This window comes from Micromonospora sp. CA-111912 (genome assembly GCF_050948415.1).
Lineage (GTDB): Bacteria > Actinomycetota > Actinomycetes > Mycobacteriales > Micromonosporaceae > Micromonospora.
Genome location: NZ_CP192007.1, coordinates 2622875 through 2680545 on the forward strand (window position 1 = coordinate 2622875; position 57671 = coordinate 2680545).

Annotated in this window: 48 protein-coding genes and 1 pseudogene (2 of these 49 running past the window's edge); 40 read left to right on the forward strand and 9 right to left on the reverse strand. The window is 72.4% G+C overall.

The genetic code is table 11. The features are described 5' to 3' along the window. The 3 genes from dnaE to ACQPZO_RS11025 form a co-directional block, all read left to right on the forward strand. A protein-coding gene (gene dnaE, locus ACQPZO_RS11015) for a DNA polymerase III subunit alpha (protein ID WP_433349414.1) crosses the window boundary here: on the forward strand, nt 1–2333 show its 3' portion. The gene continues 1201 nt to the left of window position 1, outside the view; 2333 of the gene's 3534 nt are visible here — the last part of the coding sequence; its start codon lies off the left edge, out of view; the stop codon is at nt 2331–2333. A 75-nt stretch (nt 2334–2408) separates the two neighbouring features. Beyond that, entirely contained in the window at nt 2409–3335 is a 927-nt protein-coding gene (locus tag ACQPZO_RS11020; RefSeq protein ID WP_433349416.1) for a hypothetical protein, read from the forward strand. 98 nt (nt 3336–3433) lie between these two features. Beyond that, nucleotides 3434–4471, forward strand: coding sequence for an aminotransferase class V-fold PLP-dependent enzyme (locus ACQPZO_RS11025; RefSeq protein WP_433349417.1), 1038 nt, complete (start codon nt 3434–3436; stop codon nt 4469–4471). Nucleotides 4472–4562: 91 nt separating this feature from the next. Here the strand turns inward: ACQPZO_RS11025 and ACQPZO_RS11030 are convergent, their stop codons facing one another. Beyond that, nucleotides 4563–5159 (reverse strand): hypothetical protein, encoded by a 597-nt coding sequence (locus ACQPZO_RS11030; RefSeq protein WP_433349420.1) that lies wholly within the window; start codon nt 5157–5159, stop codon nt 4563–4565. Between the two features lie 592 nt (nt 5160–5751). Between ACQPZO_RS11030 and ACQPZO_RS11035 the strand changes: the two genes are divergently transcribed. From ACQPZO_RS11035 to ACQPZO_RS11080, 10 genes and pseudogenes are all read left to right on the forward strand, one after another. Beyond that, nucleotides 5752–7323, forward strand: a complete 1572-nt coding sequence (locus ACQPZO_RS11035; protein ID WP_433349422.1) for an MFS transporter — start codon at nt 5752–5754, stop codon at nt 7321–7323. Between the two features lie 11 nt (nt 7324–7334). Then, nucleotides 7335–7946, forward strand: coding sequence for a TetR/AcrR family transcriptional regulator (locus ACQPZO_RS11040; protein WP_433349424.1), 612 nt, complete (start codon nt 7335–7337; stop codon nt 7944–7946). A 224-nt stretch (nt 7947–8170) separates the two neighbouring features. Further along, nucleotides 8171–8698, forward strand: coding sequence for a crossover junction endodeoxyribonuclease RuvC (ruvC, locus tag ACQPZO_RS11045; protein ID WP_433349426.1), 528 nt, complete (start codon nt 8171–8173; stop codon nt 8696–8698). Further along, on the forward strand, nt 8695–9297 hold the full coding sequence (ruvA, locus tag ACQPZO_RS11050; RefSeq protein ID WP_396673889.1) for a Holliday junction branch migration protein RuvA: 603 nt from the start codon (nt 8695–8697) through the stop codon (nt 9295–9297). The genes ruvC and ruvA overlap by 4 nt, the downstream gene beginning before the upstream one ends. After that, nucleotides 9294–10364 (forward strand): Holliday junction branch migration DNA helicase RuvB, encoded by a 1071-nt coding sequence (ruvB, locus tag ACQPZO_RS11055; protein ID WP_433349428.1) that lies wholly within the window; start codon nt 9294–9296, stop codon nt 10362–10364. Before ruvA ends, ruvB begins: the two co-directional genes overlap by 4 nt. Before the next feature lie 143 nt (nt 10365–10507). Next, on the forward strand, nt 10508–10855 hold the full coding sequence (gene yajC / locus ACQPZO_RS11060) for a preprotein translocase subunit YajC (RefSeq protein ID WP_433349430.1): 348 nt from the start codon (nt 10508–10510) through the stop codon (nt 10853–10855). A 218-nt stretch (nt 10856–11073) separates the two neighbouring features. Next, complete coding sequence (gene secD / locus ACQPZO_RS11065) at nt 11074–12990, forward strand: protein translocase subunit SecD (RefSeq protein ID WP_433349433.1); 1917 nt, start codon at nt 11074–11076, stop codon at nt 12988–12990. 1 nt (nt 12991) lies between these two features. Next, nucleotides 12992–14182, forward strand: a complete 1191-nt coding sequence (secF, locus tag ACQPZO_RS11070; RefSeq protein ID WP_433349436.1) for a protein translocase subunit SecF — start codon at nt 12992–12994, stop codon at nt 14180–14182. 103 nt (nt 14183–14285) lie between these two features. Then, on the forward strand, nt 14286–14852 hold the full coding sequence (locus tag ACQPZO_RS11075; RefSeq protein WP_387019081.1) for an adenine phosphoribosyltransferase: 567 nt from the start codon (nt 14286–14288) through the stop codon (nt 14850–14852). 438 nt (nt 14853–15290) lie between these two features. Then, nucleotides 15291–17570, forward strand: a pseudogene (locus tag ACQPZO_RS11080) (RelA/SpoT family protein); the annotation flags it as partial. A gap of 60 nt (nt 17571–17630) precedes the next feature. Here ACQPZO_RS11080 and ACQPZO_RS11085 read toward each other — a convergent pair. Together ACQPZO_RS11085 and ACQPZO_RS11090 are read right to left on the reverse strand one after the other, a co-directional pair. Continuing rightward, nucleotides 17631–18473: a peptidylprolyl isomerase gene (locus tag ACQPZO_RS11085; protein ID WP_433349438.1), complete on the reverse strand. Its 843-nt coding sequence runs from the start codon at nt 18471–18473 to the stop codon at nt 17631–17633. Between the two features lie 64 nt (nt 18474–18537). Further along, complete coding sequence (locus ACQPZO_RS11090) at nt 18538–19422, reverse strand: peptidylprolyl isomerase (protein ID WP_433349440.1); 885 nt, start codon at nt 19420–19422, stop codon at nt 18538–18540. 262 nt (nt 19423–19684) lie between these two features. Between ACQPZO_RS11090 and ACQPZO_RS11095 the strand changes: the two genes are divergently transcribed. The 3 genes from ACQPZO_RS11095 to ACQPZO_RS11105 all read left to right on the forward strand — a co-directional run bounded on the left by ACQPZO_RS11095 (nt 19685) and on the right by ACQPZO_RS11105 (nt 22844). Beyond that, a complete protein-coding gene (locus ACQPZO_RS11095) occupies nt 19685–20404 on the forward strand; it encodes an MBL fold metallo-hydrolase (RefSeq protein WP_387019319.1) in 720 nt (239 codons plus the stop codon). Between the two features lie 70 nt (nt 20405–20474). Next, nucleotides 20475–21809 (forward strand): histidine--tRNA ligase, encoded by a 1335-nt coding sequence (gene hisS / locus ACQPZO_RS11100; RefSeq protein ID WP_433349441.1) that lies wholly within the window; start codon nt 20475–20477, stop codon nt 21807–21809. Nucleotides 21810–21908: 99 nt separating this feature from the next. Further along, nucleotides 21909–22844, forward strand: a complete 936-nt coding sequence (locus tag ACQPZO_RS11105; protein WP_433349443.1) for an acyl-ACP desaturase — start codon at nt 21909–21911, stop codon at nt 22842–22844. 245 nt (nt 22845–23089) lie between these two features. On the opposite strand, the gene ACQPZO_RS11110 is transcribed toward ACQPZO_RS11105, so the two are convergent. Beyond that, complete coding sequence (locus ACQPZO_RS11110) at nt 23090–23932, reverse strand: GDSL-type esterase/lipase family protein (RefSeq protein ID WP_433349445.1); 843 nt, start codon at nt 23930–23932, stop codon at nt 23090–23092. 254 nt (nt 23933–24186) lie between these two features. Here ACQPZO_RS11110 and ACQPZO_RS11115 point away from each other — a divergent pair, with 254 nt between their 5' ends. Continuing rightward, nucleotides 24187–25239: a S1 family peptidase gene (locus ACQPZO_RS11115; protein ID WP_433349447.1), complete on the forward strand. Its 1053-nt coding sequence runs from the start codon at nt 24187–24189 to the stop codon at nt 25237–25239. A 103-nt stretch (nt 25240–25342) separates the two neighbouring features. Here ACQPZO_RS11115 and ACQPZO_RS11120 read toward each other — a convergent pair whose 3' ends face one another. Next, complete coding sequence (locus ACQPZO_RS11120) at nt 25343–25954, reverse strand: DUF998 domain-containing protein (protein ID WP_433349449.1); 612 nt, start codon at nt 25952–25954, stop codon at nt 25343–25345. Between the two features lie 190 nt (nt 25955–26144). Here ACQPZO_RS11120 and aspS point away from each other — a divergent pair, with 190 nt between their 5' ends. The 17 genes from aspS to ACQPZO_RS11205 all read left to right on the forward strand — a co-directional run bounded on the left by aspS (nt 26145) and on the right by ACQPZO_RS11205 (nt 50846). Next, a complete protein-coding gene (aspS, locus tag ACQPZO_RS11125) occupies nt 26145–27950 on the forward strand; it encodes an aspartate--tRNA ligase (RefSeq protein ID WP_433349450.1) in 1806 nt (601 codons plus the stop codon). 68 nt (nt 27951–28018) lie between these two features. Continuing rightward, nucleotides 28019–28834, forward strand: a complete 816-nt coding sequence (locus ACQPZO_RS11130) for a sugar nucleotide-binding protein (protein WP_433349452.1) — start codon at nt 28019–28021, stop codon at nt 28832–28834. An 85-nt stretch (nt 28835–28919) separates the two neighbouring features. After that, nucleotides 28920–29513, forward strand: a complete 594-nt coding sequence (locus ACQPZO_RS11135; protein ID WP_433349454.1) for a helix-turn-helix domain-containing protein — start codon at nt 28920–28922, stop codon at nt 29511–29513. Beyond that, the gene (locus tag ACQPZO_RS11140) at nt 29510–30829 is read left to right on the forward strand and encodes an MFS transporter (RefSeq protein ID WP_433349456.1); all 1320 of its coding nucleotides are present in this window, start codon (nt 29510–29512) and stop codon (nt 30827–30829) included. Before ACQPZO_RS11135 ends, ACQPZO_RS11140 begins: the two co-directional genes overlap by 4 nt. Before the next feature lie 100 nt (nt 30830–30929). After that, on the forward strand, nt 30930–31160 hold the full coding sequence (locus tag ACQPZO_RS11145; protein WP_161691417.1) for a hypothetical protein: 231 nt from the start codon (nt 30930–30932) through the stop codon (nt 31158–31160). A gap of 75 nt (nt 31161–31235) precedes the next feature. Then, complete coding sequence (locus ACQPZO_RS11150; RefSeq protein WP_433349458.1) at nt 31236–32732, forward strand: replication-associated recombination protein A; 1497 nt, start codon at nt 31236–31238, stop codon at nt 32730–32732. A 2354-nt stretch (nt 32733–35086) separates the two neighbouring features. Beyond that, entirely contained in the window at nt 35087–35704 is a 618-nt protein-coding gene (locus ACQPZO_RS11155) for a hypothetical protein (RefSeq protein WP_433350935.1), read from the forward strand. 149 nt (nt 35705–35853) lie between these two features. Continuing rightward, on the forward strand, nt 35854–36315 hold the full coding sequence (locus ACQPZO_RS11160) for a DUF948 domain-containing protein (protein WP_350882434.1): 462 nt from the start codon (nt 35854–35856) through the stop codon (nt 36313–36315). A gap of 27 nt (nt 36316–36342) precedes the next feature. Then, a complete protein-coding gene (locus ACQPZO_RS11165; protein ID WP_433349461.1) occupies nt 36343–36648 on the forward strand; it encodes a hypothetical protein in 306 nt (101 codons plus the stop codon). Beyond that, on the forward strand, nt 36645–39323 hold the full coding sequence (gene alaS, locus ACQPZO_RS11170) for an alanine--tRNA ligase (protein WP_433349463.1): 2679 nt from the start codon (nt 36645–36647) through the stop codon (nt 39321–39323). The genes ACQPZO_RS11165 and alaS overlap by 4 nt, the downstream gene beginning before the upstream one ends. Before the next feature lie 73 nt (nt 39324–39396). Continuing rightward, on the forward strand, nt 39397–39858 hold the full coding sequence (ruvX, locus tag ACQPZO_RS11175; RefSeq protein WP_433349465.1) for a Holliday junction resolvase RuvX: 462 nt from the start codon (nt 39397–39399) through the stop codon (nt 39856–39858). Continuing rightward, complete coding sequence (mltG, locus tag ACQPZO_RS11180; RefSeq protein WP_433349466.1) at nt 39855–41057, forward strand: endolytic transglycosylase MltG; 1203 nt, start codon at nt 39855–39857, stop codon at nt 41055–41057. The genes ruvX and mltG overlap by 4 nt, the downstream gene beginning before the upstream one ends. After that, on the forward strand, nt 41057–41899 hold the full coding sequence (locus ACQPZO_RS11185) for a shikimate dehydrogenase (protein ID WP_433349468.1): 843 nt from the start codon (nt 41057–41059) through the stop codon (nt 41897–41899). Before mltG ends, ACQPZO_RS11185 begins: the two co-directional genes overlap by 1 nt. Nucleotides 41900–42311: 412 nt before the next feature. Continuing rightward, entirely contained in the window at nt 42312–48452 is a 6141-nt protein-coding gene (locus ACQPZO_RS11190; protein ID WP_433349470.1) for an RHS repeat-associated core domain-containing protein, read from the forward strand. Between the two features lie 33 nt (nt 48453–48485). After that, on the forward strand, nt 48486–48920 hold the full coding sequence (locus tag ACQPZO_RS11195) for a hypothetical protein (RefSeq protein WP_433349472.1): 435 nt from the start codon (nt 48486–48488) through the stop codon (nt 48918–48920). A 238-nt stretch (nt 48921–49158) separates the two neighbouring features. Next, complete coding sequence (gene aroC / locus ACQPZO_RS11200; RefSeq protein WP_433349474.1) at nt 49159–50337, forward strand: chorismate synthase; 1179 nt, start codon at nt 49159–49161, stop codon at nt 50335–50337. Next, a complete protein-coding gene (locus tag ACQPZO_RS11205) occupies nt 50334–50846 on the forward strand; it encodes a shikimate kinase (RefSeq protein WP_433349476.1) in 513 nt (170 codons plus the stop codon). The genes aroC and ACQPZO_RS11205 overlap by 4 nt, the downstream gene beginning before the upstream one ends. A 24-nt stretch (nt 50847–50870) precedes the next feature. Here the strand turns inward: ACQPZO_RS11205 and ACQPZO_RS11210 are convergent, their stop codons facing one another. Both ACQPZO_RS11210 and ACQPZO_RS11215 read right to left on the reverse strand, forming a co-directional pair. Then, on the reverse strand, nt 50871–51656 hold the full coding sequence (locus ACQPZO_RS11210; protein ID WP_433349478.1) for a cytochrome c oxidase assembly protein: 786 nt from the start codon (nt 51654–51656) through the stop codon (nt 50871–50873). Continuing rightward, the gene (locus ACQPZO_RS11215) at nt 51653–52207 is read right to left on the reverse strand and encodes a DUF2243 domain-containing protein (RefSeq protein ID WP_433349480.1); all 555 of its coding nucleotides are present in this window, start codon (nt 52205–52207) and stop codon (nt 51653–51655) included. The genes ACQPZO_RS11210 and ACQPZO_RS11215 overlap by 4 nt, the downstream gene beginning before the upstream one ends. A 165-nt stretch (nt 52208–52372) precedes the next feature. Here ACQPZO_RS11215 and aroB point away from each other — a divergent pair, with 165 nt between their 5' ends. Both aroB and aroQ read left to right on the forward strand, forming a co-directional pair. Beyond that, on the forward strand, nt 52373–53449 hold the full coding sequence (aroB, locus tag ACQPZO_RS11220) for a 3-dehydroquinate synthase (RefSeq protein WP_433349481.1): 1077 nt from the start codon (nt 52373–52375) through the stop codon (nt 53447–53449). Then, nucleotides 53446–53910, forward strand: coding sequence for a type II 3-dehydroquinate dehydratase (gene aroQ / locus ACQPZO_RS11225; protein WP_433349483.1), 465 nt, complete (start codon nt 53446–53448; stop codon nt 53908–53910). The genes aroB and aroQ overlap by 4 nt, the downstream gene beginning before the upstream one ends. A gap of 132 nt (nt 53911–54042) precedes the next feature. Here the strand turns inward: aroQ and ACQPZO_RS11230 are convergent, their stop codons facing one another. After that, nucleotides 54043–54438 carry a hypothetical protein gene (locus tag ACQPZO_RS11230; protein WP_433349485.1) on the reverse strand — a complete coding sequence of 132 codons (396 nt, stop codon included), beginning with the start codon at nt 54436–54438 and terminating at the stop codon, nt 54043–54045. Nucleotides 54439–55002: 564 nt separating this feature from the next. Here ACQPZO_RS11230 and efp point away from each other — a divergent pair. After that, nucleotides 55003–55560 (forward strand): elongation factor P, encoded by a 558-nt coding sequence (gene efp / locus ACQPZO_RS11235; protein WP_396673856.1) that lies wholly within the window; start codon nt 55003–55005, stop codon nt 55558–55560. A gap of 23 nt (nt 55561–55583) precedes the next feature. After that, on the forward strand, nt 55584–55994 hold the full coding sequence (gene nusB / locus ACQPZO_RS11240) for a transcription antitermination factor NusB (protein ID WP_396674064.1): 411 nt from the start codon (nt 55584–55586) through the stop codon (nt 55992–55994). A 79-nt stretch (nt 55995–56073) separates the two neighbouring features. Here the strand turns inward: nusB and bldD are convergent, their stop codons facing one another. Then, nucleotides 56074–56562, reverse strand: coding sequence for a transcriptional regulator BldD (bldD, locus tag ACQPZO_RS11245; protein WP_091436620.1), 489 nt, complete (start codon nt 56560–56562; stop codon nt 56074–56076). Between the two features lie 283 nt (nt 56563–56845). Between bldD and pyrR the strand changes: the two genes are divergently transcribed. Continuing rightward, complete coding sequence (gene pyrR / locus ACQPZO_RS11250) at nt 56846–57433, forward strand: bifunctional pyr operon transcriptional regulator/uracil phosphoribosyltransferase PyrR (RefSeq protein WP_433349487.1); 588 nt, start codon at nt 56846–56848, stop codon at nt 57431–57433. Further along, nucleotides 57430–57671, forward strand: partial view of an aspartate carbamoyltransferase catalytic subunit gene (locus ACQPZO_RS11255; protein WP_433349489.1) — the 5' portion only. It continues 685 nt past the right edge of the window; the window shows 242 of its 927 coding nt (coding positions 1–242); it begins with the start codon at nt 57430–57432; its stop codon lies beyond the right edge, outside the window. Before pyrR ends, ACQPZO_RS11255 begins: the two co-directional genes overlap by 4 nt.

A 57671-nucleotide genomic window follows, 5' to 3' on the forward strand; every position in this document is an offset into this window, starting at 1 on the left:
TGATCTTCGAGCGGTTCCTCAACCCCGAGCGCGTCTCGATGCCGGACGTCGACATCGACTTCGACGAGCGCCGGCGCGGCGAGGTGATCAAGTACGTCACCGACAAGTGGGGCGAGGACAAGGTCGCCCAGATCGCCACCTTCGGCACGATCAAGGCGAAGGCCGCGATCAAGGACTCGGCCCGGGTGCTCGGCTTCCCGTACGCGGTCGGCGACCGGATCACCAAGGCGATGCCCCCGGCGGTGATGGGCAAGGACATCCCGCTGTCGGGCATCTTCGACCCGAAGCACCCCCGCTACGCCGAGGCCGGGGAGATCCGCGGCCTGTACGAGTCGGACCCGGACGTGCGTAAGGTGATCGACACCGCGAAGGGCATCGAGGGGCTGATCCGGCAGACCGGCGTGCACGCCGCTGGCGTGATCATGTCCGCCGAGCCGATCATCGAGCACATCCCGCTGACGCGCCGGGACGCCGACGGGGCCATCATCACCCAGTTCGACTACCCGACGTGTGAGTCGCTCGGGCTGTTGAAGATGGACTTCCTCGGCCTGCGCAACCTGACGATCATCGACGACGCGGTCAAGAACATCCAGCTCAACCACGGCAAGGAACTCGACCTGCTGGGGCTGCCGCTGGACGACAAGCCCGCGTACGAGCTGCTGGCCCGGGGCGACACCCTCGGGGTGTTCCAGCTCGACGGCGGGCCGATGCGCTCGCTGCTGCGGCTGATGAAGCCGGACAACTTCGAGGACATCTCCGCCGTCCTGGCGCTCTACCGGCCCGGCCCGATGGGCGTCGACTCGCACACCAACTACGCGCTGCGCAAGAACGGCCTCCAGGAGATCACCCCGATCCACCCGCAGCTGGAGGAGCCGCTGCGGGAGATCCTCGCCCCCACCCACGGCCTGATCGTCTACCAGGAGCAGGTGCAGCGCGCCGCGCAGATCCTGGCCGGCTACACCCTCGGCCAGGCCGACCTGTTGCGCCGGGCGATGGGCAAGAAGAAGAAGGAGATCCTCGACAAGGAGTTCGTCCCGTTCCGGGACGGCTGCCGCGAGCGCGGCTACTCCGACGAGGCCATCCAGGCCGTGTGGGACGTGCTGGTCCCGTTCGCCGGGTACGCCTTCAACAAGGCCCACTCCGCCGCGTACGGCCTGGTCTCCTACTGGACGGCGTACCTGAAGGCGCACTACCCGGCCGAGTACATGGCCGGGCTGCTCACCTCCGTCGGCGACGACAAGGACAAGATGGCGCTCTACCTGGCGGAGTGCCGGCGGATGGGCATCCAGGTCCTCCCGCCCGACGTGAACACCTCCGCCGGGCCGTTCACCCCGGTCGGCAAGGACATCCGGTTCGGCCTCGCCGCCATCCGCAACGTCGGCGCGAACGTCGTCGCCTCGATCATGCGCTGCCGATCGGAGAAGGGCGAGTACGCCGACTTCTACGACTTCCTGTCCAAGGTCGACGCGGTGGTCTGCAACAAGAAGACCATCGAATCGCTGATCAAGGCCGGCGCGTTCGACGTGATGGGCCACCCCCGCCGGGGCCTGCTCGCCGTGCACGCCGACGCCATCGACGCGTACGCCGACGTCAAGCGCAAGGAGGCCGTCGGCCAGTACGACCTGTTCGGCGCCGGCTTCGGCGACGCGGAGGCCACCGGCAGCACCACGGTCATGCCGACCATCGGCGACAGCGAGTGGGACAAGCGGGACAAGCTGGCCTTCGAGCGGGAGATGCTCGGCCTGTACGTCTCCGACCATCCGCTGTTCGGCCTGGAGCACGTGCTCAACGCCGCGGCCGACTGCACCATCGCCTCGCTGTCCGAGGAGGGCACCGTTCCCGACGGCGCGGTGGTCACCCTCGCCGGCATCCTCTCCGGCGTGCAGCGCCGGGTCACCAAGCAGGGCCGGGCCTGGGCCTCGGCCACCCTCGAGGATCTCGCCGGCGGCGTCGAGACGCTGTTCTTCCCGAACACGTACGAGGTGATCGGCCAGTACATCGCCGAGGACGCCATCGTGGTGGTCAAGGGGCGGGTGGACCGCCGCGACGACACCCCGCGCATGATGGCGATGGACATGCAGCTCCCCGACGTCAGCAGCAGCCCGGGCAGCAAGCCGGTCACCCTGACCATCCCGGTGCACCGGTGCACGCCCCCGCTGGTGGAGCGGCTCAAGGAGACGCTGGTGCTGCACCCCGGCGACACCGAGGTGCACGTGAAACTCCTCAACGGCGGCAAGACCACCACTCTGCGGCTCGGGCCGTTCCGGGTCGCCGCCACCACCGCGCTGATGGGCGACCTGAAGAGCGTCCTCGGCCCGGCCAACGTGACCTGACCCGGCCAACGTGACCTTCATCCGGCCGCCGGCCGGGGTGGCGGCGGGGCCGGTCGCTCCGGCAGCATGGCGGGCGTGACCGACACCCTGCCCGCCGACGGGGCCGGCCGGCCGCCGCTGCGGGTCCGCGACCTGGTCCCCGCGTATCTCGACTACGCCCGCGCCGCCGCCGACTCGCCCCCGGGGCGGTGGTCCGAGCTGTGGCGGTCCCGCTACCTCGACCGGCACCCGGAGGTCTTCGCCGCAGCCCTGGACCGGGCCGGGGAGTTCTCCGGCGGCGACGACCTCCCGGCCGCCCTCGCCCGACTGGCCGAGGCGGGGGCCGGGACGGAGCTGTCCCGCCGTGCCGGCCTGCTCACGGCCGAGCTGCCCGACGCGGTACGGGCGGTCGCCGCCGTGCTGGACTGGCCCGGCGACGACGACCCGTTCGACTGCGTGACCCTGGTCGGCCTGCACCGGGCCAACGGCTGGGCCGGCCGGCTCGACGGCCGGTACGCCCTCTTCCTCGCCGTCGAGCAGCTCGCCGACCCCGCCGAGGCCCGTCTCCTGGTGCGCCACGAGGCTGCGCACGTCGTGCACGATCGGCTGGCAACCATCCGCGACTGGCCGGAGCACGGGGTCGCCGCCCTGCTGCTCGCCGAGGGGCTGGCCACCGAGGTGAGCGCTGAGACCGACCCGGGCCTGCCGGACGAGGCGTATCTGTGGTTCCGCCGACCCGGTCAGGCACCGTGGCTTGCGGAGTGCCGGCGCCGCTGGCCGGAGATCCTCGATCGGATCACCGCCGACCTCGACGCCACCACCGGCGACCGGTACGCCCCGTACTTCCTCATGCGGGACCTGCCCGGTGGCGACCTGCCGAAGCGCTGCGGCTACCTGGTCGGGCTGCGGGTGGTCCGCGAGCTGCGGCGGCGGCACCCGCTGCCGGAGATCGCCCGCTGGGACCTGGACCGGGCGGTGCCGGAGCTGCGCCGGGCCCTCGGGGCGCTCGCCGTCGCGTCCTGAGCCCGGCCGCACCGAGCGGGCGCGCCGTGTCCCAGCGACGGCCACGGCCGGTGGATTGGCGCTGCCGGCGGCCGGTGCCCCCGCGTTAGCGTCGCGGCATGGAGCTGGAGCAGGCACTGAAACTGTGGCAGCCGGAACCCGGCTGGCTGAACACTGCCACCTACGGGCTGCCGCCCGAGCCGGCCTGGGCGGCGTTGCAGGAGGCGCTGGCCGACTGGCGGGTGGGGCGGACCTCCTGGGAGGGCTGGGGCGAGTCGACCGAGCGGGCCCGCGCGGCCTTCGCCGGCCTGGTCGGGGTGCCGGCCGCCGACGTCGCGGTCGGCAGCACCGTCTCCCAGATGCTCGCCCCGGTCGCGGCGGCGCTGCCGCCCGGCGCGACGGTGGTTGTCCCGGAGGTCGAGTTCACCTCCAACCTCTTCCCCTGGCTGGTGCAGGCCGAGCGCGGCGTCGAGGTGCGCACCGTCCCGGCCGGGGGCCTGGTCGACGCCATCGACGCCGGCACCGACCTGGTCGCGTTCAGCCTGGTGCAGTCCGCCGACGGCACGATCGCCGACTACGACGGGATCGTGGCCGCCGCCCGGGCGCACGGCGCGCTGGTGGCCGTCGACGCCACCCAGGCGTGCGGCTGGCTGCCGTTCGACGCGGGCCGGGCCGACGTGGTGGCGGTCGGCGGGTACAAGTGGCTGATGGGGCCGCGCGGCACGGCCTTCACCTACTTGGCCCCGGCCCTGCGTGAGCGGCTGCGCCCCGACGCGGCCGGCTGGTACGCGGCCGGGGACCCGCGAACGTCCCACTACGGGCCACCCCTGCGGCTGGCCGACGACGCCCGGCGGCTCGACATCTCCCCGGCCTGGTTCAGTTGGGTCGGCGCCGCTCCCGCACTGGAACTGCTCGCCGAGATCGGGGTGCCGGCGGTGCGCGAGCACGACGTGGCGCTGGCCAACCGGTTCCTCGCCGGCCTGGGTCAGCCGCCGGGGGACAGCGCGATCGTCACCGTCGATGTGCCCGACGCGCGGGATCGGCTGGAACGCGCCGGGATCCGGGCGGCGGTACGCGCCGGTCGGGTCCGGGCCTCGTTCCATCTGTACACCTCGCAGGCCGACGTCGACCTGGCCCTGGATGCGCTGATCGGCTGACCAGGTCGCCCACCGCCGCGCCGCCGGACACGCCGCTGGCCGGGCCCCCTTGTCGGGGGCCCGGCCGGTTGGCTGTTCGGTGGTGCGGGGGTCAGCTGTTCCAGTGCTGGGCGACGAGGTCGGCGGCCTGCTGTTCCCACTGGGCGTAGTGGTCGGGGTACGCCGACACCTGCACGGTCTGCGCGGCCTTGGTCAGGGGCATGTCCTGCCAGCCGTCGACCTGCTTGAGGCCCTTGAGGAACGCGAGGGTGGAGTATTCGGGGTCGGTGATCTGCTCCACCGTGCCCCAGCCGGAGGTGGGGCGTTGCTGGAACAGGCCCTGCGAGTCGTGGTCGTTGCGGTCACCGAGGTGACCCAGGTTCTCCAGCTTCGACTCCTGCAGGGCGGTGCCGATGGAGATGACGGCGGCCCGTTCGTCCATGCCGGCCTTCTTCGTGGCGGCGATGATCGCCTTGACGTTGGCGGTCTGCTCGTCGTCAAGCTGGATGCGGGACTGGTCGCCCTGCACGCCGTGCGGGATCAGCTTGCCCTTGTCGATGCCCGGCTTGTCGGCCTGCACGGCGACGGCGGTGGTCGGGGTGGATTCGGTGGTGGGGGTGGCGTGGGCGGTGGCGGGGCCGGCGAACACGCCGCCGGCGAAGGCGAGTCCAGCGATTCCGAGAACGCTCTTACGCATGATCGTGTTCATGGGGGTGTCTCCAATCGGGGGTCGACACACGCCGCCCCTTGGGGAGGGGCGGGGGTGTGAGCACCACGTCGAGGCGCCCAACAGATCAAGGGGGGAAGTTGTCCTGCGGCTCATCCGCGCCCGGGGGTGCTGGTGGCGGCGGGTCCATGTGTAACGACCGGCGGCCGACCCGCATTCCTTGAGGGGTCACGGGGGTTCGGGCGGTTCAGCGGCGGGGTGCGCTACTCGATCGTCTGCCATGTGTAACGACCCCGGGCCGGCCCATGTTCCGCCGGACGGATGCCCCCGGTCACACCCCCAGACCCCCCAAACACCCCAACCTCACCCAGGCCCCGCCCACTCCCGGCCCTGGCGCGGCGATCAAGGGGTTTGCATCGGAGTCGGGGCGCCCGAATCTGCCGCGAACATCTTGATCGCCGCGTTAGGGCGCCCGCTCCGGGGACGGGGCCGGGGTGGGGGTGGGGCTCGTGTGATGTGGGGCACAAGGGATACGGGACGGTTCCGTATCGAAAAGGGTTGGCCTAGGCTCGTTCGCGTTACGAGTATGACCCGTTTCGTAATTGCCGCGGGTTGACCTGGGGGAGAGCCGGCCATGCAGCTTCACGAAAACACCGGACACCCGAGGAGGTGGGCGATCCTCGGGGTGCTGGTGATCAGCCTCCTCGTCGTCGTTCTCGACAACACCATCCTCAACGTCGCCCTGCGTACCCTCGCCGACCCGGTGCGCGGTCTCGGCGCCACCCAGGGCGAGCTGGAATGGTCCATCAACTCCTACACCCTGGTTTTCGCCGGTCTGTTGTTCACCTTCGGCGTGCTCGGCGACCGCGCCGGGCGCAGGCGGTTCCTGGTGGCCGGTCTGGTGTTCTTCGGCCTCGCCTCGCTGCTGTCCGCGTACGCGCAGAGCCCCGCCCAGCTGATCGCGGCCCGCGCGCTGATGGGCCTGGGTGGCGCGGCGATCATGCCGGTGACCCTGTCGATCATCTCCAACGTCTTCGACCCCCGGGAACGCGGCCGGGCGATCGGCATCTGGGCCGGCGCGGTCGGCCTGGCCGTGGCGATCGGCCCGATCCTCGGCGGCGCGCTGCTGGAGCACTTCTGGTGGGGCTCGGTCTTCCTGATCAACGTGCCGGTCGTCGTGCTCGGCGTGGTCCTGGTCGCACTGTTGGTACCCGAGTCGCGCGACCCCGATCCAGGCCGGGTCGACGTCCCCGGCGTGTTGCTGTCGGTGGTGGGCCTGGTCGCGCTGTCCTACGGCATCATCGACGGCGGCGAGCACGGCTTCGACCGGCCGCTGGTCTGGGCGTCGATCGTCGGCGGGCTGGCCGTGTTGGCCTGGTTCGTGGTGCTGGAGCTGCGCAGCGACCATCCGTCGCTGGACGTCCGGCTGTTCCGGGTGCCGCAGTTCGCCGCGCCGGTGGCGATGGTCGGGCTGATCTTCTTCGCCGCCATGGGGGTGATGTTCTTCAGCTCGTTCTATCTGCAGCTGGTCCGCGGCTACAGCCCGCTGGAGACCGGCCTGCTCTTCCTGCCCTTCGCCGCGGCGCAGCTCATCTTCGCCCCGCGCAGCGCGGCGATGGTCCGCAGGTACGGGGGCAGGGCGGTCGCGGTCGTCGGCCTGGTGCTGACCGTGGTGTCGCTGGGGGCGTTCATGTTCGTCGACGCGGGCACGCCGATCTGGGCGGTCCTGGTGTGCTTCTTCCTCCAGGGCGCGGGGATGGCGAACATCATGCCGCCGGCCACCGAGTCGATCATGTCGGCGCTGCCGAGGCAGAAGGCGGGGGTCGGCTCGGCGGTCAGCAACACGGTTCGGCAGGTAGCCGGCGCACTCGGCGTGGCCGTGCTCGGCTCGGTCCTGTCCGCGCTGTACCGTCAGGACGTCGCCCCGGCCCTGCGGGACCTGCCCGCGGCGGCGCACGAGGCGGCCGGTGAGTCGATCTCCGGGGCGTACGCCGCGGCCGGACAGCTCGGCCCGGCCGGGCCGGCGCTGGTCACGTCGGCCAACCACGCCTTCGTCTCGGCGATGCACTGGGCGGCGGCCCTCTCGGCGGCGGTCGCCGCGCTCGGCATCGTGGTCGCGTTGCGCTGGATGCCCGGCCGGGACCAGGGGCAGCCGCCGGGCGCGACTCCGGTGGCCGGAAAACCGGAGTTGGCCGGAGCCGCATAAATATGGGAAGAATGTCGGACATGACTTCCGCCGCCGCCGACGCTCCGCGACCGCCCGGCCGACCGCGGAGCGTCCGCGCGGACGAGGCGATCGTGGAGGCCGTTCTCGACCTGCTCGCCGAGGGCAGCACGATCGAGGCGCTGTCCATCGAGGCCATCGCCGCCCGGGCCGGGGTGGGCAAGGCCACCATCTACCGGCGCTGGTCGGGCAAGGACGCGCTGATGCTCGACGCGCTGCGCCGCCTCAAGGGCGTCCTTCCGCAGCCGACCGGGCACTCCGTCCGGGAGGACCTGGTGCTGCTGGTCGGTGCGGTCGGGCGCAACGTCGACCCCCGGGCCGCGAAGATCATGCCCTGCCTCGTGCCGGAGGTGAACCGCAGCCCGGATCACTTCCGGGTCTACCAGAACATCATCGAGCCCCGCCGGCAGCTCATGCGCGAGGTGCTCCGCTGGGGGATGCGCAGCGGTGAGCTGCGTGCCGACCTCGACATCGAGGTGGTGATGGCCCTGCTCACCGGGCCGATGTTGGTACAGCGGATGCTGCGCTGGAACCCCGAACTGGACGAGGACTCCCTGCCCGGCCGGATCGTCGACGGCGTCCTGGACGGCATTCGGGCCCGCTGACCCCTCCGGGGCGGGCCGACCGGAACTCCGGCCGCGACCGTCCCGGGAATCCGCCGGGCACACTCGCCACCGCAACCGGGTGGTGGACGACCCACCCGGCTCTCGTCACTGCCGGAGCCCCGCGCGCTGCGGCCGGCTGCCGGCGTGTCCCCGGCGGAGGGTGTCCGGGGCGACCAGTAGGGTGTCGAACACACGTACTGCTGGCGGCTGGGGGAGGAGGCGGCGTGCGCGTGCTCGGCGTCGACCCGGGGCTGACCCGGTGCGGGGTCGGTGTGGTCGAGGGAGTGCCCGGCCGGCCCTGCACCCTGGTCGCCTACTACGTCGTCCAGACCGACCCGGGTGACGACCTGCCGCTGCGCCTGCTGCACCTGGACCGCTCGCTCGCCGACCTGGTCGCCGAGCACCAGCCGGACGCCGTCGCCGTGGAGCGGGTGTTCAGCCAGCACAATGTCCGCACCGTGATGGGCACCGCCCAGGCGAGCGGGATCGCGGTGTTGGCCGGCGCGCGGGCCGGCCTGCCGGTGCAGACCTACACCCCGAGCGAGGTGAAGGCTGCCGTGACCGGGTCCGGCCAGGCGGACAAGGCGCAGATGACGGCCATGGTGACCCGGCTGCTGCGGCTGTCCGAGCCGCCGAAGCCGGCCGACGCGGCCGACGCGCTCGCGCTGGCCATCTGCCACGTCTGGCGCGGCGGCACCCGCTCGAAGCTGGCCGAGGCGGCCGACCGGGCACGACGAGGAGGAGCACGATGATCGCCAGTGTGCGCGGCACGGTGACCGCGACGGGCCCCGATCACGCCGTGGTCGAGGTCGGCGGGGTGGGCCTGGCGGTGTACTGCGCCCCCGGCACGCTCGCCGACCTGCGGGTCGGCCAGCCAGCCCGGCTGGCCACCAGCCTGGTGGTCCGGGAGGATTCGCTCACCCTCTACGGCTTCGCCGACGACGACGCCAAGCAGCTGTTCGAGCTGCTCCAGACCGCCAGCGGGGTGGGTCCCCGGTTGGCCCAGGCGGTGCTCGCCGTGCACACCCCGGACGCGGTGCGCAGGGCGGTCGCCAACGCCGACACGGCGGCGCTGACCCGGGTGCCGGGCATCGGCAAGAAGGGCGCCGAGCGCCTGGTGCTGGAGCTGCGCGACCGGATCGGCCCGGTGCCGGTGGGTGCCGACGGCGCGGCCGGGGTGACCGGGGGCGCCTGGCCCGAGCAGGTTCGCCAGGCCCTGGTCGGGCTCGGCTGGACGGCCGGCCAGGCCGACCAGGCGGTCGCCGCCGTGGCGGAGACTGTCGACGGACCGCCCCCGCCCGTGCCGGTGCTGCTCAAGCAGGCCATCCGCCTCCTCGGCCGGACCCGATGACGGGCCCGGACGGCAACCTCGTCTCGGCGTACGTCCACGACGCCGAGCTGGACGCCGAGGCGAGTGTCCGGCCGAAGCGGCTGGCGGAGTTCATCGCCCAGCACCGGGTCCGCGACCAGCTCGACCTGCTGCTCCAGGGCGCGATGCGGCGCGGCTCCCCACCCGACCACATCCTCCTGTCGGGCCCGCCCGGCTTGGGCAAGACGACCCTGGCCAACATCGTGGCGGCCGAGTTGGGCTCCGGCCTCCGAGTGACCAGCGGCCCGGTGATCGAACGCTCCGGGGACCTGGCGGCGATCCTGACCAGCCTCGCCGAGGGCGACGTGCTGTTCATCGACGAGATCCACCGGATCGCCAAGCCGGCCGAGGAGCTGCTCTACAGCGCGATGGAGGACTTCCGGGTCGACGTGATCGTCGGCAAGGGGCCGGGAGCCACCGCCATCCCGCTGGACGTCGAGCCGTTCACCCTGGTGGGCGCGACCACCCGGTCCGGCCTGCTGACCGGGCCGATGCGGGACCGGTTCGGCTTCGTCGCGCACCTGGACTTCTACTCCCCGGCCGACCTGGAGGTGCTGCTGCGCCGCTCGGCGCGGATCCTGGGCGTGCCGATCACCGACGACGGCGCCGTCGAGATCGCCGGCCGGTCCCGGGGCACCCCCCGGATCGCCAACCGGCTGCTGCGCCGGGTTCGGGACTTCGCCGAGGTCCGCGCCGACGGCGTGGTCACCCTGGAGACCGCCCGGGCCGCCCTCACGGTGTACGACGTCGACGCGCTCGGGCTGGACCGACTGGACCGGGCCGTGCTCACCGCGCTGGTCGACTCGTTCCGGGGCGGGCCCGTCGGGTTGTCCACCCTGGCGGTGGCGGTGGGGGAGCAGCCGGACACGGTCGAGGAGGTCTGCGAGCCGTTCCTGGTCCGGGCGGGGCTGCTCGCCCGCACGCCGCGAGGCCGGGTGGCGACGGAGGCGGCCTGGCGGCACCTGGGGCGCACCCCGCCAAATGGTACATTTGGCACCGATGTTCCTGTTGCGTCCGATCTGTTCTCCGCCGCGCCAGATCAGCCGTGATCCGAACGTGATCTGTGCCGCAGTCGGCGTTCCCAGGTGCAGGGACTAGACTTCGCCGCGGTTTGTACAGGACGTGAGAATCCGCCTCCGCTCCGGTGCTTTTTTTCGTGCCGAGCCGAAGGCCAATCGGAAGGTCAGTAACCGTGCTCTACGCAGCAGCGGGCGGAGGGGGAGTCGGCGGTCTTACGCCGATCCTCATGATCGCCCTGCTCTTCGGCGTCATGTACTTCATGATGATCCGCCCTCAGCAGAAGCGCCGCCGCGAGGCTGAGCAGATGCAGTCCGCCCTCGGCTTTGGCGACGAGGTGGTCACCATCGGCGGTCTCTACGGCACGGTCACCGAGGTGGACGACGACACCGTCCTGCTAGAGGTCGCGCCCGGCGTGCAGACCCGGTACGCCCGTCCGGCCATCGCCCGGGTGGTCAACCGGGCCGAGCGGGTCGAGTCGACGGAGCCGGTCAGCGAGGACGTCGAAACCGTCAAGGAGTGACCGCCTCCCCGACGGGGCAGCGGAGACGCCGTTAAAACTGGATAGTTGGGTCGACACCTGACGCCGACACCCGAAGGTTGCCGGTCGACGCCCCCGCGTCGGCCGTGGTCAGCCGTGTCGGCGTCGGGTCGCCGGCCCCGGACAGCCGTCGCCGGGACCCCCGGCCCGACATTCGCGCCGCCATCGGCGGCGCGACCGTAACAGGGAGACAGACAGCCGTGGCACCACCTCAGGGACAGATGCGGCCCGGACGGCAGCTTGCCGTGCTCGGCCTCATCTTCGTCGTCCTATATCTCATGGTGTTCTTCTCGGGCGGCGCCAGTGGTGGCTTGAAGGATCGGCTCGAGCCTCGGCTCGGACTGGACCTGATCGGCGGCACCCGGCTGACGCTCGAGGCGACGAACAGCATCGACGGCAAGCCCCCGACGACGGAGAACCTCGAAGAGGCCCGCCAGATCATCGAGAACCGGGTCAACGCGTACGGCGTGGCCGAGGCCGAGGTGGTCACCGAGGGCAACCGGAACATCGTCATCTCCCTGCCCGGTGAGAACCGCGACCTCACCGACGTCGGCAGCGCCGCCGAGCTGCGCTTCCGCAAGGTGTTGAAGGCCGCCGACGGAACCGGCGCGGTGGCGGCCCCCCCGGCGGCCACGCCGACCCCGGCCCCGTCCGGCAGCGCCAGCCCCAAGCCGTCGGGCAGCGCCAGCCCCAAGCCGTCGGGCAGCTCGCCGGCCGGGGCGAAGGCGACCGCGTCGCCGAGCACCGGCGGTCAGGGCGGCGGGGCTGCGGCCCCGAGCGCCAGCGCCACCCCGCCGGCCTCGCCGAGCGCTGCCGCGCCATCGCCGAGCGCCAGCGCCGAGCCGGTGCCGGAGGGCGTCGAGAAGCAGCGCGCGGCCGTCCAGCAGAAGGTCGGGGCCGCCGCCTGGCAGGCCGCCAGCGGCCTGAAGGCCCCGGCCGACCTGACCACCGACCCGTCGCTGGGCGAGACCCTCAAGCCGTTCGGCACGCTCTCCCCGCGCGAGGTCGCGGTGCTGCCGGCGGAGATGCAGTTCAACGTCCCGACGATCAGCTGCGCCCAGCTCGACCAGCGCCCGGCGGCGTCGATCAAGGACGAGAAGCAGAAGGCGATCGCCTGCGAGGACGGCACCCAGAAGTACCTGCTCGACGTGGCGAAGGTGCTCGGCACCGACGTCGGCGACGCCAACGCGGTGCTCGACCAGACCAGTTCCTGGGTGGTCAGCCTCGACTTCAAGGGCAAGGGTCAGGAGAAGTGGACCAGCCTGACCCGGGAGGCGTTCACCAACGAGGGCCAGGCGTGCGACCAGACCGCGCTGGGCCAGGACGGCAAGTGCCGGGTCGCCGTCGTCCTCGACAACAAGGTGGTCTCCTCGCCGGAGATCCAGGGCGTGCTCACCGGTGACTCGCAGATCACCGGAAGCTTCGACAACAAAACGGCCAGCGACCTGGCCAGCCAGCTGCGCTACGGCGCCCTGCCGGTCACCTTCGAGCAACAGGACAAGGTGAACATCACCGCCACGCTGGGCGCCAGCCACCTGCGTGCGGGCCTGCTCGCCGCCGGCATCGGCATGCTGCTGGTCATCATCTACTCGTTCTTCTACTACCGCCTGCTCGGCTCGGTCATCTTCCTGAGCCTGGTGCTGTCGGCGCTGCTGGTCTTCGGCGCGCTGGTGGTGCTCGGCCGGCAGATCGGTTTCACCCTCACCCTCGCCGGCATCGCCGGCATGATCGTCTCGCTCGGTGTGGCGGCGGACTCGTTCGTCATCTACTTCGAGCGGCTCAAGGACGAGATCCGCGAGGGACGCAGCCCGCGCAGTGCGGTGCCGCGGGCATGGATCCGGGCCCGCCGAACGATCATCTCGGCCAACGCGATCACCCTCATGTCGGCCGTGGTGCTCTACGTCGTCTCGGTCGGCACGGTGAAGGGCTTCGCCTTCGCGCTCGGCCTGGCCACGGTGCTCGACCTGGTCGTGGTCTTCCTCTTCCGTCACCCGATCATGACGATGTTCGCCCGGACCCGGGCGTTCCTTTCCCCGCGGGTCAGCGGTCTCGGCCGCGCCCTTCCGGCGCGGACCGAGCAGGCCACCCCCCGCACCTCGCGCGTCAAGGAGGCCTGAGATGGCTAAGACTGGATTGGCGAGCCGCCTCTACCGGGGCGAGGCCGGGGTCGACGTCATCGGCCGGCGCAAGCTGTGGTTCACCGTGGCCGGGGTACTGATCCTCATCTCGGTGCTCAGCTTCGGGATCCAGAAGTTCAGCCTGGGCATCGAGTTCGCCGGCGGCAACTCGTTCCAGGTGCCGGCCAGCGTCGGAACGCTGGATCAGGCCGAGGAGAAGGTCGGCGCGGCGCTGGCGAGCGTCGCGGGCGGGGCCGAGGTGGCCACCGCGCAGAAGGTCGGCGGCACCGGCGGCGACTACTACGAGATCCGCACCTCGCAGCTCAATCCCGAGCAGGCCGACGCGGCCAAGACGGAGATTGCCCGGGAGCTCGGCCTCCAGCCGGACCAGATCAGCGGCAACCAGGTCAGCGAGGCGTGGGGCAGCCAGGTCACCTCCCGCGCGTTGCTCGGCCTGGTGATCTTCGTCGCGCTGGTGATGGTCTACCTGATCCTGCGCTTCGAGTGGCGGATGGCGGTCGCCGCCGTCTCCTCGCTGTTCATGAACCTGATCCTCACCGCCGGCATCTACTCGCTGGTCGGTTTCGAGGTGACCCCGTCGACGATCATCGGGTTCCTCACGATCCTGGGCTTCGCGCTCTACGACGTGGTGGTGGTCTTCGACAAGGTCCAGGAGAACACCCGGGGCATCACCGCGAACAACAACCAGACGTACGGCGAGGCGGCCAACCTGGCGATCAACCAGAGCCTCATGCGGTCGCTGAACACGTCGGTGGTCGCCCTGCTCCCGGTCGGCGGTCTGCTCTTCATCGGCGCGGGCCTGCTGGGCGCGGGCACCCTGAAGGACCTCGGCCTGGTGCTCTTCGTCGGTATGGCGATCGCGTTCCTGACCTCGATCCTGCTGGCCACCCCGCTGCTGGTGCTGCTGAAGAACTACGAGCCGCGGATCCAGGCGCACAACAAGCGGGTGCTGGCCCGGCGGGGCGCCCTGGCCCGGGGTGAGATCACCCCGAAGGGCGCGCCGCGCCCGGCCGGGGAGGACGACGAGCCCATCGACCCGGAGGAGGCGGCCCTGGCCGGGGCCGCGCCGAAGGTGGGCGTTCGGCCCGCCGGTAAGCGTCCGAGCGGCGCCCGGGGTGGTCGCCCCGCCGGCGGCGGCGGCAACCGGCCGGGCGGCGCGAAGCGCCGCTGACGCGACCGGGGAGACACCCGCCGGAGACGGTGACGACGGCGTCCTTCATGCTGTGCGAGCGGCGTGGAGGACGCCGTCGTCGTATGAGGGGAGACGGGCCGCCGTGACGGAGACGTACAGCGCCGGGGTACGGGGAGACAGCGGCCCGCAGGTCGCCGAGCTGGTCGCCAGCCGTGTGCTGGACGTGCCGGACTTCCCGAAGCCGGGCGTCATGTTCAAGGACCTGATGCCGCTCTTCGCCGACGGCGCGGTGTTCCGCGAGGTGGTCGACGGGATCGTGGCCTACCACGGGCGGGACTCGTTCGACGCCGTGGTCGGGATCGAGGCCCGGGGCTTCGTGATCGCGGCGGCCGTCGCGTACGCCACCGGGGTCGGCGTGGTGCCGGTGCGCAAGGCCGGCAAGCTGCCCCGCCCCGCCTACTCGGCCTCGTACGCGCTGGAGTACGGCGAGGCGACGCTGGAGCTGCACGAGGACGCGTTCACCGCCGGGCACCGGGTGCTGGTGGTCGACGACGTGCTCGCCACCGGGGGGACCGCTGAGGCCACCCTCGATCTGGTGGAGCGGGCCGGCGGCACGGTCGCCGGCTTCACCGTGCTGCTGGAGCTTGGTTTCCTCGGTGGCCGCGAGCGGCTCGCCCCGCGCCCGGTGCACGCCCTGCTCGAGGTCTGAGCGCCCCAGCAGCGGCCGTCCGGGCTGCGCGCGGGCGGGTTGGCGTCCGGTCCGTGCCCTGCTGACCGATTGGTCGTGCTGGCTGCCGGGCGGACCCGGTGCGGTCCGTCCGGCCGAGCGGCGGGGCACGGTGCGTACGGGTAGCATTGCCCTTTGCTGACCGGCGGGAAGACCGTCCGGGCGGCGGAAGACCAGGCCGGCCGCACGGTCGGCGTACCCCGGCGAGCGGTGAGGAGGCCGGTGTCCCACGATGTCGTCCCTCCGGTGGAGGGCACGGTGCACCCGACAGGCGACGCTGACGGTTCGGTGACCGACAAGGGAGCTGAGCCGCGGGGCGCGGCCCTCGGGAACGAGGCGGGTTCCGCCCACGCCGACGGCGACACCCCGGCGGCCGGCGTCCTGGAGCCGCTGTCGGCCGACGACTCCGGCGACCCGTCGCCGAGCGGCGGCTTCGCCCTCTCCAACGCCCCCACCGGCCGGCGGGTGCGGGCCCGGCTGGCCCGGTTCAACGCGCCCTGGCAGACCTCGCAGGTCAGCGAGGTGCTGGAGCCGCTGATCTCCTCCCATCGGGTGAACCACCCCAAGGCCGACGCCCGGCTGCTCCAGCGGGCGTTCGACACGGCGGCCCGCTGGCACTCGGGCCAGTACCGCAAGTCCGGCGACCCGTACATCACCCACCCCTTGGCGGTGTCCACCATCCTGGCGAACCTGGGGATGGACACCACCACCCTGGTCGCCGCGCTGCTGCACGACACGATCGAGGACACCGAGTACACCCTCGACCAGATGAAGGTGGACTTCGGCGGCGAGGTCGCGCTGCTCGTCGACGGGGTGACGAAGCTCGACAAGGTCAAGCTCGGCGACGCCGCCAAGGCGGAGACCATCCGCAAGATGGTCGTGGCGATGGCCAAGGACCCCCGGGTCCTGGTGATCAAGCTGGCCGACCGGCTGCACAACATGCGCACCCTGACCTTCCTGCCCCGCCCGAAGCAGGAGCAGAAGGCGAAGGAGACGCTGGAGATCCTGGCGCCCCTGGCCCACCGGCTGGGCATGAACACGATCAAGTGGGAGCTGGAGGACCTGGCCTTCGGCACGCTGTTTCCGAAGCGGTACGAGGAGATCCTCCGGCTGATCGGGGAGCACCAGCCGCAGCGGGAGGCGCAGCTGCGCCAGGTCACCCAGAAGGTGCAGACCGACCTGAAGGCCGCCAAGATCAAGGCGGAGACGACGGGACGGCCGAAGCACCTCTACTCGATCTACCAGAAGATGATCGTGCGGGGCCGTGACTTCAACGACATCTACGACCTGGTCGGGGTGCGGATCCTGGTCGACACGGTGCGGGACTGCTACGCCGCGCTGGGTGTGATCCACGCGAACTGGCAGCCGGTGCCCGGCCGGTTCAAGGACTACATCGCGATGCCCAAGTTCAACATGTACCAGTCGTTGCACACGACGGTCATCGGGCCCACCGGCAAGCCGGTGGAGATGCAGATCCGCACGTACGCGATGCACCGCACCGCCGAGTTCGGCATCGCCGCGCACTGGAAGTACAAGGAGCACAAGGGCACCCAGGTCGTCGGCCCGCCGGCGCACATCGACGAGATGACCTGGTTGCGGCAGCTGCTGGACTGGCAGCGGGAGGCGGCGGACCCGAGCGAGTTCCTGGACGCGCTGCGCTTCGACCTGTCCAGCCAGGAGGTGTACGTCTTCACCCCCAAGGGTGACGTCATCCCGCTGCCGACCGGGTCGACGCCGGTGGACTTCGCGTACGCGGTGCACACCGAGGTGGGGCACAAGTGCATCGGGGCGCGGGTCAACGGCAAGCTGGTGCCGCTGGAATCGACGTTGTCCAACGGCGACGTGATCGAGATCTTCACGTCGAAGTCCGAGACGGCGGGGCCGACGCAGGACTGGCTGGGCTTCGTGAAGAGCCCTCGGGCGCGCACGAAGATCCGCCAGTACTTCAACAAGGAGCGGCGCGAGGAGGCGATCGAGGCCGGCAAGGACTCGATCGTCAAGGCGATGCGCAAGCAGGGCATGCCGTTGCAGCGGATGCTCACCTCCGACGCGTTGATGACGATCGCCCGGGACCTGCACCTGGCCGACGTGGCGTCGCTGTACGCGGCGGTCGGCGACAGTCAGGTCTCCGCCCAGTCGGTGGTGCAGAAGCTGATGGCCTCGTACGGCGGCGAGGAGGGCGCGGCGGAGGACATCGCCGAGACCGCCGTCGCCACCCGGCCGCCGCGCAGCCGGCAGAGCAGCGCCGACCCGGGCGTGGTGGTGCGTGGCGTCAGCGACGTCTGGATCAAGCTGGCCCGGTGCTGCACCCCGGTGCCGCCGGACGCGGTCTTCGGGTTCGTCACCCGCTCCGGCGGGGTCAGCGTGCACCGGGACGACTGCGCCAACGCCGAGGACCTGCTGGCCCAGGACGAGCGGGTGGTCGAGGTCAGTTGGAAGCTCACCTCCGCCTCGACGTTCCTGGTGGCCATCCAGGTGGAGGCCCTGGACCGGCACAAGCTGCTGGCAGACGTGACCCGGGTGCTCTCCGAGGAGCGGGTCAACATCCTGTCCGCCACGGTCACCACCACCCGGGACCGGGTGGCGGTCAGCCGGTTCAGCTTCGAGATGGCCGACCCGAAGCACCTGGGCCACCTGCTGGCCGCCGTCCGCAAGGTCGACGGCGTCTTCGACGCGTACCGGGTCACCTCGGGGTCCTGATCCGCACACGACAGCGCCCGCCGGCTCGCAGCCGGCGGGCGCTTCGTCGTGGCGGAGGGCTCAGCCCTGCGGCTCGCTCATCGTCAGCTTCTTGATGACGACCTCCTTCTTCGGGTGGCCACCGCCGGCCTGCTTGGCGAACGCCTTGTCGTCGCCGGCCTTGGCGACGGCCTCGACGATGTCCATGCCGCCGGTGATCGTGCCCAGGACGGTGTAGTTCGGGTCGAGCTGCGAGTCGCCGTAGACGATGAAGAATTGGCTGCCGGTGCTGCCGGGCTGCCCCGAGTTGGCCATCGCGATGACGCCCTTCGGGTAGGCGGGGCGCTTGTCGGTGGGCAGGTTCTCCTCGGTCAGCTTGTACGCCGGGCCACCGGTGCCGTCGGTCTCCCGCCAGCCCTTGCCGGTCGCACTCGGGTCACCGCACTGGAGCACCTGGATGCCCTCGGTGACCAGGCGGTGACACTTGCTGTTGTCGAAGAAGTTCTTGCTCGCGAGGTGGGTGAAGCTGGCCGCGGTGCACGGCGAGGCGGCCCGGTCGACCTTGGCGGTGATCGGGCCCAGGTTGGTGTCCATCGTCAGGGTCTGGACGCCGGTGTTCGCCTGCTGGCCCTGCGGCAGCCCGACGTCCTTGATCTCCTTGGTCCGGTTCTCCTTGGGCATTTCGGTGAACGCGCACTGCACGAGACCGCTCGCACCGCTGGTCTTCTGCTTGTCGTCGTCGTCGTCGCCGACGACGGTGGTGGCCAGCCACACGGTGCCGGCGACCACGAGCAACAGGGCCGCCCCGGCGCCGACGACCGCCTGCGTCTGCCGGCGCTTGCGGGCCCTGGTTGCCTGCGCGGCCATGTTCCGCTGCAGTCGGGCCTTCGCCGCCGCGCGCTGCCGCTCTTTCGTGGACGTCACGGTCGATCCTCCTGGACTGTGTCTCTGGCGCGGTCAGTGCCGCAGTGTGTGGGGCGGGGCCCGGTCAGCCGGCGCTCGGGCTGGCCGCCGGAGCGCCCGATGCCGGGGCGGTCGCGGCCGGCGCCGTCGTCGGCTCGCCGACGGTGAGACTCTGGATCACCACGTCGGTCTTCGGCTTGACCTTTGCTCCGCTCCCATTGTCCACGGTCGGGAGGGCGCCGATCTTCGTGATCACATCGAGCCCGCCGGTGACCCTGCCGATCACCGGGTAGACCGGCTTGGCGGGATTGAAGTCTTTGAAGAAGACAAGGAACTGGCTGCCGTTGGCGCCCGGCGGGTTGGCCATCATCGCGACCGTGCCCTTCGGGTACGCCGGGGGCTGGCCGGGGGCGGGGCTGGCCGACGGGCTCGCCTCGGGCTGCACGGGGACGTTCTCGTCGTAGAACGAGTAGGTCGGGCCGCCCAGGCCGGTGCCGCTCGGGTCACCGCAGCGCAACGCGCCCTCGTCGGTGATCTCGTGGCACGTGGCGTTGTCGTAGAAGCCCCGGCTGGCCAGGTGGGCGATGCTCGCCCCGGCGCAAGGGGCCGAGGCGAGGTCCAGCTCCGCGGTGACCGGCGCGCCCTGGTTGGTGGTGACGGTCATCGCCCGGGTGCCGGAGGTCGGCAGGCCGGTGGTGGCCGGGGTGCCGACGTCCTTGAGGTTGGTGTTCCCGGTGGCGTTCTGCGGGTTCCAGATGCAGACGTCCTCGGCGGCCGTGTTCGTCTCCGGGTCGTCGTCGAAGGCGCCCAGCGCCCACGCCGATCCGGCAACGATCAGCGCGAGCACCACGGCGGCGCCGACGCCGGCCTGGATCTGCCGACGGCGCCTGATCCGGGAGGCCCGTCGGGCCAACTGTCGGTCGAGCTTGGCCCGCGCCATTTTGCGCTGCCGGTCCCTGCTGGAAGCCACCCGTGCTCCCCCTCCTCTACCCTGACGGTCACCGGCGGGTCGGGCGTAGCGCCCTGTCTGGCGGCACGTGCGCCACGCCACACGCCCGCCAGAGTGTACGGGTACCGACTGGGAATGTGGTGTACCAGGTCCTCGCAAGGTTTATCGGGGGGCGTCACTGTGCCTCCGGGGGCCCACGGGGCGGGTGGGGCGACGGAATCCGCGCGCCGTTGCGGCTAGGCTGCCAGTGCAGGGACGACAGCTCGACGGAAGGGGAGCGGACGTGCTCGTGGCCGGCTTTCCCGCGGACGCCTTCGGCACCAACTGCTACGTGGTGGCGACCGCGCCGGGGGAGCAGTGCGTGGTGGTCGACCCGGGCATCGGGGTGCTCGACCGGCTCGACGCCGTGCTCGCCGAGCATCGCCTGCACCCGGCCGCCGTGCTGCTCACCCACGGCCACCTCGACCACACCTTCTCCGTCGCGCCGGTCTGCGGCGCCCGGGGCATCACCGCGTACGTCCACCCCGCCGACCGGGAGTTGCTGGCCGACCCGGGCAAGGCGCTGTCGATGGACCTCACCCAGCTCTTCGGTGGCCGGCTGCCCTACACCGAGCCCGACGACGTCGCCGAGCTGACCGACGGGGCCACCCTCGCCCTGGCCGGCCTGGAGATCACCGTCGACCACGCCCCGGGCCATACCGGCGGGTCGGTGCTGTTCCGGCTGCCCGGCGCCGGCTCGCCCTGGGAGGCCGAGCAGGTCTGCCTCTCCGGCGACGTGCTCTTCGCCGGCTCGATCGGCCGCACCGACCTGTGGGGCGGCAGCATGCCCCGGATGCTCGCCAGCCTGCGGGACAAGATCCTCCCGCTGGCCGACGACACCGTGGTGCTGCCCGGCCACGGCCCCGCGACCACCATCGGGCGCGAGCGCGCGAGCAACCCGTACCTCGTCGAGGTGGCGGGCTCCGGCGGCGCGCGTCCCGCCGCGCCCACCCGCGGCCTCTAGATCCTCCGCCCGCGCCGCGCGGGCCACGACCTCACCGCGCCGGGCGGCGCGGAGCTGCAAGGAGTACGCCATGAGCAAGCCCACGCCCATCTCCGGCTTCCCCGAGTGGACGCCGGCGCAGCGGATGATCGAGCAGTTCGTCCTCGACCGGATCCGCGCCACCTTCGAGCTGTACGGCTTCGCCCCCCTGGAGACCCGCTCGGTGGAGCCGCTGGACCAGCTCCTGCGCAAGGGGGAGACCTCGAAGGAGGTGTACCTGCTGCGCCGGCTCCAGGCCGACGCCGAGGGCCCGGCCGGGGACGACGCGCTCGGCCTGCACTTCGACCTGACCGTCCCGTTCGCCCGCTACGTGCTGGAGAACGCCGGCAAGCTCCAGTTCCCGTTCCGCCGCTACCAGATCCAGAAGGTGTGGCGGGGCGAGCGCCCGCAGGAGGGCCGCTACCGGGAGTTCCTCCAGGCCGACATCGACATCGTCGACCGGGACACCCTGCCCGCCCACTTCGAGGCCGAGATGCCGCTGGTCATCGGCGACGCGCTGCGGTCGCTGCCGATTCCGCCGGTGCGGATCCAGGTCAACAACCGCAAGATCTGCGAGGGCTTCTACCGGGGCATCGGGCTTACCGACCCGGAGGCCGCCCTGCGCGCGGTCGACAAGCTCGACAAGATCGGCCCGGCGAGGGTGGCCGAGCTGCTGGCCGAGACGGCCGGGGCGAGCGAGGCGCAGGCCAAGGCGTGCCTGTCCCTGGCCGAGATCTCCGCCCCGGACGCCTCCTTCGCCGACGCGGTGCGGGCCCTCGGGGTGAGCCACCCGTTGCTGGACGAGGGCGTTGACGAGCTGGTCGCGGTGGTGGAGACCGCCGCCGCGCACTCGCCGGGGCTGTGCGTGGCCGACCTGCGCATCGCCCGTGGCCTGGATTACTACACCGGCACGGTCTATGAGACGTCTCTGGTGGGCTACGAGCGGTTCGGCTCGATCTGTTCCGGCGGCCGGTACGACAACCTGGCCAGCTCGGGGGCCGCCCGGTTCCCGGGGGTGGGCATCTCGATCGGGGTGACCCGGCTGCTCGGCCTGCTCTTCGGCGCCGACGCGCTGTCGGTGTCCCGCAGCGTGCCGACCTGCGTGCTGGTCGCGGTCACCGCCGAGGAGCAGCGGGCGGCCAGCAACACCGTTGCCGACGCGCTGCGCGGCCGGGGCGTGCCCACCGAGGTGTCGCCGAGTGCGGCGAAGTTCGGCAAGCAGATCCGCTACGCCGAGCGGCGCGGCATCCCGTACGTGTGGTTCCCGGGGGCCGACGGCGCGGCGGACGAGGTGAAGGACATCCGCTCCGGCGAGCAGGTGGTTGCGGCGGCGGGGGAGTGGACCCCGCCCCGGGCGGACCTGCGGCCGCTGATCGGCGAGGGCTGAGGACTCGCCGGTAACGCCCACGAGCTGGCGTTACTGGCGCGTACGCCGACGAAGACCTACGGTTGCGTAAGTTACGCCACCGTAGGTAGGGAGATCGTCGTGACCGCACTGAGCCAGACCGCCCTGCTCGTCGAGCTCGAGCCCGTCGTGGAGAAGAACCTCGACCGGCACCTCTCGATGGCCAAGGAGTGGTTCCCGCACGAGTACGTGCCGTGGAGCGAGGGTCGCACCTTCGACGGCCCGCTCGGCGGCGAGGCGTGGTCGGCGTCGGACTCGACGATCCCCGAGGTGGCGCGCACCGCGCTGATCGTGAACCTGCTCACCGAGGACAACCTCCCCTCGTACCACCACCAGATCGCCACCCTCTTCGGCCCCGACGGGGCGTGGGGGACCTGGGTGGGCCGGTGGACGGCGGAGGAGGGGCGGCACGGCACCGCCATCCGGGACTACCTGACCGTGACCCGGGCGGTCGACCCGGTGGCCCTGGAGCGGGCCCGGATGGTGCACATGACGGCCGGGTACTCCAACTCCCACGACGACTCGATGCTGCGCTCGCTGGCGTACGTGTCGTTCCAGGAGTTGGCCACCCGGATCTCGCACCGCAACACCGGCCGGGTGACCGGCGACCCGGCCTGCGAGGCGCTGCTGGCCCGCGTCGCGGCCGACGAGAACCTGCACATGGTCTTCTACCGCAATCTGCTCGCCGCCGCCCTGGACCTCGACCCGAGCCAGACGATGCGGGCGATCGCCGAGGTGCTGGCGGACTTCCAGATGCCCGGTGTGGGCATCGAGGGCTTCGCCCGCAAGTCGGTGGCGATCGCCCTCGCCGGCATCTACGACCTGCGCCAGCACCGTGACGAGGTGGTCGTCCCGGTGCTGCGTCAGTGGGACGTGTTCAACGTCTCCGGCCTGAACGCCGACGGCGAGGCGGCTCGCGATGAGATCGCCGCCCACCTGGACACCCTCGAGACCCACGCGTCCCGCTTCGAGGAGAAGCGCGACGCCCGAGCCGCCCGCCTCGCCGCCACCCGCTAACCCCCACCCCACCCCACCCCACCCCCCTCTCCCGCGATCTTGCGGTTGCGGCCCCCGCAAAAGCCGCATCACGCCCAGTTCGCGGGCCCTAAGTGCAAGATCGCCGGGGTGGGTGGGGGTCAGGCTGGCGGGGTAGGGCCTGAGGGCTGACGGGCCCGGCGCGTCCCCGCTCGGCGGGGGTCAGGTGCGACATCACGCCGTGCTGGTGCGTCCACCGCGAGGGTGGGGGGCGCCGGGACCTCTGGTCACCAGCCGAAGCCGGCGGCGTACGAGACGTTGGCGAGCACCTGCTGGCCGGTGCTGTTCGGGTGGAAGTAGTCCCAGCTGGAGAGCTGACCCAGGGTGAACGAGTAGCCGAACACGGCGTTGTCGTCGAAGTCGCAGTTCGGGCCGTACGCGGCGCACGCCTGGGCGAGCTGGGTGTTGTAGTCGACCACCCGCTGGCGGACCCGGGCCCGCCGGTCCACGTCGGCCTGCGCCGTGGACGTGGGGTTGGCCAGCATGGACTGGCAGATGCTGAACAGCGACCAGGCGGTGCGGGCGCTGCCGCTGTCCTTGCCGACCGACCAGAGCCGGTGGATGTCCGGAACGCTGACCAGGAGCACCCGGGCGTCGGGCAGGCCCGCCCTGATCCGGTCGAGCGCGGCGTCGATGTTGGCCCGGTAGGTGGCCGCCGGCGTCATCGTCGACTCCGAGCCGGTGCACGCGTCGTTGGCGCCGATCAGCATCGTCACGTACCCGACGCCCTGGCCGACCGCGGTGGCGGCCTGGCCGGGCATGTCGGCGGACTTCGCGCCGGTCTTCGCGTCGTTGTGGTTGTTCCCGGCGATCGCCGGGTTGACCGCCCGGATGCGCAGGTAGTGACTGTCCACCGAGGACGTGTCGCCGGTGCTGAACGAGCGGGAGGTGCAGTCGACGAACCAGCCGCAGGCGTTGAAGCCGCGGGTGATCGAGTCGCCGAGACTGGCCATCGAGGCGGGTGCCGGGCCGGCGTCGGCGTGGCTGTCGGCGTGGGCGGCGGTGGCGCCGAGCGGGACGAGGATGGTGGCGGCGGCGAGGGTGGCCAGGACGCGTCGAACAGGGTTCATGGTGGCCTCCGGATCACGGGTGCCGATGAGACAAATCGGAGTCCATCGATACTATAGATCGATGCCGGTGGCCACAATTGCTGGTCCGCGTCGTGTGCGGCTCGGGCGGGACGGGTGGAGTCAGGCCTTGCCGGTGATCTTAAATATGTGAATACTTCACTTTGCCGGGTCGGTTCCCCCCAGATCCGGGCGCTTGGTCCTCGGGTCCGTCAACCCCCGGCGCGACCCGTCACCCCCTTCCGGGAGGTTGTTATATGCGACCCACGAGGTCATCGCTGCTCCGCGCCGCGTCCGTAGCCGCGGCCGGCACCCTGGTCGCCGGCGCGCTGATCGGCGCGCCCGCCCAGGCCGCGCCCTCGCCCGCTTCGCCCGACGCCGCGGCCACCCTGGCCGAGCGGCTCGGTGACCGCTCCGCCGGCACGTACGCCGACGCCAGCGGCAAGATGGTCGTCACCGTGACCGACGAGGCCGCCGCCCGTCAGGTCCGCGCCTCCGGCGCGACCGCGAAGGTCGTGAAGCGGGGCGCCGTGGAGCTCAACCGGGCCACCGCCGAGCTGGAGCGCTCGGCGAAGATCCCGGGCACCGCCTGGTGGACCGACGCGGTCACCAACCAGGTCGTCGTCTCCGTCGACAGCACCGTCACCGGTGCCAAGCTGGAGCAGGTCAAGGCCGCTGCCGCCCGGACCGGCGGCGCCGTCCGCGTCGAGGCCGAGGCCGGCGTGCTGAGCACCCGGATCTCCGGTGGCCAGGCGATCTACGCCGGTGGCGGCGGTCGTTGCTCGCTGGGCTTCAACGTCCGCAACAGCGCCGGCACGACCTTCTTCCTGACCGCCGGGCACTGCACCAACATCTCCGCGAGCTGGTACTCCAACTCGGGCCAGACCAACGTCCTGGGCACCCGTACCGGCAGCAGCTTCCCGGGCAACGACTACGGCATCGTCCGGCACAGCAACTCCGCCAACGCGACCGGCAACGTATCCCTCTACAACGGCAGCTACCGGGACGTCACCGGCGCGGCCAACGCCTACGTCGGCCAGAGCGTGCAGCGCTCCGGCAGCACCACCGGCCTGAAGGGCGGCACGGTGAACGCGACCAACGCCACGGTGAACTACGCCGAGGGCAGCGTCTCCGGCCTGATCCGCACCAACGTCTGCGCCGAGCCCGGCGACAGCGGCGGCTCGCTGTTCAGCGGCAGCAGCGCCGTCGGCCTCACCTCCGGCGGCAGCGGCAACTGCTCCTCCGGCGGCACCACGTTCTTCCAGCCGGTCACCGAGCCGATGAGCGTCTACGGCGTCAGCATCATCTGATCCACCGCACCGTCCGCGAAGCGGGTCGCCGGCCTCCCGGTGGCCCGCTTCCGGCGTACCGGGAGAGGGCGGCGACCGGCAGGCGCGCCGGCCGGAGGGCCGGTCACTGGGTACCACCCGCTTGCCGTCGGCCACCACCGAGGGCCAGCACCGCCAGCAACGGGCAGAGCGCCTCGGCCCCGGCCGCCACCCGCTCGGCCAGGCCGAGCCGGGCACCGCCACCGACCAGCTCCACGACCAGCCAGCCCACCAGGCCCAGCAGCAGCGCCGCTGCGGCCGTACCGTGGGATGCCGGCACCGCGGCGGCGTCGCCGGGCGGGCGGCGCGTCGGCGCGGCGAGGGCCGGCCAGAGCGCCAGCGCGCCGAAGGAGACCACGGCGGCGGCGCGGTGCGGGGCGGAGGTGCCGCTCATGGCCGGCAGCGGGAGGGCCGCCACGGCCAGCGTGGCCACCCCGCCGAGGGCGAGCAGCAGGCGGCCGGCGGGCCGCGCCGGTCGCAGCCCGGCCGCGGTCAGGCAGTGGCACAGCCCCAGGCCGAGCAGCCCGACGGTCATGATCCACCGGTCCGCGGCGTCGACCGCCGCGAGCGCGCTGATCGTGCCGCCCACCTGGTCGAAGCCGCCCGGCTGCCGGGCCGCCGCGAGCGTCCAGCCACCGATCAGGAACACCGGGGCGGCGGCGGAGGAGAGCAGGGCCCAGCGGGGTACGGCGCGCACCGCCACACGGTACGCGGGCGCGCTCCGCGACCGCCATGTGTGGCGCGGGACGGGGCCCGGGCCGGCGTGCGCCGGGCTCACCCGGTGGCGGCGCCGTCCGGGTGCCGTCGGCCGCCCGGTGGCGGCGGGGAACGGGGCGCCCTGACAGAATGCGGGGGCAGACCGACCGCAGATGAGGGAGACGCAAGCCGTGATCCGTACCCATGACGCCGGCAGCCTGCGCGCGACGGACGCCGGCACCACGGTGACGCTCGCCGGGTGGGTGGCCCGCCGGCGCGACCACGGCGGTGTCATCTTCGTCGACCTGCGCGACGGCTCCGGCATCGTCCAGGTGGTCTTCCGCGAGGAGGACGCCCACGCGCTGCGCAACGAGTTCTGCGTGAAGGTGATCGGCGAGGTGACCCGCCGCCCCGAGGGCAACGAGAACCCGGAGCTGCCCACCGGCGAGATCGAGGTGACCGCCAGCGAGCTGGAGGTGCTCTCCGAGGCCGCGCCGCTGCCGCTGCCGGTCGACGACCAGGTGGAGGCCGGCGACGACATCCGGCTCAAGTACCGCTACCTCGACCTGCGCCGGGGCGGCCCGGCGAAGGCGATGCGGCTGCGCTCGCGGGCCAACCAGCTCGCCCGGGGCGTGCTGCACGAGCGGGACTTCCTGGAGATCGAGACCCCGACGCTGACCCGGTCCACCCCGGAGGGTGCCCGCGACTTCCTGGTCCCGGTCCGCCTCCAGCCCGGCAGCTGGTACGCCCTGCCGCAGTCCCCGCAGCTGTTCAAGCAGCTGCTGATGGTCGGCGGCATGGAGCGGTACTACCAGATCGCCCGCTGCTACCGGGACGAGGACTTCCGCGCCGACCGGCAGCCGGAGTTCACCCAGCTCGACATCGAGATGTCCTTCGTCACCGAGGACGACGTGATCGACCTCGGCGAGGCGATCGTCTCGACGCTGTGGAAGGACCTCGCCGGCCACGAGATCTCCCGGCCGATCCCGCGGATCACCTGGCACGACGCCATGGCCCGGTACGGCTCCGACAAGCCCGACCTGCGTTACGGCGTCGAGCTGACCGAGCTGACCGACTACCTGCGCGGCACCGCGTTCCGGGTCTTCGCCGGCGCGATCGACGCGGGCGGGTACGTCGGCGCGGTCGTCATGCCGGGCGGGGCGGGCCAGAGCCGCAAGGAGCTGGACGGCTGGCAGGACTGGGCCAAGGCGCGCGGGGCCAGGGGCCTGGCGTACGTGGTGCTCGACGCCGAGACTGGCGAGGCGCGCGGCCCGGTGGCGAAGAACCTCTCCGCCGAGCACCTGGCCGGGCTGGCCGACGCGGTCGGCGCGAAGCCGGGCGACGCGGTCTTCTTCGCCGCCAGCACGGCCACCCGGGAGGCGCAGGAGCTGCTCGGCGCGGCCCGGATCGAGATCGCCAAGCGGGCCAAGCTGATCGACGAGTCCGCCTGGGCGTTCTGCTGGGTCGTCGACGCCCCGATGTTCGAACGGACGGACGAGGGCGGCTGGACGGCCGTGCACCACCCGTTCACCTCCCCGAACACCGAGTGGGTCGACCGGTTCGAGGAGGCCCCGGACCGGGCCCTGGCCTACGCGTACGACATCGTCTGCAACGGCAACGAGATCGGTGGCGGCTCCATCCGTATCCACCGGGGGGACGTGCAGAAGCGGGTCTTCGACCTGCTCGGCATCACCCCCGAGGAGGCGCAGGACAAGTTCGGCTTCCTGCTGGAGGCGTTCAAGTACGGCGCCCCGCCGCACGGCGGCATCGCGTTCGGCTGGGACCGGGTCTGCATGCTGCTGGCCGGCGCGGACTCGATCCGCGAGGTCATCGCGTTCCCGAAGACCCGGGGCGGGTTCGACCCGCTGACCGGCGCGCCGACCCCGATCACCGGGCAGCAGCGCGCCGAGGCGGGCATCGACGGCAAGCCGAAGCCGGCCGCCGCCGCGCACACCGGCACCGCCGGCCCGGCCGCCCCGGTGGCCGACCCGGTCTGACCGGTCTTTTCGCAGGGTTCGGCGGGGCGTCACCGAGGTGACGCCCCGCCGCCGTGGAGGGGGAGCGCGTGACGCTGCTCGTGGTGGGTGCCAGCGGGTACCTCGGCGCCGAGGTGTGCCGGCAGGCCGTGGCAGCGGGGCGGCGGGTGGTCGGCACGTACCACGCGAACCCCGTCGAGGTGCCCGGGGTCGAGGCGCGCCGGCTCGACGTGACCGACCGGGCCGCCGTGCGCGCGCTGGTCGCGGCGGTCCGGCCCGCCGCCGTGGTGAGCACCCCCTACCGGTACGACGACTGGACGGTCACCGCCGACGGCGCGGCCCACGTCGCGTACGCCGCCGCCGAGGCGGGGGCCCGGCTGGTGCACCTGTCCAGCGACGCGCTGCACGCCGGCCGGCCCGAGCCGTACGCCGACGACGAGGTGCCCACCCCGGTCTTCGCGTACGGGGCGGCGAAGGCGGCGGCGGAGACCGCGGTGCGGGCCGTCGACCCGGGGGCGGTGCTGGTGCGTACCTCGTTGATCGTGGGCGACGAGCGGAGCAAGCAGGTCCGGCTCTGCCTGGACGCCCTGGCCGGCCGGGCGAGCCTGTTCACCGACGAGGCCCGCTGCCCGGTCGACGTGTCCGACCTGGCCGCCGCCGTGCTGGAGCTGGTCGAGGGCGACCACGCCGGCCTGCTCAACGTGGCCGGCCCGGAGGCGGTCAGCCGCGCCGAGCTGGGGCTGCTGGTGGCCCGCCGCTACGGCGTCGACCCGGCCGGCCTGAAGACGGCCACCAGCGCCGCGTCCGGCCTGGTCCGCCCCATCGAGGTACGCCTCGACAGCTCCCGCGCCGCCGCCCTGCTCCACACCCGCCTGCGCGGGATCACCGAACTCCTCGCCCCCTGACCGTCCCCGCCGCCACCGTCAGATGCTGCACACTTTCTATGCACAAGTATTGTGCACACAAAGTGTGCATGGCTATGGTGCAGGCATGGACAGCGAAACCTCGCCAGGAACGCCCAGCGTCGTCCGGCTGGACCACCGACAGGTGCGGGTGCTCGCGCATCCGCTGCGGCTGCGGCTGCTCGGCGCGCTGCGGGTCGCCGGCCCGGCGACCGCCACGGCCCTCGCCGGGAAGCTCGACACCAACACCGGCGCCACCAGCTACCACCTGCGGCAGCTCGCCGAGGTGGGGCTGGTCGTGGAGGACCCGGACCGGGCCATCGGCCGGCAGCGCTGGTGGCGCGCCGCGCACGACGTGACCGACTGGGAGCCGACGGACTACGACGACGACCCGGACGCCCGGGCCGCGATCGAGTGGATCCAGGGTGACCAGGTGCGACTGCTCGCCGAGCGGGCCGAACGGTGGTTCGCCGCCCGCCCGGACTGGTCTCCCGCGTGGCGGGACGCCGCCGGCATGAGCGACGCCCTGCTCCACCTGGGACCGGCCCGGCTCCAAGCGCTCGAAGCGGAGATGTGGCAGGTCCTCATGCGCTACCGCGAGGAGTCCGTCCCCGACGAGCCGGACGCCCAGCCGGTGCACGTCTTCCTGGCCGGGTACCCGATGATCGGAGAGACCCGGTGAGCACCCTCACCGTGCGCCAGGTCCGGTTCCGCTACCTCGCCCTCTACGGCCTGCGCTGGCTGCCCACCGGCCTGCTGATCCCGGTCATGATCCTGCTGATGCAGGAGCGCGGCCTGACGCTGTCCCAGATCGGCCTGGCCGTCACCGCGCAGGGCCTGGTGGTGCTGGCGCTGGAGCTGCCCACCGGCGGGGTCGCCGACGCGCTGGGCCGAAAGCCGGTGCTGGTCGCCGCCGGGGTGCTCAACCTGGTCTCCCTGGCGCTGTTCGCGGTGGCCGACTCCGTAGCCCTGTTCTTCCTGGTCTTCGCGGTCCAGGGGGCCTACCGGGCGCTCGACAGCGGCCCCCTGGAGTCCTGGTACGTCGACGCCACTCTCGCGGCCGACCCCGACGCCGAGTACGAGCGCGGCCTCGGCCACGCCGGCACGGTCGCCGGTGTCGCCATCGCCGGCGGCGCGCTGCTCAGCGGCGGCCTGATCGCGCTCGGCCCGGTCGGCCCGGTGAGCGCGCTGACCGTGCCGGTGCTGGTCGCCTTCGTGATGCAGGCGGTGGCACTGGCCGCGCTGCTGGTGCTGCTGGTTGAGGTCCGCCCCGGCCGGGGATCCGGGGCGCTGCGCGCGTCGGTCGCCGAGGCACCCCGGATGGTCGGCCAGGCGTTCGGCCTGCTGCGCCGCTCCCGGGTGCTGCTCGCCCTGGTGGCGGTGGAGCTGTTCTGGGGCTTCGGCATGGTCACCTTCGAGTCGTTGCTGCCGGTCCGCCTCGCCGAGGTGGTCGGCGACCCCGAGCGGGCCGCCGCCCTGCTCGGCCCCGCCAGCTCCGCCGCCTGGCTCGCCTCGGCCGCCGGGGCCGCGCTGACCCCGCTGCTGCTGCGCTGGCCGGGGGCGGCGCCCGGCGCCGCGCTGCTGCGGGTTCTCCAGGGCGCGACCGTGGTCGGGATGGGGCTGCTCGCCGGCCCGGTCGGGGTGCTGGTCGCGTACCTGGCCTGCTACACCGTGCACGGCGCGTCGAACCCGCTGCACCTGGGGCTGCTGCACCGGCAGGTCGACGGCCCGTACCGGACCAGCGTGCTCTCGCTGAACTCGATGATGGGCCAGCCCGCCGGCGCCCTGGGCGCGGTGGCGCTGACCGTGCTGGCCGACCGCACCAGCGTCAGCACGGCGATGCTGGTCGGCGCGGTGGTGCTCGCCCTGGCCGCGCCGCTCTACCTGCCGGCCTGGCGGGCCGCCCGTCACGCGACCCCGCCCTCCGCGCCCGGTTCCGCGCCCGATCCCGCCAGGACGGTCGCCGCGTCCGCCGGGGGCGCCGACCCCGGGCGGTGACCGACCTGTGCGGACGGCCCATCCACGGTGGAGATTGGCGATCGGACCGGTTGGGTACATCACCCGGCGACCTACTGCGAACCCCCACCGGAGGACCGACATGCTCGCCATTCTCGCGGCCATCGTCTTCGGCTTCGCCCTGTTGATCGACCTGCTCGACACCAACTTCGGCGCACCGGACCTTTTCAACGTACACACCCTGCTGATGCTCGGTCTGCTGCTGCTCTCCCTCTACCTGGCCGGCGTCGGCAGCGGCCCGCGCGGTGGCGGTGGCGGTGGCGGCGGTGGCCGTGGCCGCTGGTACCGGGGCCGGCGCCCGGGTCGAGGCTGACCGGAATCGATCACTCCGGGCCGGGTCCGCGCCGCAGTTCCGGCGGCGCGGACCCGGCCCGGTAGTGTCTTCCCGATGGAGTCCGACGCCCTCTTCTCCCTCGCTGCGCCCGCCGGGGCGCCCGGCGCCCCCACGGGGTCCGTCGGCGTCGACGGCTTCACTCCGGTGTCGGCCGACTCGCCCCTGCCCGTCCGGATGCGCCCGGCCGGCATCGACGAGCTTGTCGGGCAGGACCACCTCCTCGCCCCCGGCGCCCCGCTACGCCAGCTCGTCGGCGGCGTCACCCCGATGTCGGTGATCCTCTGGGGCCCGCCGGGCAGCGGCAAGACCACCATCGCCCACCTGGTGGCCCGGGCCACCGACCGCCGCTTCGTGGCGATGTCGGCGCTCTCCGCCGGGGTGAAGGACGTCCGCGCGGTGATCGAAACCGCCCGCCGGCAGCGCCGCTCGGGCGGCCCGCCGACCGTGCTGTTCATCGACGAGGTGCACCGGTTCAGCAAGACCCAGCAGGACTCGCTGCTCGCCGCCGTCGAGGACCGCACGGTCACCCTGCTCGCGGCGACCACCGAGAATCCGTACTTCTCTGTCATCTCGCCGCTGCTGTCCCGGTGCGTGCTGCTCACCCTCCAGCCGCTGGACGACGCCGCCGTGCGCGGCCTGCTGCGCCGCGCGGTCACCGACCCCCGCGGCCTCGCCGGCGCGCTCACCCTCGAGACCGATGCCGAGGACCACCTCGTCCGCCTCGCCGGCGGCGACGTGCGCAAGGCGCTGACCGCGCTGGAGGCGGCTGCCGCCTCGGCCACCGCGCTGGGCGTCGAGCGGATCGAGCTGGCCACCGCCGAGCAGGCGGTGGACGTCGCCGCAGTGCGCTACGACCGGGCCGGCGACGCCCACTACGACGTCACCAGCGCCCTGATCAAGAGCATGCGCGGCTCCGACGTGGACGCCGCGCTGCACTGGCTGGCCCGGATGCTGGTGGCCGGTGAGGACGCCCGGTTCATCGTCCGGCGCCTGGTCATCTTCGCCAGCGAGGACGTCGGGATGGCCGACCCGACCGCGTTGGGCGTGGCCACCGCCGCCGCCCACGCGGTCGAGTTCGTCGGCCTGCCGGAGGCCCAGCTCAACCTTGCCCAGGCGGTGATCCACCTGGCGACCGCGCCGAAGTCCAACTCGGCGACCAGCGCGATCGGGGCCGCGATGGCCGACGTCCGCGCCGGGCGGGGCGGGCCGGTGCCCCGCAACCTGCGCGACGCCCACTACTCCGGGGCCCGCGGGCTCGGTCACGGCGTGGGCTACCGCTACCCGCACGACGACCCACGAGGGGTGGTCACCCAGCAGTACGCTCCGGACGACCTCGTCGGGGCCGACTACTACCGGCCCAGCGGGCACGGTGCCGAGCGGTCGGTGGCCAACCGGCTGCCGTTGCTGCGCCGGATCGTCCGAGGGCTGCCCGCCCCGGCGCGTCCGGACGCGCCGGGGCCCGCCGGGAACGGCCGCCACCTGTCGGGCAACGGGCACGCCACCGTGGCGGACGAGGACGGCGCAGACGCCGTCGGGGAGGGTCAGCAGTGAGATCCCGTGGTTCGGAGCGACCGGAGGACGACCCCGACGAGCGGCGCGAACAGCGCGCCAAGGGGCGTCGGTGGGGTCGGGGCCGACCCGACAGCGAGCCCGAGGAGCCGGTGAGCGGCGAGGAGTTCGGCTGGATCGACGACCTGCGGTCCGCCAAGCAGCAGCGCGGCGAGCTGGGCCCCGACGGCCTCCCACCCGGCGAGGTTCCGCCGTCGGGCCGCCGCCCCGACCCGGCGGCCCGGCGCGGCGGCCCGGCCGGCCCCCCGGCCGCGCCCCCGGTGCGCGGCGGTGAACCCGGCCCCGCCCGGCCCCGCCCGGTCGACGGGCCGTGGCCCGGTTCGCCGGAGCCGGGCCCCCGCCCCGCCCCGGCTGCCCCGCCCCGCCTGCCGCACGGCACGCCCCCGTCACCGGCGGCCCCGCCGGTCCGCCCGGCTCAGGGCCCGACCCCGCCGCCCGCACCACTGTCCGCTCCGGCCGCACCACCGACTGCGCCGGCCCACCCGCCGTACCCCGTGGCGCAGCCGGCCCGGCCGCCGTACCCGGCAGACGCCGCGCCACGGCCTGGGCAGGTCGGCCCGGAGCCGGCCCGCGACCAGCCCCGTCCGGCCGGTCCCGGCGGCTCGCCGGGGGACCAACCCCGGCCGCAGGGAGCCACGCCGGGGGCCAGCGTCCCCGGACACCCCCCCCGCCCACCGGGCCCGCCGGCAGCTCCGGCCGTAGGCGGAGGCCAGCCCCCGACCGGCGGCTGGCCGGTCGGCCCGGGTGGGCCGCCGCCCGCCGGCCGGGCCACCGCCGCCGCGCGCCGCCCGGCCCCGGAGTCGACCCCGCCACCCCGCCGCGCCACGCCGGCGCAGCCTCCCGTCGTCGGCGCGTCCCACCCGGCCCCGGCCGACTCGCCCCGGCGCGAGCCGGGGGAGCACCCCGGCCGGGTCCCCGGCGGTCCCGTCGTGGCCGGGCCGGACGAGCCGACCGGCCGTGGTGTCGCCGGGCCGGTCCCGCCCGTCGCCCGCCCGACCGGTCGCCGGCGTGCCACCGAGGAGCCGCCGCCGGTCGTTCCGCTCAGCGGCAACGCCCCCCCGGTGCCCGGGCTGCCGGCCGGTCCGCCACCGACCGCGGCCCAGGGCGAGGGCGGGCTGCGGCGAGGCCGGCCCGAGCCGGGCCCGGACGAGTCCGCCGCTCGCCGCCGGGGCACCCCCGCCGGCCCGGCGGACGAGGGCCCCGACGAGCGGGGCGCGGCGACGTCGGGCAGGGACGACCGTCCGCAGCGCCCGGCGGAGTGGCCCCGCCAGGCCGGCCGCGGCAGCCACACCGACCCCGCCATGCCGATGGTCAACCGTGCGGCCGTGCCGCCTGCGCCGCCGGCCGTCGTGCCCCCGGTCGGGGAACCGACCGGCGCCCGCCGGGTCGTCGGCGACGTTGGGCGGGCGTCCGTCGGCCGGAGCCGGTCGGGTGCCGAACCTGCCGCTGGGCCGGGGGACTCCGGCCCGCCCGCCACCGCCCGGGCCGCCGCCCCGCCCCGCCCGCCGGCGGCTCCCCGCCCCGGCGAGGTCGGGCCGCCCCGGGAGCCGGGTACGGGCGAGATCCGGCCGCCGCACGAACGCGTCGCCGGTGAGGCCCGGCCGCCCCGGGAGCGGATCCCGGGCGAGCCGGGCACCGGCGAGATCGGTGGGCCCCGCGACCCCGGGACCGGCCAGCTCCGACCGTCGGGTCCGGCGTGGGGCACCGCCCGCCCCGGCGCGCCCGCCGACGCACCGCACCCGGGCCGGGCGGCCGTCCCCGAGGACCGCCGGTCGTCGGCCGGCCCGACCGGGCTCGTCCCGCGCCCGGGTGCCGCCCCCGGACCCGGTGCCGCCCCCGCCCCGGGTACGGCCCCCGGTGCCCGGCCCGGCGCTGCCGGTCCGCGTCCGGGTGCCGAGTCCGCCCCTGGAACTCCGCCGGAGGCCGGGGTCCGCCCAGGCGTCCTCGCAGGCCGGGCGACCCCGCCCGGCGCACCCGCCAACCCCGCCGTCCGTCCCCCCGTGGCCCGGGTGGCGGCCCCCGACGGCGGGCCGGAGGACCGGGCGACCGGCCGGGCCGCCCCGCCACAGCACGAGCCCGGTCGCGGCGAGCGCGCCGCCGGCCCGTCCCCGGCCCGTTCCGAGCAGCCACCCGCAGTCGCCCGGGCCACCGTGATGGTGCCTCCCGCCGACGGACCCGGGCCGGAGCCCGCCGGGCGGACCGCGGGCGGGGTGACGCTGCGGCCCGACGGCCCCGACGGCGCTGACGACCCCGCCGGCCCTGGCAGCCCCGACAGCGCTGACGACCCCGCCGGCCCCGGCGGCCTGCGCGGTGCCCGCTCGGAGCTGCGCCGGCGGATGCGGGAGCGCCGCCGGCTCCGGATGGGCGTGCTCGCCCTGGTCAGCCTGGTGCTGCTCGGCGCGATCCCGCTCTATTTCGGCCTCCGGGCGCTGAGCCACGACCCGGTCTTCGACACCTTGGACGAGCTGGACGTACCCGGCTGGGCGGCCACGGAGAGCGTCGACAACGTCAGCGGCAGCCGCTGGTGCCTGGAGGAGTGCCGGCTGCGCGAGCGCACCGTCGAGTCCGAGCGGCCGGTGAAGGAGACCACGAAGGCGTACGAGCGCGCCCTGACCGGGGACGGCTGGCGGGCGTGGAAGGTGAGCCGCTGCCCGGAGCAGCAGGCGAAGGGCGTGTACACGTGCTGGCGCCGCGACGAGCTGACCCTCGACCTGTGGGTGCGTGAGCCGACCTGCGTCCCGCCGCCGGTCGACGGCGAGCCCGCGCCGACGCCGCAGGCCTCGCCCGCAGCGCGGGAGTGCACCGGCTCGTTGGTGTCGGTGAAGGTCCGCAACGCGATCGACGACGAGCGGACCCGGCCGCAGCCGAGCACCGACCCGTCACTCACCGGCGAGGATCCCTTCCCGACCCTGAGCGAGGATCCACTCGGCGAGCCGACACCCTCACCGTCGTGAGCCGGGTTTCATAACTGACGGTAGGGTCTGGAGCTGGCAGGCCCGCCTGCTCCCGCTGACCCGGCGAGGGTCGTCGAGCGCCGGTGTGGGTATGACGGTCGCGCGTTCCGGGACGTCGGGTCCCGGAACTCTGCTTGAGGAGGACATGCGTGGATGGTGGACAGATCGCTGCGCTGATCGCGGCCGGGGCGTTCCTGATGCTGGTGCTCGTGCTGGCGGTGCCGATCCTGCGCCTGCGGCACACCGTGGATGCCACGACCCGGATGATCAACGATGTCAATGACCGCACCGCGCCGCTGCTCGGGGACGTCAACACCACGGTGAAGAACGTGAACACCGCGCTGGAGCAGGTGCAGACCTCGCTGGACGGGGTGAACCTTCAACTGGCCAAGGTGGACACCATGACCACCCACGCCCAGAACGTGACGGCGAACGTGGCGAACCTGGCCACCGTGGTCTCCGCCGCCGCGGCGAACCCGCTGGTGAAGGTGGCCGCGTTCGGCTACGGCGTGCGGCGGGCCGCTTCCGCCCGGCGCAACGCCGAGACCGAGCGTGACGTACGCGACACCATCAAGCAGCAGCGTCGCGCGGCCAAGCGCGGCAACGGCTGAGCCGGCCGGCGACGGAGGGATGAAATCATGAGGCGCCTGTTCTGGCTGGGCATCGGGTTGGCTGTCGGCGTGGTGGTGGTCCGTAAGGCGACCCGTACCGCGCAGGCGTACACGCCGGCCGGCATCGCCGGAGGCCTGTCACAATCCGCTGGCGGGCTGGTGGAGTCGCTGCGTGGCTTCGTGGAGGACGTCCGGATCGGGATGGCCGAGCGGGAGCAGGAGATCCACGAGGCCTTCGCCCGGGGTGAGGCGTTCGACGACCAGTTCGCCGAGCTCCGGGAGGACCCGAGCATCGGTGACCGAGAGATCTTTCCGGAGGATCGCCAGCGATGAGGACGGCGGAGATCAAGCGGCGGTACCTCGGGTACTTCGAGGCGAACGGCCATGCCGTGGTGCCGTCCGCTCCGCTGCCCGCCATCAGCGACCCGAACCTGCTGTTCGTCAACGCCGGCATGGTGCAGTTCGTCCCCTATTTCCTGGGGCAGCAGGCCCCGCCGTACCGGCGGGCGGTCAGCGTGCAGAAGTGCATCCGCACCCCGGACATCGACGAGGTCGGCAAGACCAGCCGGCACGGCACGTTCTTCCAGATGAACGGCAACTTCTCCTTCGGTGACTACTTCAAGGACGGGGCGATTCCGCTCGCCTGGGACCTGGTCACCAAGCCGATCGCGCAGGGCGGCTACGGGCTGGACCCGGAGCGCGTCTGGCCGACGGTCTACCTCGACGACGACGAGGCGTTCCGGATCTGGCGCTCCGTGGGGGTGCCGGCCGAGCGGATCGTCCGCCGGGGCAGGACGGACAACTTCTGGTCGATGGGCATCCCCGGTCCGGCCGGGCCGAGCTCCGAGATGTTCTACGACCGGGGCCCGGAGTACGGGCGTGAGGGCGGGCCGGAGGTCGACGAGGACCGGTACATGGAGTTCTGGAACCTCGTCTTCATGCAGTACGAGATCGCCGACATCACCAGCAAGGAGCACTTCCGGATCGTCGGTGAGCTGCCGGCGAACAACATCGACACCGGCATGGGCCTGGAGCGGATGGCCTCCATCCTCCAGGGCGTCGACAACCTCTACGAGATCGACGAGGTCCGGCCGATCCTGGACCGGGCCGCCGAGCTGACCGGCAAGCGGTACGGCGCGCACTCCGGCCAGGTGGCCAGCGAGTCACACCCCGACGACGTGCGGCTGCGGGTGATCGCCGACCACGTCCGCACGGCGCTGATGCTGATCGGCGACGGGGTCACCCCGAGCAACGAGGGGCGCGGTTACGTGCTGCGCCGGATCGTGCGCCGCGCGATCCGGTCGGTGCGGCTGCTGGGCTACCAGGACCGGGCGCTGCCCGAGCTGCTACCGGTGGCCCGGGACTGCATGGCCCCGTCGTACCCGGAGCTGGCGGCCGAGTTCGACCGGATCTCCCAGTACGCGTACGCCGAGGAGGACGCCTTCCTCTCCACGCTGCGTGCCGGCACCACGATCCTGGACACGGCGATCGCCGAGACCAGGTCGGCGGGGAAGGCGGCGCTGACGGGCGACAAGGCGTTCCAGCTGCACGACACGTACGGCTTCCCGATCGACCTGACCCTGGAGATCGCGGCCGAGCAGGGCCTGACGGTGGACGCCGAGGGCTTCCGCCGGCTGATGGCCGACCAGCGCAACCGGGCCAAGGCCGACGCGCGGGCGCGCAAGACCGGGCACACCGACGTGTCGGCGTACCGGTCGGTGCTGGACGCGGGCGGGCCGGTGGAGTTCACCGGTTACACCGAGCTGAACCGGGAGTCCCGGGTCCGCGCGGTGCTGGCCGGCGGCGGCGAGGTCGGCGCGGCTGTCGAGGGCGACACGGTCGAGCTGGTGCTCGACACCACCCCGTTCTACGCCGAGGGCGGCGGTCAGCAGCCCGACCAGGGCCTGATCACCGTCGGCGGCGGGCAGGTCGAGGTCTTCGACGTCCAGCAGCCGGTGCCGGGCCTGATCGTGCACCGGGCCCGGGTGGTCCGGGGCGAGGTGCGCGCCGGCGAGACCGGGTACGCCGAGATCGACGTGACCCGGCGGCGGGCGATCTCCCGTTCGCACACCGCCACCCACCTGGTGCACCAGACGATGCGCAACTTCCTCGGCGAGTCGGCCACCCAGGCCGGTTCGCTGAACGCCCCGGGTCGGCTGCGGTTCGACTTCAACACCCCGACGGGGGTGTCGCCCAGCGTGCTGCACGACGTGGAGCAGCAGGTCAACGAGGTGCTCCTGGCCGACCTGGAGGTGCACGCCTTCATCACCACCCAGGAGGAGGCCCGCCGGATCGGCGCGATGGCGCTGTTCGGCGAGAAGTACGGCGAGCGGGTCCGCGTCGTCGAGGTCGGCGACTACGCCCGCGAGCTGTGCGGCGGCACCCATGTGGCCCGCTCGGCGCAGCTCGGCCTGGTCAAGATCCTCTCCGAGGCGTCGGTCGGTTCCGGGGTGCGGCGGATCGAGGCCCTGGTGGGCATGGACGCCTTCGGCTTCCTGGCCCGTGAGCACCTGCTGGTCTCCCGGCTCGCCGAGCTGTTCCGGGTGCCCGGCGACCAGGTCGCCGACCGGGTGGAGCAGACCGTCACCCAGCTCCGCGACGCGGAGAAGGAGCTGGAGAAGCTGCGCGCCCAGCTCGTGCTCGGCGGCGCGGCGGCCCTGGCCGGGCAGGCGAAGGACGTCCGCGGGGTGGCGTACGTCGGCACCGAGGCGCCCGAGGGCGCGGCCGGCAACGACGTGCGGACCCTGGCCCAGGAGATCCGGGGCCGGATCGACCCGGCGCGACCGGCTGTGGTGGCTGTGGCGGCGCGTTCGAACGGCAAGGCGTCCCTGGTGGTGGCCGTGAACGCCGCCGCCCGGAGCCGGGGACTCACCGCGAAGGACCTGGTCAAGGCCGCCTTCTCCGGCCGGGGTGGCGGCAGCGACGACCTCGCCCAGGGCGGCGGCCTGCCGGCCGCCGAGGCGCCGAAGCTGCTCGCCACCGTCGAGAAGGCGATCGCCGACGCGTGAGCGCATCGCACGTCGAGGCAGGGCGGACCATGCCGGTTCGCCCTCACTCGTGCCAGGGCAAGGTGAAGGACTGATGACCGAATCGTGGCGCGGAGTCCGCCTGGGGGTGGACGTCGGGCAGGTCCGGGTCGGGGTGGCCCGCTCGGATCCGCACGGGGTGCTGGCCACCCCGCTGGTGACACTCGCCCGGGACCTGACCAGCGCCGAGGACGCCGTGCCCCGCGACATGGCCGAGCTGGTGGGGCTGATCGCGGAGCACGAGTGCGTCGAGGTGGTCGTCGGCCTTCCGGTCAATCTCGCCGGTAAGCACGGCCCGGCGGCGCAGAATGTGAAGGCGTACGCTGACCGGTTGGCTGAGGTGATAGCCCCCGTTCCGGTAACGCTTACTGACGAGAGGATGTCGACCGTGGTGGCTTCTCGTAGGCTTGCCGAGCGTGGCGTCCGGGGAAAGCGCCAACGCGCGGTGGTGGATCAGGCCGCTGCGGTCGAGATCCTGCAGAGCTGGCTGGAAGCGCAGCGGAGGCGGACGCGATGATCGACGATTTGGAGCTCGGGTTCGACGACTCGGAGCAGGGCGGTGACAAGGGCAAGCACCGGCGCAGCTACGTGCGCAAGCGCAAGGGGGAGTCGGGCGGTGGCCGGGGCAAGACCGTCCTCGCCCTGCTCATGGCCTTCGTGCTGCTCGGGGTCATCGGCGGCGGGGCCTTCTACGGCTTCGACCGGATCCAGGGCTACTTCGTCACCCCCGACTACGACGGGTCCGGCACCGGCGAGGTGACCGTCGAGATCAAGGAGGGCGCGCTGATCGCCGACATGGCCAGCGCGCTCTACACCGCCGGAGTGGTCAAGAGCGCCAAGGCGTTCATCGAGGCGGCCGAGGCGAACTCGCGCAGCAAGAACATCCAGCCCGGCACGTACAAGGTGCGCAAGCAGATGAGCGGCGAACGGGCCCTCGTCATGCTGCTGGACCTCAAGAACAAGGTCACCAACGGGCTCACCATCCCCGAGGGGACGACCGCCAAGCGCGTCTACAAGCTGCTCTCGGAGAAGACCAAGATCCCGGTCAAGGAGTTCGAGGCCGCCGCGAAGGACCCGAAGGCGCTCGGCGTGCCGGACTCGTGGTTCAAACGCACCGACGGCAAACCGGTCACGAAGTCGATCGAGGGCTTCCTCTTCCCGGACACCTACGAGATCCCGCCGAAGGCCACCGCCGAGAGCATCCTCACCCTGATGGTGGAGAACTTCCTCACCGTCACCGACGGGATGAAGTTCGTCGACCGGGTGAAGGAGGATCGCGGGGGCATCAGCCCGTACGAGGCGTTGATCGTCGCGTCCCTCGCGCAGGCCGAGGCGGGCAACAAGGACGACCTCGGCAAGGTCGCCCGGGTCGCCTACAACCGGGTGTACGGCGAGTTCCCGTGCAACTGCCTGGAGATGGACGTCACGGTCAACTACTACTTCGAGTCGATCGGCCAGGAGGGCAAGCGGTCGAAGGACATGACCGACGCCGAGCTGGACAACAAGAAGAACCCGTACAACCGGAAGCTGCGCGGGATGATCCCCACCCCGATCAACAACCCGGGCAAGCAGGCCCTGGAGGGGGCGATGGACCCGCCGCCCGGCAAGTGGCTCTACTTCGTGGCGATCGACAAGCAGGGGCACTCCGAGTTCGCCGAGACGTTCGAGGAGCAGTTGCGCAACCAGAAGAAGGCCAAGGAGGCCGGGATCATCTGATGACGACACCTCGGCGGGCGGCGGTGGTCGGCAAGCCGATCAGCCACTCCCTCTCCCCGGTGATCCACAACGCCGGCTACGCCGCCGCCGGCCTCGCCGGGTGGTCGTACACGACGATCGAGTGCGCGGAGGCGGAACTGCCGGCCATGGTCGCCGGCCTCGGCCCCGAGTGGGCCGGGCTGTCGGTGACCATGCCGTGCAAGGAGGCAACCCTCGCCCTCGCCGCCGAGGTGTCGCCGGTCGCCGCCGCGATGGGCGCGGCGAACACCCTGGTCCACCGGCCCGACGGCTCCTGGTACGCGGACAACACCGACGCCGCCGGCATGATCGAGCTGCTGGCGGCGGCCGACGTGCGGCCCGGCGCCCGGGTGACCGTGCTCGGCGCGGGCGGCACCGCGCGGGCCGCCCTGGCCGCCGCCGCCCGCCTCGGCTCGGGCACCGTGACTGTGGTGGCCCGGCGAGCCTCGGCGATTGACGAGCTGCGCCCGGCCGCCGACGCGCTCGGCCTGCGACTGGCCGGGGCCGACTGGGCCGACGCCCTGCGCCACACCGACGCCGACGTGGTGGTCTCCACCGTGCCGAAGGGCGTCGCCGATTCCCTCGCCGCCGACGCCCGGTGGCGGCCCGGCGCGGTCTACTTCGACGCGCTGTATGCCCCCTGGCCGACCCCCCTCGCGGCCTCGGCCGGGGCCGCCGGGTGTCGGGTCGTGTCCGGTCTTGATCTGCTGGTCGCCCAGGCGGTCGGCCAGTTCGAGCACTTCACCGGCGCCCGCGCCCCGGTGGCGGCCATGGCCGCCGCACTCTCCGCCGAGGTCGGGATCGAGATCCGTCCGGTCCGGTAGCCCGGTCTCGCCCAAGGGCGCCGCGACCGCCGAGGTCACCTTCACTCCACGGTGCGGGCCGTCACGGGCGGCGGCCCGCCCCTTTCGCTGAATTTGCAGACGTGCCGGAATCAATCGGCGTATTTGCTTCCAAATAGACTGATCCACTCTTATTTGCCCAGCTAGGCCGGTTGCTGTTCGTGGTCGGTGGAACTTCCACGGACCGCTGACCTGGCCTTTTGTGGGTGGCCCGGCAGTCGCTCAAAGTATTGATTGACCTGGATTCCTAACGCACCGTAGTGTTCCCCTCACTCAACGCCCAGTCGACCCCAGGGGAGGGCCGTCAGTGGCTCCTGCGCGTGCAAGATTCGCGTCAATCGTTCAAGTCGCCAGACTCAGCAGGACAGGACTGGGTCGTTTCACCCTCGCCGGCATGGCTGCGGTCCTCGCGGTCACCCTGACCGACGTGCCCAACCACCCGGCGGAGGCCGCACCGGCAAAGGCGCCGGACCGGGTGCTGGACCGCCCCGACGAGATGGCCGCGCTGGTCACCGCGCGGATGACCGGCCAGCGGGTCCGGATCACCGGCATGACCACCGAGAGCGCGGAGTACGTCGCCCACCCGAACGGGCAGGTGGAGGCGACCGTCCACACCGGCCCGGTGCGGATGCGGCGCGACAACCGGTGGGTGCCGGTCGACCTCACCCTCCAGCCCGCCGCCGACGGCTCGGTTCGGGCCCAGGCGCACCCGCTGGACCTGCGGATCTCCGGTGCCCGCAAGGCCGGCGGGGAACTGGCCGCGGTCGGCGTCGGCGACGGCCGGCTGAGCATGGGCTGGGCCGGCGCCCTGCCCGCACCGGTGCTCGCCGGCAACCGGGCCACCTATCCGGAGGTGGCCGCCGGCATCGACCTGGTGGTCGAGGCCACCCGGACCGGCTTCTCGCAGTTCCTGACCGTGAAGAACCGGCAGGCGGTGGACCGGCTTCCGGCGCTGGCGTTCCCGCTGACCGGCAAGGGACTCTCCTCGTTCAGCCAGGACAGCTCCGGCGGGCTGCTGCTCAAGGACGCCAAGGGCCGGCCGATCGCGGCTGTGCCGGCGCCGGAGATGTGGGACGCCCGGCGGAACCCGGGCACGGAGGAACCGACCCGGCGGGCGGTCGTGTCGGCGAAGTCCGAGCGGCCCACCGCGCGGTCGGGCCAGGCCAACGGCCTGACCATGCGGCTGAGCCCGGACCTGGCGTGGCTGAAGGACCCGGCCACCCAGTACCCGGTGACCATCGACCCGCAGGTCAACCCCCTCTACACGACGTTCGACACGTACGTGAAGGAGGGCGACAACGTCGACCGGGGCGGGGCGAACGACCTCCAACTCGGCCTGCTGGCCGGCACGCCGAACACCAAGGCCCGGTCCTTCGTGCACTGGGGCGTCTCCGCGCTGCGAGGCAAGCAGATCACCTCGGCGACGGTGAACTTCTGGAACTTCTGGTCGAACACCTGCACCGCCACCTCCTGGGAGATCTGGAGCACCGGCGCCGCCTCCTCGGCGACCCGCTGGGGCACCCAGCCGACCTGGGCGCAGCAGGAGGCCACCTCCACCCAGACCAAGGGCGGCACTGCCTGCGCCGACGGCTGGGTGAGCATCAGCGGCACGACGTTCTTCCAGCGGGCCGCCACCGCCAACCAGTCCACCGCCTACATGGGCGTGCGGGGCACCAACGAGGCCAGCCTCGACAGCTTCAAGCAGTTCCGCTCCCGCAACGCGGCCGACAACAGTCAGGTCCCGTACGCGGTGGTGAACTACAACTCGTACCCGACCGTCGGCACCCGCTCGACGGTGCCGGCCACCGCCTGCGCGACCGGCGCGTCCCGGCCCAAGGTGAACACCGCGACCCCGCAGCTGAAGTCGGTCGTCTCCGACGCCGAGGGGTCCACGGTCAAGGCCGAGTTCGAGTGGTGGACGTTGACCGGCATCACCAAGCTGGGCAGTGCGATCACCGGCACCGCGGCGTCGGGCTCGACGTTCAGCACCACCGTCCCGGCCGCGACGTTCACCCACAACACCTCGTACAAGTGGCGGGTGCGCGGCAACGACGGCACGGTCAACGGCACCTGGTCGGCGTTCTGCGAGTTCACCGTCGACACCTCGATCGGCAGCCCGCCAATCGTCAGCTCCACCACCTACCCCGAGAACCAGTGGGGCGGTGACGCGAACGTCGCCGGCAGCTTCACCTTCGAGGCCAACGGCATCGCCGACGCGGCGGCCTACGAGTACAGCCTCGACCTGCAGACCCTCAACAAGGTCGTCAACACTGCCACCCCGGGCGCCAACGCGACGGTGAGCATCACCCCGCTGACCCCGGGCTGGCACAACGTCTGGGCGCGCACCCGCGACTCGGCCAACAACGTGACCGACGTGCGCAGCTACCCGTTCAAGGTCGGCAACGGCGCGGTCACCTCGCCGAAGGCCGGCGACGTCAGCGGGGCGAAGGTCGTGCTCGGCTCCACCGCCGCGCCGTCCTTCGGCGACGTCACCTACCAGTGGCGGCGGGCCGGCTCGGACGCCTGGGTCGCCATCCCGGCCGGGCACGTCACGTACGCCGTCGGCGGCGGCGCGGTCACCTGGCCCGTCACCCTCACCTCCGGCGTGGCCCCCAAGCTGAACTGGGACGTCGCGGCCACCCTGGCGGCGATCGACGGGGCGAGCATCCCGCGAGACGGACCGGTGCAGGTGCGGGCATTCTTCAACCTGAGCAACTTCGGGGCGCCGGCGGACAACGTGAAGTTCCGCTTCGACCGCAACCTCGCCTCGGCCGCCACCTCCCAGGTGGGCCCCGGCTCGGTCAACCTGATCACGGGCAACTACCAGCTCGCGCAGACGGACGTCTCGGCACCCGGGCTGAGCATCTCCCGGACCGTCAACAGCCGGCAGCCGCTCGGCGCCGACCCGCTGTTCGGGCCGGGTTGGGTCTCCGGGCTCGTGGCGGAGGACGCGGAGTCGCCCTACACCCGGCTGACCGCCTACGGCAGCCTGGTCCAGATCAAGCTGCCGGATGACTCGACAATCGGGTTCACCAAGGTCGACAGCGCCGGGGTGAACTACGAACCCCAGCCCGGCGCGGAGTCCTTCAAGCTGACGTTCGCCGCGACCACGAGCACCTTCACCCTCGTCGACGGCGAGGGCAACGTGGTCACCTTCACCCGCACGTCGACCGATCCGGTCAACGTCTACACACCGACCGCGGCCGCCTCTCTCGGCTCGAACAGCACCACGACGTACACGTGGGAGAAGGCCACCATCGGGTCGAACGAGATCATGCGACCGACCCGGATGCTGGCCCCCGTCCCGGCGGGCGTCACCTGCACCACGCTGGTCAAGGGCTGCCGCGCGCTGACCTTCACCTACGCCACCGCCACGACCGCCACCGGTCTGGCCGACGGCACCTGGGGCGACTACACCGGCCGGGTGAAGGAGATCTCCTACACCGCCTGGGACCCGGACCTGGCGACCCCGGCGATGCGTACCGTCGTGCTTGCCCGCTACACCTACGACAACGGCGGCCGGCTGCGGACCTTCTCCGACCCCCGCCTCGACTACACCAGCACCGGCCCGCAGCAGCTGCGGACCGTCTACTACTACAACGGTGATGGGATCATCGTCTCGCTGACCCCGCCGTCGCAGCTGCCGTGGCAGTTCTCCTACAGCACCGTGCCGAACGACCTGGGCAAGGGCCGGCTGCACAAGGTGACCCGTTCCGCGCTCAGCGCCGGCACGACGGTCGAGACCGTGATCTACCAGGTCCCGGTATCGGGCAGCGGCGCGCCGTACGACCTGTCCGCCGGGCAGGCCGCCCGGTGGGGACAGCTCGAACCGCCGACCGACGCCACCGCCGTCTTCCCGGCCACGCAGGTGCCGACCGGTGACCCCGCCACCGGCACGCTGCCCGGCTCGTACGAGCGCGCCACGGTGACCTACCTCGACGCCAACGCGCGTACGGTGAACACCGCCCAGCCCGGCGGTCACCTCTCCACCGTCTGGTACGACGGGTACGGCAACGTGACCGGGGAACTCACCGCCGGCAACCGCAAGCGGGCCCTCGACGCCTCGGCCAGCGACAACGCCGCCGCGGAGGCGCAACTGGCGAACCGGCTCGCCGAGATCACCGGCTACTCGGCGGACGGCCAGAACGCGTTGGAGACCTTCGGCCCGGAGCACGATGTGACGCTGCCGACCGGGGTGGTGGTGCGGGGGCGGTCCCACGTCAGCTACAGCTACGACGAGGGTGCCCCGGCGACGGGAGTGCCGTTCAACCTGGTCACCACCGAGAGGGTCACGGTCAGCTACGTCAGCGGCGGCCAGACCGTGGACGCCGCTCCCCGAACCACCGTCACGCTCTACGACTGGACGCTGAGGCAGCCCACCCAGGTCACCGTCGACCCGGACGGGCTGGATCTCACCACCCGGACCGCGTACGACACGGCGGGTCGGATCGTGGCGAACACCACCCCGGCCGGTGGCAGCGTGGACACGACGCCCGCCACCCGGGTGACGGTCCACTACACCGCGGCGGCCAACTCGACGTATCCGGAGTGTGGCAACCGCGCGGAGTGGGCCGGGCTGGAGTGTCGCATCCAGACGGGTGGGCAGCCCGAGTCGGGCGCGCAACTGCCCGTCACGGTGCTGACGTACGGCCTCTACCTGCAGACGCGGGTGAAGTCCGAGAAGACCTCCTCGGGGGAGATCCGCCGAACGGAGGTGTCCTACGACGCCGCCGGCCGGCAGGCGGAGACGACCGTCAGCGCGGCCGGGCTCGGTCAGGCCCTGGAGAAGCGTCGCCAGGTGTACGACCAGGCCACCGGAGTCCTGCTGCGGACCCAGTCGGTGAACGGCTCCGGGGTGGTCACCTCGGAAGTGGTTCGGGCCTACGACACGCTCGGCCGACCCACCTCCTACACCGATGCCGACGGAAACGTCTCGGCCAGCACCTACGACGTCGCGGGTCGGCCCGTGGCGATCAGCGACGGCAAGGGCACCCGGACCTTCACCTACGACGGCGGCAGCGAGCGGCGGGGCCTGCCGACGTCGCTGGCCGACACCCAGACCGGCACCTTCACGACGTCGTACGACGCCGACGGCGCGGCCGTGGGTGAGACGCGGCCGGACGGGGTCGTCGTGGCCACCGTCGCCGACGAGGCCGCAGCACCGGTGTCGATCACCTACACCAAGCCGGGCTGCGGACAGAGCAACTGCGTCCTCTACACGGAGAGCGTGGGAGTCGACGTCCACCTGAGGCGAAGCAGTCGGGCCTCCACCCTGTCGACGCAGGCCTACTCGTACGACGCGGCGAGTCGGCTGACCGGTGTCCAGGACACGGTCGGTGGCCAGTGCACCAGCCGTCAGTACGGATACGACTCGGGGAGCAACCGAACGGACCACACCGTCTTCGGGCCGGGCATCGCCGGGGCCTGCCAGGCGGCGACCGCCGCGACCACGCAGGCCTGGAGCTACGACTCCGCGGACCGGCTCGACAGCCCGGGCTACACCTACGACGCCCTCGGGCGGACGCTCACCCAGCCGGCCGCCGACTCGGCGGTCGTCGGGGGCGGCACTGTCCAGGCGACGTATCACGTCAACGACATGGTCCGGAGCATCACCCAGGGATCCCGCAGCGCCACCTACACACTGGACGTCATCACCAACCGGGTCCGGTCCTGGGACGACACGGCGAACGGGGTCACCAAGCGCCACCACTACGGCAGCGACGGCGACACTCCCGCCTGGACCGACGAGGGCAGCGGAAACTTCACCCGCTCGATCGCCGGCCTGATCGGTCTCGCCGGGGTCTTCCACAACATATCGGGCATCACGTGGTCGATCAACAACCTGCGCGGTGACCTCGTCGCCGGTATGGCCGACGGCGGCTCGGGCCTGTCGTACACGAGCGAGCAGACGGAGTTCGGCCTGCAGCGGAACGCGTCCGACACGGGCACTCGACGCTACGGGTGGTTCGGCAGTGACCAGCGCGCGGCGGACACCCCCGGCGGCCTGGTGCTGATGGGGGTGCGGCTCTACAACCCGGCAACCGGTCGTTTCCTGCAGGTCGACCCGATCTACGGCGGCAGTTGCAACAGCTATGACTACGGCTGCGCGGAGCCGGTCAACCAGTCGGACGTCTCGGGCTGCCTGGTCAGGTGCAATCCCACCAAAAAGAACAAGAGATGGTTCTACCTGAACGAGGACCGCAAGAACACCTGGGGATCGTGGAAGTCCGTCTACAACAAGTTCTACAGCTCGCCGGCCTACCGCTGGTTCTTCAACGCCATGCAGTATTTCATCCTCTTCGGCATGTACCCCGTCTCGCAGAAGAAGCGGACCGGGTACCAGCGGTCGTACTGGGCCAGGTGTGCCCAGTACGGCGGGAAGTGGTACTGGCAGAACATGACCGTCAAGCACAACCTCTATCAGGCGCAGGCGGTCTTCAAGCAGTACTTCGGTCCCATCTTCGACCGCTACCAGACGGTGACGTCGGCGGCCTATATAACCTCAGAGCAGCAGACCTACTACTGGGACAAGTGAGCGACCGGTGTGAATGCTGGAGGTTGGGCGAAGGTGACGACGAGGAACATCTGCTCGCCGGAGCGGCCTTACAAGGTTGGGCTGCTGGTCGTCCTCGCGATCGTGTCGTTCGCGAACGCGGCCGGGTCCGAGGGTTGGTCCGGGCGCAGCCTCGGCACGGTGGCCGGTCTTGCCTGTGCGCTCGTCGCCTGGCGGACCGCGCGGGTGCGGGTGGTGATCACTGATGCGGAGGTCATCGATGTGCGGGCGCTCGCCACCCGCACGTTCGATCGGTCGCAGGTGGCCAGCGTGGGTGTCGGTCGGCCCGGCGGGATCCTCGACGGATACTGCCTGGTCCTGGCCCTGAGTAGCGGGCAACACGTCCCGCTGCTCGGATCAAGGGTCTACTCCTGGATCCCGGCCGCCGCGCACCTGCGGCGCCTGCAGGACACCCTGCCCGAGATGCGAAGGATGATGGCCGCCGGCTGACCTGTCCTCGCAAAGGAAGGCGTTTCACCACCGTTGGGGTGCCGCGGATCAGTTTCGCGGCACCCCAACGGCGCTCCGCCCGCCGCCGCGGCGGGCGTCGTTGCCCTCGGGCGGCCCGATCCGGTGGCCGGTCGAGCGTCACCCAAGGGGAACGGCCGCCAAGTCTCGGGGCGTCCGCAGGGCGGGACACGGCGGGCGGTGCCGTGGGACGCGACCCGGTCGTGACAGACTTGCCGACGTGTTGCGTTGGCTGACTGCAGGTGAATCGCACGGTCCCGCCCTCGTCGCGATGCTGGAGGGCGTGCCCGCCGGGATCGAGGTGACCACCGGCGAGATCGCCGGTGAGCTGGCCCGCCGCCGGCTCGGCTACGGCCGGGGCGCCCGAATGGCGTTCGAGCGGGACGAGGTCGAGGTGATCGGCGGGCTCCGGCACGGCGTCACCCTGGGCAGCCCGGTGGCCGTCCGGATCGGCAACTCCGAGTGGCCCAAGTGGCAGACGGTGATGGCCGCCGACCCGGTGGACCCCGACGAGCTGGCCCAGCAGGCCCGCAACGCGCCGCTGACCCGCCCCCGCCCGGGCCACGCCGACCTGGCCGGCATGCAGAAGTACGGCCACACCGACGCCCGGCCGATCCTGGAGCGGGCCAGCGCGCGGGAGACCGCCGCCCGGGTGGCCGTCGGCACCGTGGCGAAGGCGCTGATCAAGCAGGCCCTCGGCATCGAGATCGTCTCGCACGTGGTGGAGCTGGGCCCCGTCGCCGTCAAGCCGGGGCTGCGGCCCACCCCGTCCGACGCCGAGCGCATCGACGCCGACCCGCTGCGCTGCCTCGACACCGACGCCAGCGCCCGGATGGTCGCCGAGGTCGACGCCGCGAAGAAGGCCGCCGACACCCTCGGCGGCGTGGTCGAGGTGCTGGCGTACGGGGTGCCGCCGGGCCTGGGCAGCCACGTGCAGTGGGACCGCAAGCTCGACGCCCGGCTCGCCACCGCGCTGATGTCCATCCAGGCGATCAAGGGCGTGGAGATCGGCGACGGCTGGCAGCAGGCCCGCTCCCGGGGCTCCGAGGCGCACGACGAGATCATCCCGACCGCGACCGGGGTGCGCCGGGTGACCGACCGGGCCGGCGGCCTGGAGGGCGGCATCACCACCGGCGAGCCGCTGCGGGTGAAGGCGGCCATGAAGCCGATCTCCTCGCTGAACCGGGCCTTGGCCACCGTCGACGTGACCACGGGGGAGCCGGCAACGGCGATCAACCAGCGCTCCGACGTGTGCGCAGTGCCGGCCGCCGCCGTGGTCGCCGAGGCGATGGTGGCCCTCGTGCTCGCCGAGGCCGCCACGGAGAAGTTCGGCGGCGACTCGGTGGCCGAGATCCGCCGGAACCTGGCCGGCTACCTCGACGCCCTGGTGATCCGGTGAACCAGACGCGACCGGTGGTCGTCCTCGTCGGGTCGCCGGGCTCCGGCAAGACCACCGTCGGGACGGCGCTCGCCGCGCTGCTCGGGGTGGAATTCCGGGACACCGACGCCGACATCGAGCAGCTGGCCGGCAAGCCGATCCCGGAGATCTTCATCGACGAGGGGGAGGCGCACTTCCGTACCCTCGAACGGGCCGCCACCGCCGCGGCGCTGGCCTCCTGCGCGGGGGTGCTCGCCCTCGGCGGCGGCGCGGTGCTCGCGGAGGAGAACCGGGCCGCCCTCATCGGGCACACCGTGGTGCACCTGAGCGTCGAGCTGCCCGACGCGGTGAAGCGGGTCGGGCTGGGCGCCGGCCGGCCGCTGCTGGCGATCAACCCACGGGCGACGCTGAAGTACCTGATGGACCAGCGCCGCCCGCTCTACGCCGAGGTGGCGACCGCGACCGTGGTGACCGACGGGCGTTCCCCGGAGGAGATCGCCGCCGAGATCGCGGCCCTGGTCAAGCCCTGACCCACCCGGCACCGGGGGGAGAGGTCAGGAACGGGCCACCACCGGACGCGTCGGCCTCGGCCCCTTGCGCACCGGTCGCCAGGTGGCGAGCAGCGCCAGGGCGAGGGCGATCTCCGCGAGGTCGCCCCCGTAGTACATGACCGTCGCCCCGGCCCGGAGCTGCTCGGGCGGCCCCGGCACGTCCACGGCGAGCCCGGCGTACAGGAGTTGGGCGAGGGCGGCGTGGGCGGCGACGGCGACGCCGAGCACCACCAGCCGGACCGGCACCCGGGGTCGGTGCGGGCCGGGGTCGGGCCCGGCGACCGACCAGGTGAACAGGCAGCCGGCGAGCAGGAAGTGCAGGTGCACCAGGTGGTGCGCCGCCGGGTGCGCCACCGTGGCCCGGTACAGCGGGGTCAGGTACAGCAGGTACAGCCCGCCGGCGGTCAGTGTCAGCCCGGTGACCGGGTGGGCGAGCGCGGCCAGGGCCGGCCGGCGCAGCAGCCGGACCAGCGCCCGGCCGCGCCGGCGGTCCACGCTGCGCAGCAGCAGGGTGCCGGGCGCGCCGAGCACCAACCCCAGCGGCGCCAGCATGCCGATCAGCAGGTGCTGCCACGCGTGCCCGGCGAAGCCGCCCGCCGGCAGGGCGAGCCCGACCGCGAGCAGACCCGCGCCGGTGCCGAAGGCCGCCGTCCGCCGGTGCGGCCACCCGCCGCCGCCCGGGCCCCGCTGCCGCAGCGCGGCGGCGAGGTAGACCCAGAACAGCGCCAGGGGTACGAGCAGCGCAGGCCCCGGGACGAACGCGTCGTGGCCGGCGTGGGCCGGGGTCACCGCCGGTCGGCGCAGAGGTCCACGGCCGTGCCGCGGCGCTGCACCAGCCAGCCGGCGGCGACCAGCGCCGCGCCGAGCGCCAGGAACCCGAGGTCCCACCAGGTCTGGTACTCGCCGCCGCGCACGTGGTGGATGCCGAGCAGGTGGTGGTCGACGACCCCCTCGACGAGGTTGAACAGCCCCCAGCCGACCAGCGCCCAGCCCCACAGCACGGGCGAGCGCCACAGCCGACCCCGGGACCGGGTCACCCGGGAGTAGAGCAGGGCCAGGCCGGCCAGCACCGCCACCCAGGTCACCACGTGGAAGATCCCGTCCCACAGGGTGTTCATCTCCAGCCCCGGCACCGTGTCCGCCGGGTACGCCTTCACCCCGACGTTGTCGCTGCCGGTGCTGCTGAGCATGTGGTGCCACTGGAGCACCTGGTGCAGCACGATGCCGTCGGCGAAGCCGCCGAGGCCGACGCCGAGGATGGTGGCGGGCACCCGGATGTCGGCGCCGTCGATCGTGGCGGGCGCTCGGGTGTCGGTGTCGTCGGTCTTGGGTGTGGTCATCGCGGGTACCTCCGCCTCGTAGGCCGGTGCGTGCTGAACGCTGCCCCCCGCTTCTCCTGGCTAAACGCTGCCGGGCCGTGCTGGTCACGCCCCGGTGACGATCGGCCCGCCACGGAGTGGACAGTCGCCGCCGGGCCCCCGCCAGCTGGACTAGGCTGCCGGGCGATGGACGAGGTGACCCGTATTCCGGTCGGCGGCGAGCGGCCGTACGACGTGCTGGTGGGACGCGACCTGCTCGACGCGCTCCCGACGTTACTGCCCGACGCGACCCGGGTGGCGGTGCTGCACGCGCCGCCGCTGAAGGGGCTGGCCGACGCGATCTGCGCCCGCCTGGCCTCCGCCGGGATGGCCCCGCTGACCGTGGAGGTGCCGGACGCCGAGGCGGGCAAGGCCGTCGAGGTGGCCGCCGCGTGTTGGGACCGGCTCGGCGAGGCGGGCTTCACCCGTACCGACGCGGTGGTCGGGGTGGGCGGCGGCGCGGTCACCGACCTGGCCGGCTTCGTCGCGGCCTGCTGGCTGCGCGGGGTGCGCTGGGTGGCGGTGGCGACCTCGCTGCTCGGCATGGTCGACGCCGCCGTCGGCGGCAAGACCGGGATCAACACCGCGGCCGGCAAGAACCTGGTCGGCGGCTTCCACCCGCCGGTCGGGGTGCTGTGCGACCTCACGGTGCTCGACAGTCTCCCGCCGGCCGACCTGGCGGCCGGCCTGGCCGAGGTGGTCAAGTGCGGGTTCATCGCCGACCCGGTGATCCTCGACCTGGTCGAGCGGGAACGGGCCGCGGCCACCGACCCGACCTCGCCGGTGGTGCGGGAGCTGGTCGAGCGGGCGATCCGGGTCAAGGCCGACGTGGTCTCCGGCGACCTGCGCGAGTCCGGGGTGCGTGAGGTGCTCAACTACGGCCACACCCTGGCCCACGCGATCGAGAAGGTGGAGAGGTACCGCTGGCGGCACGGGCACGCCGTCGCCGTCGGCCTCGTCTACGCGGCCGAGCTGGCCCGGCTGGCCGGCCGGCTGGACGCCGCGACCGCAACCCGGCACCGCACGGTGCTCACAGCGCTCGGGCTGCCGACCGGCTACCGGGCAGACGCGTGGCCGCAGCTGCTGGCCGCGATGCGGGTGGACAAGAAGACCCGCGGCTCGCGGCTGCGGTTCGTGGTGCTCGACGACCTGGCCCGCCCGACGATCCTGGAGGGCCCGGACGACGAGCTGCTGCACGCCGCCTACGGGGAGGTCAGCCGGTGAGCGCGGCGCGGCGCGGCCCCGCCGAGGGGCAGACCCCGCGGGTGTACGTGCTGAACGGGCCGAACCTGGGCCGGCTGGGCACCCGCCAGGTCGACGTGTACGGGGCGACCAGCTACGCCGACCTGGTGACCCTGTGCGTCGAGACCGGCCGGGAGCTGGGGCTGGACGTGGTGGTCCGGCAGACCGACGCCGAGCACGAGCTGGTCGGCTGGTTGCACGAGGCGGCCGACGAGGGCGCGGCGGTGGTGCTCAACCCGGCCGCCTGGTCGCACTACTCGATCGCGGTCCGGGACGCCTGCGCGATGCTGCGCGGGCCCCTGGTGGAGGTACACATCTCCAACATCCACGCCCGCGAGGAGTTCCGCCGGCACTCGGTGGTCTCCGCCGTGGCGACCGGGGTGATCTGTGGGCTGGGCACCGACGGCTACCGTCTCGCCCTGCACCACCTGGCCGTCATCTGAGCGTGGGCATCCGCCACCGGTGCCTGGAACCACCCTCGCGGCTGCGAGCCGGCCCTCCGGGGTGCGGCTCTCCCGGGATGCCGCCTCGCAGCGCTCGCCTGCTAGCTCGTCACCTGGTCATGGACGGGTTTGTCAACAGGGCACCACGTTGTAGACCGGGCTCCAGCTGTAGACGGCGTCCTCCGAGGAAGCCCCCGGCGTCGTGAAGAGGAGTCCGCCGCTGCTGTTGTAGAACTTGGCCCGGGTACCGGATGATTGGTTGTTCTTCCACGAACCAGAACTGCTCCACGGGATCGAGTAGGGCGAACAGTTGTACATGTCGATGACGCTGCCGGTGTAGTAGCTTCCGCTGAAGGCGCAGAAGTACAGGTAGAGGCAGCTCAGCATCGTGCTGACGTCACCCGACGCGCTGACCCTGCGGGCGTACAGCTCGCCGGGGAGCGGTTCGATGAGTTCCCCGACGCCGGCCAGCTCGATGGTATTGATGGAGATCTGGGTGCCACCGGAACGGGCCAGGTGTGCGTCCATCCGGCTCTGGAGTGTCCTGGCTTCGTCAGCGGAAAGGCCGAGGGCTCGGGCCTGTGCGGCGAAGCCGGTAGGCGCCGGAGCGGCTTGAGCGGTTCCTGCGGTGACGACGAGAGTGAGTAGGGTGGAGGTGAGCGCGGCAACGAGTCGCGCCACGGCGCTTCGCCGGAACGGCACATGCATTGGCAATCCCCTTCATGCGGATCCCCGAAGACCCTCCCCGAGTTGCCACTCACCGTATACGTAACCATTACTCAGGGATGTCTTCCTCGGTGTGATATGGATCTCCCTCGATGCGTTCGGGTGAGTGGCGGAGTCACCGAGCCGACCTGATTCCTCGGGCCGCATGAGGAGCGCCGCTTCGCGGGCATCCCTTCCGCCCTGGCGCGGCAGCCTGCGGTGCCGCTTTGGAAATCGGGCATGCGCGGCATAAGCTACGCGAAGGCCCTAAATGCAACCCATGGGGACAGCGAGGCCAGCTCCCCTACGTCCCGGCGAGGCAACGTTCACACCGGGCTCCTAGTAGACTTGCCAGGTCTGTCCGCCAATTGATGATCAAGGCAGGAAATGGCCTCCACCAACGACCTGAAGAACGGCCTGGTACTCAACCTCGACGGAGAGCTCTGGTCCGTCGTCGAGTTCCAGCACGTCAAGCCCGGTAAGGGTGGCGCATTCGTGCGCACCACCCTGAAAAACGTGCTGTCCGGCAAGGTGGTCGACAAGACCTTCAACGCGGGCACCAAGGTCGTGACCGCGACCGTGGACAAGCGCACCATGCAGTACCTCTACGCCGACGGCGAGGACTACGTCTTCATGGATCTGGAGACGTTCGACCAGATCACCGTCCCCGACGGCACCGTGGGGGATGCGGCAAACTACCTCCTCCCCGAGGCCGAGGCGACCGTCGCCACCCACGAGGGCGTGCCGCTGTACATCGAGCTGCCGACCTCCGTCGTGTTGGAGGTCACCTACACCGAGCCGGGCCTCCAGGGCGACCGCTCCACCGGCGGCAACAAGCCGGCGACCGTCGAGACCGGCGCGACCGTGCCTGTGCCGCTGTTCATCACCACCGGCGAGAAGATCAAGGTCGACACCCGCGACGGCCGTTACCTCGGCCGCGCCTGATGGCCGAGGGCGCCAAGCAGCAGATGCCGGCACGCCGCAAGGCGCGCAAGCGGGCGCTGGACGTGCTCTACGAGGCCGACCTGCGCAACCGGCCTCCGGTGGAGGTGCTCGCCGGCTACCTCGAGCGGATCGAGAAGCCCCACCCGGAGCACCTCGGGTACGCGGTCGGCCTCGTTGAGGGGGTGGCCGCGCACCTGGACCGGATCGACGAGCTGATCGCCAGCTACGCCGAGGGCTGGACGCTGGACCGGATGCCGGTCGTCGACCGCAACCTGGCCCGGATCGCGGTGTACGAGCTGCTCTACGTCGACGAGCTCGACGACCCGGTGGCGATCAGCGAGGCCGTCGAACTGGCCCGGCAGATGTCGACCGACGATTCGCCGCGCTTCCTCAACGGGGTGCTCGGCCGGATCGCCGAGTACGCCACCCGCTGAGCCGGCGGCGTCGCGCACCCGTACGACGACGGAAGGGCCCGTGCCGACCGGCACGGGCCCTTCCGACTGTCGACCTCGATCAGGAGGCGAAGAACGCCCGCGGGTCGGCGACGAGCACGCCGTGCTCGGTGAGGCGCTCGATCAGCCCGGACGGCGAGGCGTCGTAGACGATCGCCAGGGCACGCAGGTCGTCGGCGCGGATGGAGAGCACCCGGCCGTTGTAGTCGCCGCGCTGCTGCTGGATGGCGCGGGCGTACCGGGCGACGTAGGCCAGCTCCTCGGAGGCCTCGTCGTAGAGCCGCTCCAGGTCCAGCACGATCTTGCTGGTGGGCTCGTGACGCACTCCGCTGCCGTCGGGCAGTAGCTCGGAGACGGGCACCCGGTAGAAGTCGGCCAGCTCGGCCAGGCGGGACACCGTGACGGCGCGGTCACCGCGCTCGTACGAGCCGACCACCACGGCCTTCCACCGCCCGTTCGACTTCTCCTCCACCCCCTGCAGGGACAGGCCCTGCTGCTGGCGGATGGAGCGCAGGCGGGCACCCAGCGACTTGGCGTATTCAGAGGGCATTCGGACACTCCCAGTGCTGCTCGGGGTTCTCCCAGCGATCGCTACGGAGCGTGACGGTACGGGGATTGCGACACCTGGTCAAGTGGTCGTGACCCTGCTGTTGGGAGCACAGGGTGAGTTATCCCGATTCGCCACCCTGATCCTGGGGTCAGTGCCGGCGGCGGCGGGGCCCGTGACCGCTGGTAACGTGGCGTGGAGCCCCGGCCCAGGCCGTTCACGGTCCGCCGGAGGTGCCAGACATCCTTTAACGACCCGTCCCGTGAGGCGGGGAAGGAGGTCCGCCGTGGCCTACCCACCGGCTGCCCATCCGTCGCCACCGCGACAACCCTCGGTGAAGGTGATCCTCACCGCAGCGGACGTCTCGCGCGTGGTGGACCGCATCGCCCACCAGATCCTGGAGAAGACCCAGGGCGCCGCCGACACCGTGCTGCTCGGCATCCCCACCCGGGGCGCGCCGCTGGCTAGGCGGCTCGCCGCCCGGATCAGCACCTTCGAGGACGTCGCCGTTCCGGTGGGTGTGCTCGACATCACCCTCTACCGCGACGACCTGCGCCGCAACGCCACCCGCGCCGTCGGACCGACCCAGCTTCCGCCCGGCGGGATCGACGGCAAGCGGGTCGTCCTCGTCGACGACGTGCTGTTCTCCGGCCGCACGGTCCGGGCCGCCCTCGACGCGCTCGGCGACGTCGGCCGTCCCGCCTCGGTGCAGCTCGCCGTCCTGGTCGACCGGGGCCACCGGCAGTTGCCCATCCGCGCCGACTACGTCGGCAAGAACATCCCGACCGCGTTGGCCGAGAGCGTGCGGGTCACCCTCGCCGAGACCGACGGCGCGGACGAGGTCCGGCTGTACGGAGAGGCGCCCCCCTCATGATCCGCCACCTGCTCTCCGGCGCCGACCTGGACGCCGCCACCGCCACCCAGATCCTGGACACCGCTGCCGAGATGGCCACCGTCGCCGGGCGCGAGGTCAAGAAGCTGCCCGCGCTGCGCGGCCGGACCGTGGTGAACCTGTTCTACGAGGACTCCACCCGGACCCGGATCTCCTTCGAGGCGGCGGCGAAGCGACTCAGCGCCGACGTGATCAACTTCTCGGCCAAGGGCTCCAGCGT

Bases quoted from the DNA above. Each gene is read 5' to 3' on its own strand.
- ACQPZO_RS11025 (WP_433349417.1), top strand. From the start codon at position 3,434: ATGGAGCTGGAGCAGGCACTGAAACTGTGGCAGCCGGAACCCGGCTGG.
- ACQPZO_RS11030 (WP_433349420.1), bottom strand. From the start codon at position 5,159: ATGAACACGATCATGCGTAAGAGCGTTCTCGGAATCGCTGGACTCGCC.
- ACQPZO_RS11035 (WP_433349422.1), top strand. From the start codon at position 5,752: ATGCAGCTTCACGAAAACACCGGACACCCGAGGAGGTGGGCGATCCTC.
- ACQPZO_RS11040 (WP_433349424.1), top strand. From the start codon at position 7,335: ATGTCGGACATGACTTCCGCCGCCGCCGACGCTCCGCGACCGCCCGGC.
- ruvA (WP_396673889.1), top strand. From the start codon at position 8,695: ATGATCGCCAGTGTGCGCGGCACGGTGACCGCGACGGGCCCCGATCAC.
- ruvB (WP_433349428.1), top strand. From the start codon at position 9,294: ATGACGGGCCCGGACGGCAACCTCGTCTCGGCGTACGTCCACGACGCC.
- secF (WP_433349436.1), top strand. From the start codon at position 12,992: ATGGCTAAGACTGGATTGGCGAGCCGCCTCTACCGGGGCGAGGCCGGG.
- hisS (WP_433349441.1), top strand. From the start codon at position 20,475: ATGAGCAAGCCCACGCCCATCTCCGGCTTCCCCGAGTGGACGCCGGCG.
- ACQPZO_RS11110 (WP_433349445.1), bottom strand. From the start codon at position 23,932: ATGAACCCTGTTCGACGCGTCCTGGCCACCCTCGCCGCCGCCACCATC.
- ACQPZO_RS11115 (WP_433349447.1), top strand. From the start codon at position 24,187: ATGCGACCCACGAGGTCATCGCTGCTCCGCGCCGCGTCCGTAGCCGCG.
- ACQPZO_RS11135 (WP_433349454.1), top strand. From the start codon at position 28,920: ATGGACAGCGAAACCTCGCCAGGAACGCCCAGCGTCGTCCGGCTGGAC.
- ACQPZO_RS11145 (WP_161691417.1), top strand. From the start codon at position 30,930: ATGCTCGCCATTCTCGCGGCCATCGTCTTCGGCTTCGCCCTGTTGATC.
- ACQPZO_RS11150 (WP_433349458.1), top strand. From the start codon at position 31,236: ATGGAGTCCGACGCCCTCTTCTCCCTCGCTGCGCCCGCCGGGGCGCCC.
- ACQPZO_RS11155 (WP_433350935.1), top strand. From the start codon at position 35,087: ATGCGGGAGCGCCGCCGGCTCCGGATGGGCGTGCTCGCCCTGGTCAGC.
- ACQPZO_RS11165 (WP_433349461.1), top strand. From the start codon at position 36,343: ATGAGGCGCCTGTTCTGGCTGGGCATCGGGTTGGCTGTCGGCGTGGTG.
- alaS (WP_433349463.1), top strand. From the start codon at position 36,645: ATGAGGACGGCGGAGATCAAGCGGCGGTACCTCGGGTACTTCGAGGCG.
- ruvX (WP_433349465.1), top strand. From the start codon at position 39,397: ATGACCGAATCGTGGCGCGGAGTCCGCCTGGGGGTGGACGTCGGGCAG.
- mltG (WP_433349466.1), top strand. From the start codon at position 39,855: ATGATCGACGATTTGGAGCTCGGGTTCGACGACTCGGAGCAGGGCGGT.
- ACQPZO_RS11185 (WP_433349468.1), top strand. From the start codon at position 41,057: ATGACGACACCTCGGCGGGCGGCGGTGGTCGGCAAGCCGATCAGCCAC.
- ACQPZO_RS11190 (WP_433349470.1), top strand. From the start codon at position 42,312: ATGGCTGCGGTCCTCGCGGTCACCCTGACCGACGTGCCCAACCACCCG.
- ACQPZO_RS11215 (WP_433349480.1), bottom strand. From the start codon at position 52,207: ATGACCACACCCAAGACCGACGACACCGACACCCGAGCGCCCGCCACG.
- aroB (WP_433349481.1), top strand. From the start codon at position 52,373: ATGGACGAGGTGACCCGTATTCCGGTCGGCGGCGAGCGGCCGTACGAC.
- ACQPZO_RS11230 (WP_433349485.1), bottom strand. From the start codon at position 54,438: ATGGACGCACACCTGGCCCGTTCCGGTGGCACCCAGATCTCCATCAAT.
- efp (WP_396673856.1), top strand. From the start codon at position 55,003: ATGGCCTCCACCAACGACCTGAAGAACGGCCTGGTACTCAACCTCGAC.
- nusB (WP_396674064.1), top strand. From the start codon at position 55,584: ATGCCGGCACGCCGCAAGGCGCGCAAGCGGGCGCTGGACGTGCTCTAC.
- bldD (WP_091436620.1), bottom strand. From the start codon at position 56,562: ATGCCCTCTGAATACGCCAAGTCGCTGGGTGCCCGCCTGCGCTCCATC.